This is a genomic window from Aliiroseovarius sediminis (assembly GCF_022678485.1).
Taxonomy (GTDB): Bacteria; Pseudomonadota; Alphaproteobacteria; order Rhodobacterales; family Rhodobacteraceae; genus Aliiroseovarius; species Aliiroseovarius sediminis.
This window is the reverse complement of record NZ_JALBYP010000018.1, coordinates 341,479-398,068: the sequence shown is the minus strand read 5'-3', so window position 1 is coordinate 398,068 and position 56,590 is coordinate 341,479. Positions and strand designations below refer to the sequence as shown.

Annotated in this window: 54 protein-coding genes (2 of these 54 running past the window's edge); 24 read left to right on the top strand and 30 right to left on the bottom strand. The window is 59.5% G+C overall.

Translation table 11 applies throughout. The features are described from left to right. Positions 1-869, bottom strand: the 5' portion of a protein-coding gene (locus MN186_RS02025; protein WP_242111158.1) for a YeiH family protein. The gene continues 184 nt to the left of window position 1, outside the view; only the first 869 of its 1,053 coding nucleotides appear in the window; its start codon is at positions 867-869; the stop codon falls past the left edge of the window. Between the two features lie 296 nt (positions 870-1,165). On the opposite strand from MN186_RS02025, the gene MN186_RS02020 reads away from it, so the two are divergent. Next, positions 1,166-1,552 (top strand): hypothetical protein, encoded by a 387-nt coding sequence (locus MN186_RS02020; RefSeq protein ID WP_242111157.1) that lies wholly within the window; start codon positions 1,166-1,168, stop codon positions 1,550-1,552. Here the strand turns inward: MN186_RS02020 and MN186_RS02015 are convergent. Then, positions 1,546-2,643, bottom strand: coding sequence for a DUF6456 domain-containing protein (locus MN186_RS02015; RefSeq protein ID WP_242111156.1), 1,098 nt, complete (start codon positions 2,641-2,643; stop codon positions 1,546-1,548). The two genes, MN186_RS02020 and MN186_RS02015, sit on opposite strands and share 7 nt — an antisense overlap. Positions 2,644-2,886: 243 nt before the next feature. Between MN186_RS02015 and MN186_RS02010 the strand changes: the two genes are divergently transcribed. Next, positions 2,887-3,183 (top strand): DUF6477 family protein, encoded by a 297-nt coding sequence (locus MN186_RS02010; RefSeq protein WP_242111155.1) that lies wholly within the window; start codon positions 2,887-2,889, stop codon positions 3,181-3,183. Between the two features lie 92 nt (positions 3,184-3,275). Here MN186_RS02010 and MN186_RS02005 read toward each other — a convergent pair whose 3' ends face one another. Beyond that, on the bottom strand, positions 3,276-4,820 hold the full coding sequence (locus tag MN186_RS02005; RefSeq protein ID WP_242111154.1) for a trimethylamine methyltransferase family protein: 1,545 nt from the start codon (positions 4,818-4,820) through the stop codon (positions 3,276-3,278). A gap of 187 nt (positions 4,821-5,007) precedes the next feature. On the opposite strand from MN186_RS02005, the gene guaA reads away from it, so the two are divergent. Further along, positions 5,008-6,567, top strand: coding sequence for a glutamine-hydrolyzing GMP synthase (gene guaA, locus MN186_RS02000; RefSeq protein ID WP_242111153.1), 1,560 nt, complete (start codon positions 5,008-5,010; stop codon positions 6,565-6,567). A gap of 106 nt (positions 6,568-6,673) precedes the next feature. Here the strand turns inward: guaA and MN186_RS01995 are convergent, their stop codons facing one another. Continuing rightward, positions 6,674-6,940: a hypothetical protein gene (locus MN186_RS01995; RefSeq protein ID WP_242111152.1), complete on the bottom strand. Its 267-nt coding sequence runs from the start codon at positions 6,938-6,940 to the stop codon at positions 6,674-6,676. Between the two features lie 42 nt (positions 6,941-6,982). Here MN186_RS01995 and MN186_RS01990 point away from each other — a divergent pair, with 42 nt between their 5' ends. The 6 genes from MN186_RS01990 to MN186_RS01965 all read left to right on the top strand — a co-directional run bounded on the left by MN186_RS01990 (position 6,983) and on the right by MN186_RS01965 (position 12,400). Then, positions 6,983-7,627, top strand: a complete 645-nt coding sequence (locus MN186_RS01990; protein WP_242111151.1) for an FkbM family methyltransferase — start codon at positions 6,983-6,985, stop codon at positions 7,625-7,627. A gap of 169 nt (positions 7,628-7,796) precedes the next feature. Further along, positions 7,797-8,855: an OmpP1/FadL family transporter gene (locus MN186_RS01985; RefSeq protein ID WP_242111150.1), complete on the top strand. Its 1,059-nt coding sequence runs from the start codon at positions 7,797-7,799 to the stop codon at positions 8,853-8,855. A gap of 144 nt (positions 8,856-8,999) precedes the next feature. Beyond that, positions 9,000-9,860: an ATPase gene (locus MN186_RS01980; RefSeq protein ID WP_242111149.1), complete on the top strand. Its 861-nt coding sequence runs from the start codon at positions 9,000-9,002 to the stop codon at positions 9,858-9,860. Between the two features lie 47 nt (positions 9,861-9,907). Then, positions 9,908-10,846 (top strand): homoserine O-succinyltransferase, encoded by a 939-nt coding sequence (locus MN186_RS01975; RefSeq protein ID WP_242111148.1) that lies wholly within the window; start codon positions 9,908-9,910, stop codon positions 10,844-10,846. Between the two features lie 74 nt (positions 10,847-10,920). Then, positions 10,921-11,790, top strand: a complete 870-nt coding sequence (gene ppk2 / locus MN186_RS01970; protein WP_242111147.1) for a polyphosphate kinase 2 — start codon at positions 10,921-10,923, stop codon at positions 11,788-11,790. After that, complete coding sequence (locus MN186_RS01965) at positions 11,783-12,400, top strand: TetR/AcrR family transcriptional regulator (protein ID WP_242111146.1); 618 nt, start codon at positions 11,783-11,785, stop codon at positions 12,398-12,400. Before ppk2 ends, MN186_RS01965 begins: the two co-directional genes overlap by 8 nt. Before the next feature lie 16 nt (positions 12,401-12,416). On the opposite strand, the gene MN186_RS01960 is transcribed toward MN186_RS01965, so the two are convergent. The 11 genes from MN186_RS01960 to iscR all read right to left on the bottom strand — a co-directional run bounded on the left by MN186_RS01960 (position 12,417) and on the right by iscR (position 21,020). After that, positions 12,417-13,637 (bottom strand): cysteine desulfurase, encoded by a 1,221-nt coding sequence (locus MN186_RS01960; RefSeq protein ID WP_242111145.1) that lies wholly within the window; start codon positions 13,635-13,637, stop codon positions 12,417-12,419. A gap of 14 nt (positions 13,638-13,651) precedes the next feature. Beyond that, a complete protein-coding gene (locus MN186_RS01955; RefSeq protein ID WP_242111144.1) occupies positions 13,652-14,251 on the bottom strand; it encodes a YIP1 family protein in 600 nt (199 codons plus the stop codon). A 3-nt stretch (positions 14,252-14,254) separates the two neighbouring features. Further along, on the bottom strand, positions 14,255-14,743 hold the full coding sequence (locus tag MN186_RS01950) for a YIP1 family protein (RefSeq protein ID WP_242111143.1): 489 nt from the start codon (positions 14,741-14,743) through the stop codon (positions 14,255-14,257). Between the two features lie 18 nt (positions 14,744-14,761). Continuing rightward, positions 14,762-16,063 carry a SufB/SufD family protein gene (locus MN186_RS01945; RefSeq protein ID WP_242111142.1) on the bottom strand — a complete coding sequence of 434 codons (1,302 nt, stop codon included), beginning with the start codon at positions 16,061-16,063 and terminating at the stop codon, positions 14,762-14,764. Beyond that, on the bottom strand, positions 16,060-16,824 hold the full coding sequence (gene sufC / locus MN186_RS01940; protein WP_242111141.1) for a Fe-S cluster assembly ATPase SufC: 765 nt from the start codon (positions 16,822-16,824) through the stop codon (positions 16,060-16,062). Before sufC ends, MN186_RS01945 begins: the two co-directional genes overlap by 4 nt. Before the next feature lie 120 nt (positions 16,825-16,944). Then, the gene (locus MN186_RS01935; protein ID WP_242111140.1) at positions 16,945-17,145 is read right to left on the bottom strand and encodes a hypothetical protein; all 201 of its coding nucleotides are present in this window, start codon (positions 17,143-17,145) and stop codon (positions 16,945-16,947) included. Beyond that, entirely contained in the window at positions 17,142-17,519 is a 378-nt protein-coding gene (locus MN186_RS01930; RefSeq protein WP_242111139.1) for a hypothetical protein, read from the bottom strand. Before MN186_RS01930 ends, MN186_RS01935 begins: the two co-directional genes overlap by 4 nt. 1 nt (position 17,520) lies before the next feature. Then, on the bottom strand, positions 17,521-19,044 hold the full coding sequence (gene sufB, locus MN186_RS01925; RefSeq protein ID WP_242111138.1) for a Fe-S cluster assembly protein SufB: 1,524 nt from the start codon (positions 19,042-19,044) through the stop codon (positions 17,521-17,523). A gap of 27 nt (positions 19,045-19,071) precedes the next feature. After that, positions 19,072-20,115, bottom strand: a complete 1,044-nt coding sequence (locus tag MN186_RS01920) for a cysteine desulfurase family protein (protein WP_242111137.1) — start codon at positions 20,113-20,115, stop codon at positions 19,072-19,074. After that, entirely contained in the window at positions 20,116-20,562 is a 447-nt protein-coding gene (locus tag MN186_RS01915) for a hypothetical protein (RefSeq protein ID WP_242111136.1), read from the bottom strand. It lies immediately after the preceding gene. Next, entirely contained in the window at positions 20,559-21,020 is a 462-nt protein-coding gene (iscR, locus tag MN186_RS01910) for a Fe-S cluster assembly transcriptional regulator IscR (protein WP_242111135.1), read from the bottom strand. Before iscR ends, MN186_RS01915 begins: the two co-directional genes overlap by 4 nt. Before the next feature lie 210 nt (positions 21,021-21,230). Here iscR and MN186_RS01905 point away from each other — a divergent pair, with 210 nt between their 5' ends. Both MN186_RS01905 and MN186_RS01900 read left to right on the top strand, forming a co-directional pair. Then, positions 21,231-21,884 carry an alpha/beta hydrolase gene (locus MN186_RS01905; RefSeq protein ID WP_242111134.1) on the top strand — a complete coding sequence of 218 codons (654 nt, stop codon included), beginning with the start codon at positions 21,231-21,233 and terminating at the stop codon, positions 21,882-21,884. A gap of 11 nt (positions 21,885-21,895) precedes the next feature. Beyond that, positions 21,896-22,126 (top strand): hypothetical protein, encoded by a 231-nt coding sequence (locus tag MN186_RS01900; protein WP_242111133.1) that lies wholly within the window; start codon positions 21,896-21,898, stop codon positions 22,124-22,126. Between the two features lie 176 nt (positions 22,127-22,302). Here the strand turns inward: MN186_RS01900 and MN186_RS01895 are convergent, their stop codons facing one another. The 3 genes from MN186_RS01895 to ctaA all read right to left on the bottom strand — a co-directional run bounded on the left by MN186_RS01895 (position 22,303) and on the right by ctaA (position 25,192). After that, positions 22,303-22,440, bottom strand: coding sequence for a hypothetical protein (locus MN186_RS01895; protein WP_242111132.1), 138 nt, complete (start codon positions 22,438-22,440; stop codon positions 22,303-22,305). Positions 22,441-22,554: 114 nt separating this feature from the next. Then, complete coding sequence (locus tag MN186_RS01890; protein ID WP_242111131.1) at positions 22,555-24,033, bottom strand: carboxypeptidase M32; 1,479 nt, start codon at positions 24,031-24,033, stop codon at positions 22,555-22,557. Positions 24,034-24,043: 10 nt separating this feature from the next. Further along, positions 24,044-25,192 (bottom strand): heme A synthase, encoded by a 1,149-nt coding sequence (gene ctaA / locus MN186_RS01885; RefSeq protein ID WP_242111130.1) that lies wholly within the window; start codon positions 25,190-25,192, stop codon positions 24,044-24,046. Positions 25,193-25,387: 195 nt separating this feature from the next. Between ctaA and gyrA the strand changes: the two genes are divergently transcribed. The 3 genes from gyrA to gluQRS all read left to right on the top strand — a co-directional run bounded on the left by gyrA (position 25,388) and on the right by gluQRS (position 30,439). Beyond that, positions 25,388-28,147, top strand: coding sequence for a DNA gyrase subunit A (gene gyrA, locus MN186_RS01880; RefSeq protein ID WP_242111216.1), 2,760 nt, complete (start codon positions 25,388-25,390; stop codon positions 28,145-28,147). 88 nt (positions 28,148-28,235) lie between these two features. Beyond that, on the top strand, positions 28,236-29,582 hold the full coding sequence (gene trmFO / locus MN186_RS01875; RefSeq protein WP_242111129.1) for a methylenetetrahydrofolate--tRNA-(uracil(54)-C(5))-methyltransferase (FADH(2)-oxidizing) TrmFO: 1,347 nt from the start codon (positions 28,236-28,238) through the stop codon (positions 29,580-29,582). 14 nt (positions 29,583-29,596) lie between these two features. After that, the gene (gluQRS, locus tag MN186_RS01870) at positions 29,597-30,439 is read left to right on the top strand and encodes a tRNA glutamyl-Q(34) synthetase GluQRS (protein ID WP_242111128.1); all 843 of its coding nucleotides are present in this window, start codon (positions 29,597-29,599) and stop codon (positions 30,437-30,439) included. Positions 30,440-30,509: 70 nt separating this feature from the next. On the opposite strand, the gene hisI is transcribed toward gluQRS, so the two are convergent. Then, entirely contained in the window at positions 30,510-30,869 is a 360-nt protein-coding gene (hisI, locus tag MN186_RS01865; RefSeq protein ID WP_242111127.1) for a phosphoribosyl-AMP cyclohydrolase, read from the bottom strand. Positions 30,870-30,940: 71 nt separating this feature from the next. On the opposite strand from hisI, the gene MN186_RS01860 reads away from it, so the two are divergent. After that, the gene (locus MN186_RS01860) at positions 30,941-31,381 is read left to right on the top strand and encodes an iron-sulfur cluster assembly scaffold protein (protein ID WP_242111126.1); all 441 of its coding nucleotides are present in this window, start codon (positions 30,941-30,943) and stop codon (positions 31,379-31,381) included. 186 nt (positions 31,382-31,567) lie between these two features. Here MN186_RS01860 and MN186_RS16405 read toward each other — a convergent pair whose 3' ends face one another. From MN186_RS16405 to ligA, 3 genes are all read right to left on the bottom strand, one after another. Beyond that, positions 31,568-31,690, bottom strand: a complete 123-nt coding sequence (locus tag MN186_RS16405) for a hypothetical protein (RefSeq protein WP_255743584.1) — start codon at positions 31,688-31,690, stop codon at positions 31,568-31,570. Positions 31,691-31,823: 133 nt separating this feature from the next. Then, on the bottom strand, positions 31,824-33,914 hold the full coding sequence (gene recG, locus MN186_RS01855; protein WP_242111125.1) for an ATP-dependent DNA helicase RecG: 2,091 nt from the start codon (positions 33,912-33,914) through the stop codon (positions 31,824-31,826). Positions 33,915-33,917: 3 nt separating this feature from the next. Continuing rightward, complete coding sequence (gene ligA / locus MN186_RS01850) at positions 33,918-36,047, bottom strand: NAD-dependent DNA ligase LigA (RefSeq protein ID WP_242111215.1); 2,130 nt, start codon at positions 36,045-36,047, stop codon at positions 33,918-33,920. A 209-nt stretch (positions 36,048-36,256) separates the two neighbouring features. Here ligA and MN186_RS01845 point away from each other — a divergent pair, with 209 nt between their 5' ends. Both MN186_RS01845 and MN186_RS01840 read left to right on the top strand, forming a co-directional pair. After that, positions 36,257-37,018, top strand: coding sequence for a DUF502 domain-containing protein (locus tag MN186_RS01845; protein ID WP_242111124.1), 762 nt, complete (start codon positions 36,257-36,259; stop codon positions 37,016-37,018). Next, on the top strand, positions 37,015-37,650 hold the full coding sequence (locus MN186_RS01840; protein ID WP_242111123.1) for a LysE/ArgO family amino acid transporter: 636 nt from the start codon (positions 37,015-37,017) through the stop codon (positions 37,648-37,650). Before MN186_RS01845 ends, MN186_RS01840 begins: the two co-directional genes overlap by 4 nt. Here the strand turns inward: MN186_RS01840 and MN186_RS01835 are convergent. Continuing rightward, the gene (locus MN186_RS01835) at positions 37,647-38,699 is read right to left on the bottom strand and encodes a patatin-like phospholipase family protein (protein ID WP_242111122.1); all 1,053 of its coding nucleotides are present in this window, start codon (positions 38,697-38,699) and stop codon (positions 37,647-37,649) included. The two genes, MN186_RS01840 and MN186_RS01835, sit on opposite strands and share 4 nt — an antisense overlap. A 6-nt stretch (positions 38,700-38,705) precedes the next feature. Next, positions 38,706-39,491, bottom strand: coding sequence for a 3-hydroxybutyrate dehydrogenase (locus MN186_RS01830; protein WP_242111121.1), 786 nt, complete (start codon positions 39,489-39,491; stop codon positions 38,706-38,708). 373 nt (positions 39,492-39,864) lie between these two features. On the opposite strand from MN186_RS01830, the gene MN186_RS01825 reads away from it, so the two are divergent. Next, entirely contained in the window at positions 39,865-41,682 is a 1,818-nt protein-coding gene (locus MN186_RS01825) for an extracellular solute-binding protein (protein ID WP_420838881.1), read from the top strand. A gap of 72 nt (positions 41,683-41,754) precedes the next feature. Here the strand turns inward: MN186_RS01825 and MN186_RS01820 are convergent, their stop codons facing one another. Together MN186_RS01820 and MN186_RS01815 are read right to left on the bottom strand one after the other, a co-directional pair. Next, the gene (locus MN186_RS01820; protein WP_338024979.1) at positions 41,755-42,204 is read right to left on the bottom strand and encodes a LysE family translocator; all 450 of its coding nucleotides are present in this window, start codon (positions 42,202-42,204) and stop codon (positions 41,755-41,757) included. Positions 42,205-42,270: 66 nt separating this feature from the next. Beyond that, on the bottom strand, positions 42,271-42,897 hold the full coding sequence (locus MN186_RS01815) for a helix-turn-helix domain-containing protein (protein WP_242111119.1): 627 nt from the start codon (positions 42,895-42,897) through the stop codon (positions 42,271-42,273). Positions 42,898-42,976: 79 nt separating this feature from the next. Here MN186_RS01815 and MN186_RS01810 point away from each other — a divergent pair, with 79 nt between their 5' ends. From MN186_RS01810 to MN186_RS01800, 3 genes are read left to right on the top strand one after another with little or no spacing between them, the layout of a single operon-like run. After that, a complete protein-coding gene (locus tag MN186_RS01810; protein WP_242111118.1) occupies positions 42,977-44,521 on the top strand; it encodes a class I adenylate-forming enzyme family protein in 1,545 nt (514 codons plus the stop codon). Between the two features lie 60 nt (positions 44,522-44,581). Further along, complete coding sequence (locus MN186_RS01805; RefSeq protein WP_242111117.1) at positions 44,582-45,244, top strand: DsbA family oxidoreductase; 663 nt, start codon at positions 44,582-44,584, stop codon at positions 45,242-45,244. Positions 45,245-45,291: 47 nt separating this feature from the next. After that, positions 45,292-46,473 (top strand): multidrug effflux MFS transporter, encoded by a 1,182-nt coding sequence (locus tag MN186_RS01800; protein WP_242111116.1) that lies wholly within the window; start codon positions 45,292-45,294, stop codon positions 46,471-46,473. Here MN186_RS01800 and mfd read toward each other — a convergent pair. Then, on the bottom strand, positions 46,470-49,940 hold the full coding sequence (gene mfd, locus MN186_RS01795; RefSeq protein ID WP_242111115.1) for a transcription-repair coupling factor: 3,471 nt from the start codon (positions 49,938-49,940) through the stop codon (positions 46,470-46,472). The two genes, MN186_RS01800 and mfd, sit on opposite strands and share 4 nt — an antisense overlap. A 44-nt stretch (positions 49,941-49,984) precedes the next feature. Then, positions 49,985-50,509, bottom strand: coding sequence for a component of SufBCD complex (locus tag MN186_RS01790; protein WP_242111114.1), 525 nt, complete (start codon positions 50,507-50,509; stop codon positions 49,985-49,987). 239 nt (positions 50,510-50,748) lie between these two features. On the opposite strand from MN186_RS01790, the gene hemB reads away from it, so the two are divergent. Continuing rightward, the gene (hemB, locus tag MN186_RS01785) at positions 50,749-51,765 is read left to right on the top strand and encodes a porphobilinogen synthase (RefSeq protein WP_242111113.1); all 1,017 of its coding nucleotides are present in this window, start codon (positions 50,749-50,751) and stop codon (positions 51,763-51,765) included. A gap of 190 nt (positions 51,766-51,955) precedes the next feature. Beyond that, on the top strand, positions 51,956-52,489 hold the full coding sequence (locus MN186_RS01780; RefSeq protein WP_242111112.1) for a lipid-binding SYLF domain-containing protein: 534 nt from the start codon (positions 51,956-51,958) through the stop codon (positions 52,487-52,489). A gap of 62 nt (positions 52,490-52,551) precedes the next feature. Here MN186_RS01780 and MN186_RS01775 read toward each other — a convergent pair whose 3' ends face one another. Further along, positions 52,552-53,424 (bottom strand): NAD(P)-dependent oxidoreductase, encoded by an 873-nt coding sequence (locus MN186_RS01775; RefSeq protein WP_242111111.1) that lies wholly within the window; start codon positions 53,422-53,424, stop codon positions 52,552-52,554. Positions 53,425-53,534: 110 nt separating this feature from the next. On the opposite strand from MN186_RS01775, the gene MN186_RS01770 reads away from it, so the two are divergent. Next, positions 53,535-56,003: a penicillin acylase family protein gene (locus MN186_RS01770; RefSeq protein WP_242111110.1), complete on the top strand. Its 2,469-nt coding sequence runs from the start codon at positions 53,535-53,537 to the stop codon at positions 56,001-56,003. A gap of 5 nt (positions 56,004-56,008) precedes the next feature. Here MN186_RS01770 and hflX read toward each other — a convergent pair whose 3' ends face one another. Beyond that, positions 56,009-56,590: the 3' end of a GTPase HflX gene (gene hflX / locus MN186_RS01765; protein WP_242111213.1), read on the bottom strand. The gene runs 717 nt beyond the window's last position; 582 of the gene's 1,299 nt are visible here — the last part of the coding sequence; its start codon lies beyond the right edge, outside the window; its stop codon occupies positions 56,009-56,011.

Here is a 56,590-nt window from a genome sequence, read left to right as displayed (position 1 = left end):
TCGGGCACCCAGCCGGTGCTGGCCAGACCCACCATGGCGATAAAACCCAGCACGAACCACGGCACGGGCGGTGCGGCATGGTCGGCCGCGGCCCCTTGACTGCGTAGGCGGCGCGTGGCGGCCGCGCCCAGCATCAACACCATAGGTGCCAACATCATCACGCGTGTCAGCTTTGCTATGGTGCCAAATTCACCTGCTTCTTGCCCCCGGGCATAAGCCGCCGCGACGACCTGCGCGACCTCGTGGATCGAGGCACCGGTCCACAGACCGAACGCATGTGGCCCCATCTGAAGCATCCCGCCGACCAGCGGCATCAGAACCATCGACAGCGACCCAAAGATCGTTACACATGCCACCGCATAAGCCACATCTTCATCACGCGCGCAGGTGACGGTATTGGTCGCAATCACCGCCGACGCCCCACAGATGGAACTGCCCGCCGCGATCAGTTGCGTCAGCCCAGCTTCGACCCCCAGCACGCGACCCAGCCAAGTGGTAAAGGCGAATGTCGTCAACAGCGTAGTGGCGATCAAAGCAAAGCCCACACCGCCGACGGCGAATACCTGCTGTGCCGTCAGTTGCAGACCCAAAAGGACAATCCCCGCCCTCAGAACGCGTTTCAAACTGAAGGATACGCCGGGTTTGGCGGCCGCGGGCGTGCCGATCACGTTGTGAAATGCCATCCCGATCAGGATCGCCAGAATCAGCGGGCTGAACATGCCCAGCCCCGGCAAATATCTAAGCGCGAAGGACAACGCCGCAATCGCTGCGGCAAGCGCAAGACCTGGCAGGATGCGCGCGCCCGGCAAGGTGAATTTCGACAACTTACCAGTTCTTTTGGTCGGATCATAAACCTCATTCTGTGCCATGTTTTGCCCTATTCATATGTGTCTAACAGGCAAATAGGCGTCAATCACTTAACAATCCAACAGATTATTAAAGTGTTTATAATCTAAAATTACGAACGATTGGCGAAAGAATGCAATTCACTTATCTGACGACGTCCGCAAAAAATAATTCAATTACGCGTGCGAGAATTGCAAACCATCAACTCGCTCTATATGTGTGTTTTTCTATGGTGAAATAGTGAACCTGTGCAGGCCAATTATAATCACAAAATAAGCGGTGATCGGGGGAAACAACCCCCAGAAAAGGTAACGAGTTGATGAGATCACACCCTTCGGAAAAACCCACCCTGCTGGCTTTGGGACCGGACGGGTTTCTGGATTCGTTGTGCATCGATACGTATCGGATCACACACCAGACGTTTGACTCCTTTGCGAAAATAACCGCGGCGGAGTGTGACGAACAGCAGATCCGCGTCGTGCTATCGCCCCTGTTTTCGCCGCAAATGGATTGTATCGAAATTGGCTATGTGCTGGATACGATTGGGTTTCAGGGTGTCTATCTTATTCACGCTGACACCCTGCCGAACCCCCGTATTATCCTGCGTGAGATGCGCCAGCTTTATCCGCAGTTGGATGTGCAGGTCGTCACCCCGGACGAGGTGGCGCAGTTCATGAATGGTCAACAGCAACTGGCCGGTCAATAAATCAGGTCGTGATCGTCCCCCGACAGGTTCGCATAATGGCGCGCCAAGTAGTTCAGCGTCACCCGAACCATATATTTGCCTGATCGCGCGGGCATGGACATATCTGACTCGATCCGCTCCATCCCCTTTTCATGACAACAGACGGCCAGCGCGATCTGGCCAAGCTCAGGGCCCAAAGCGCGGATGGCGTCGGCAAAGCGTTTGCGGGCGTCAAGCTTTCGGTCGGAAGGGTGCCTTTGTTGCGGGCCTGCAGCAGTCGACGCGATCGCCGCTTGTACCCGGTCCCAACTGGACGAACCCGACAACGCGAACTGACCCAGCGCGAAATCCCGGTGCAACCGTTCACCGGCGGCCACCAGATCAGCAGACAGATAGGGCTGCTGACGCCCCTTGGCACGGCCCAGAACCCGCACCGGGCTGTCGGCTCCGATTGACCGTTTAAACCGGCGTTTCGACTTGGCGTTGCTGGCAAAACCGGCGGCTTGCGGAATACCGGAGAAGCCCGCAGGCGCCTCGGCAAACCCGGTTGCGCGGCTTTCCATCTGCGCCAGCATACGGTTCAGCGCGACACGTCCCTCGGCGGTCATGTGATAACGGCAGATGCGACCCTGTGTATGGCCCTCGATCCAGCCACGCAGCGCCATCACCTCGACCACCTCGGTCGGCCCCTTGGCAAGCGCCACCGGGTCGCCATCGTCGCGCGCTGCCAGCACGACGGCGGTACCCACGCCCTGACTGACCGCCATCACCGCCTTGTCCTTCAGCATCGCCCGCAACAGCCGCAGCATGTGCGGCGAGACGGGATCTTCCTCTGTTGCGTCTGCTTGCACGTCCCCACGGTCCAGGTCAGCTTGACCGTCGCGCAGCCCTTCGCCCAACCGCGTCAACAGTGCGTCCACCAGCGGGTCGTCGCGGCGGGCTTCGGTTTTGCGCACCTGCCGCATCACAGTCGAGGCGTGCACTCCCATATCGCGCGCGAGCGCGCGGATCGACGCCCCTTTTTCCGTGTGTTTCAGATAAAGATGAACCTCGTCCGGCAACCAGCGCAATACAGAGTTGTGTTCGATCCCGGATGGCGTCGCGTTTTGCATTCAAGCCCCTTTCAATTGGCGTTCCGTGGGTTTCGCGATATCCCACCGCGCAACCGCAGGTTGAATTAAGCGGTTAGGCGTATCACTCGTTTGGTTAGCGGTTCGTTAACCCATGTCGCCTGCTGTAAGGATTGTTGCCAAAGCGGTAAGAATTGTTAAAGGCCGCGCACGGTGCGCACGGGTCAAACGCAACACCCGCCCCGGTTGAGTCATGATCACAAGGAATCACGGAAAGGATCCCTCATGACTGACGCTTTCACCTGCTTTCAAGCCCTTCGTCGCCCCCGCCTTTTGGTGCGGGCTGCAAGATTCGGTCTGATTGACTATAATCGCGATAGAGACTTGAAAAAACTCATGAAAACACCGGCCACGCCGACGCCATCCCGCGCAGTAGACGGGCTGTTACAGGAGGAGGCGCGACTGGAAGAAACCCGTCAGGCAGGCGATGCATCCTACTCGATCGCGCATCACGTTGAGGTTTTGATCGCACTGATGTGCGAGATTCGGTTGCTGCCCCAAGGCCCGCGCGAGGTGCGATGAGCATGACGTTTGCGCGCAAAAGTTAAGGGGGCCGTTAAGCCCCCTTACCCAGATGTTAACCGAACTGAACAGACCGCGAACAGGCGCAGAGATCACCCAAAAGCATCCGCCATTGACGCTTTGCGGCGTTCGACGAACTCATGAAGCCCCTCGGCAATGCCGGGATCCATTGGTGGCTGCTGATAATCGGTCAGTAGCTTTTCGACACGGGCCGTCGCCAAGGCTTGGGTGTCGCGCGCGCCCTCTTCTTCCCATGTCTCGAATGGCTTGTAGTCCAGCAGATCCGAACGCCAGAAGGCAGTCTTGAAATTCGCCTGCGTGTGGGCACAACCAAGATAATGCCCACCCGGTCCCACCTCGCGGATCGCATCCATCGCTTGCGCACCTTCGTCGATCTGCACCCCTTGGGCCAGATGATGCAACGTGCCCAGTTGGTCGGCATCCATCACGAATTTCTCAAAACTGGCCACCAGCCCGCCTTCCAGCCAACCCGCTGCATGCAGCATGAAGTTTACGCCGGACAAAAGCCCCATATTCAGACTGTTCGCGGTTTCATAGGCGGCTTGCGCATCGGGCAGCTTCGACCCATTGAACGACCCCGCCGACCGGTATGGCAGGCCCAGTCGGCGGAACAATTGCCCCGCACCATAAGTCACCTGCGCCGCTTCCGGCGTCCCAAAAGTCGGTGCGCCCGAGTTCATGTCGATCGACGACACGAAGGTGCCCGCAATCACCGGCGCGCCCTTGCGAACGAGCTGGCTATAGGCCACGCCCGCCAGCACCTCGGCCAGCACCTGTGTCAGCGTGCCCGCGACAGACACCGGCGCCATCGCACCGCCAACGATGAAGGGCGAGATGATCGAGGCTTGGTTGTTGGCCGCAAACGCCTCCATCGCGCCCATCATCACTTCGTCATATTGCATTGGCGAGTTGATATTGACGAGGGACGTCATCACCGTGTTTTGTTGAACGAACTCCTTGCCAAACAGGATTTCCGACATATCGACGCTGTCTTGCGCGCGGTCGGGCGCTGTGACCGACCCCATATAAGGCTTGTCGGACAAAGTCATATGGGCCAGCAGCATATCCAGATGCCGTTTATTAACCGGAATATCGGTTGGTTCGCACAATGTCCCGCCGGAATGGTGAAGCCATTTGGACATATAGCTTAACTTCACGAATTTGCGAAAATCATCAATCGTGGCATAGCGGCGACCGCCTGCAGCATCGCGCACGAAGGGCGGGCCGTAGACAGGTGCAAGCACCAGATTGTTCCCGCCAATTTCGACATTGCGTTCGGGGTTGCGAGCGTGTTGGGTAAAGCTTTGGGGCGCGGTTTTGCACAGCGCGCGCGCCAGCCCACGCGGGATGCGCACGCGTTCGCCCACCACATCCGCACCGGCCTCTTTCCAGCGGGCCAACGCGGCAGGATTTTCAACGAAATTGACGCCAATTTCCTCAAGCACCGTTTCGGCGTTGTGCTCGATGATCTCAAGCGCCTCGTCATTCAGGATTTCAAGATTGGGGATGTGCCGGGTGATGTATTTGGCGCATTCGATACGAACGGCGGTGCGTTCGGCGCGACGGGCTGCGCCGCCGCCCCCGCGACCACGACGACGGGTGGGTGCCTCGGTCATGGAAATCCTCCAGAATTTTGTTGACCTTACAGATATCCTGCGGCCCAGCTCAGATCCGCTCGCAAGCGTCCTTCGGGGGGCAAAAGCGACATCCGATCGCAAATGGCGCAAAAAAAACCAAGCGCGCGGGGCGGTTGGTGGCGTGCAAGGACTTGCTTTGCCCCCGCCCCTGCCCTAATCGGTTGCCATGACAGATCAGAGCCACGACCGCCTTCTTATCATCGACTTCGGCAGCCAGGTGACGCAGCTTATCGCGCGGCGTCTGCGCGAGCTGAACGTCTATTGCGAAATTCATCCCTATCAGAATGTCACGATGGATTTCGTGCGCGAGATGGCCCCGAAGGCCATCATTCTGTCCGGCGGCCCGGATAGTGTGACACGCGACGGCAGCCCCCGCGCCCCGCATGAGATTTTCGACCTGGGCGTGCCGATTCTGGGCATCTGCTATGGGCAGCAGACCATGATGACGCAACTGGGCGGCAAGGTGGTCAGCGGCCATGGCACCGCCGAGTTCGGCCGCGCCTATGTGACCCCCAGCGCCAAACTGGATCTGCTGGACGGCTGGTTCGATCACGGTGTCGAACAGGTCTGGATGAGCCACGGCGACCACGTCAGTGAAATTGCGCCGGGGTTCGAGGTTTACGGCACCTCGCCCAACGCGCCCTTCGCCATCACCGCCGATGTGGACCGTCATTTCTATGCCGTGCAGTTCCACCCCGAAGTGCACCACACCCCCAAGGGTCCGAAACTTTATGAGAATTTCGTGCGCCTGGCCGGGTTCAGCGGCGATTGGACCATGGACGCCTATCGCGACGAGGCAATCCGCCAAATCCGCGAACAGGTGGGCGACAAGAAGGTCATCTGCGGTCTGTCCGGCGGTGTCGACAGCTCGGTCGCGGCGGTCTTGATTCACGAGGCCATCGGCGATCAGTTGACCTGTGTTTTTGTCGATCATGGCTTGCTGCGCAAAGGCGAGGCCGAAGAAGTCGTGACCATGTTCCGCGACCATTATAACATGCGCCTAATCCATGCCGACGAACAAGATTTGTTTCTTGACGCGCTGGATGGCCAGTCCGACCCCGAAACCAAGCGCAAGATCATCGGTGGTCTGTTCATCGACGTGTTCCAAAAACACGCCGACCAAATTAATGGGGCCGAGTTTCTGGCGCAAGGCACGCTTTACCCGGATGTGATTGAAAGCGTCAGTTTCTCGGGTGGGCCGTCGGTCACGATCAAGTCACACCACAACGTCGGTGGCCTGCCAGAAAAGATGGGCCTGAAGCTGGTTGAACCCCTGCGGGAATTGTTCAAGGACGAAGTGCGCGCGTTGGGTCGCGAACTTGGCCTGCCGCAAAGCTTCATCGGTCGTCACCCCTTCCCCGGTCCGGGCCTGGCCATCCGGTGTCCAGGAGAGATCACGCGCGAAAAGCTGGATATTCTGCGCGAAGCCGACGCTGTATATATCGACCAGATCCGCAAGCACGACCTCTATGACGAAATCTGGCAGGCCTTCGTCGCCATCTTGCCCGTCCGCACCGTAGGCGTGATGGGCGACGGGCGGACCTATGACTACGCCTGCGCGCTGCGGGCTGTGACCTCGGTCGATGGGATGACGGCGGATTATTATCCGTTCAGCCATGACTTCCTTGGCGAAACCGCCACGCGCATTATCAACGAGGTCAAGGGCATCAACCGCGTTACCTATGACGTGACCTCGAAGCCCCCCGGCACGATCGAGTGGGAATAAGCGCAGGGGCGCGGTGTTCGCGTCGATAATGACGCCGATCGATCACGCACTCTTCTTTTAGCTGCGTGCCACTTGATAAATTCTCGCTTAAGGTGTTTATTGCCACTTAATGCTGGCCATCGCGGGATCGTGCGTAATGAAAGCTGTCTTGGTACAGGCGCTTACCTTCTTCACAACGCGTTTGCGATTTTACCCTGTGCTTGTGTTGCTGAAAAAAGGCAATCACAGGCCGGTGGTGCGCCGGATTACCCGGTTTTTTGATCCGAATTACATCAGAAAAATCAGACCTATTCGGTATAAACCTTCCCTCAAGCGCCTCGACTGGCGAGGCACCAGATTGCTGGTTGATGTAAACGACCATATCGGCTTTCATAGCTTTGTACGAAACGAACCGTTTGAAATGGCGGTTTATGCGATGGCCCGGAAACTGGGGCTGTCCTGCGGCGATGTTATCTTGGATATCGGGGCCAATATCGGCACCGCGAGCGTTCCGATCTGCCGTGAACTAGGGTGCGAGCTTGCGGCGATTGAGGCGTCGAAAGACACTGCGGCGCAGCTTCTGGCAAACATTTCACTGAACGGTGTGAAAGCCCATGTGGATGTAACCGCGCTCAGCTCTGACGCGGGCCGAGGCGGATTTCTCAAATTGCACCTGAGTGACGGCAATCGTGGTGCAAACTCGCTGCTGGACGACTGGACAACATCCATTCATACGTCCTCGCACGAGTGGGTGCCCTGCCAGACCCTTGATCGCTATATCGACCAAGCACCGTTTGCGAACCGGATCAAGTTGATCAAGATCGACGTTGAAGGGGCCGAACTGGATGTGCTGCGCAGCGGACGAGGTTTTCTGTCGCGAAACACCGCTCCGATCTTGTTGGAATACAGGATTGATGCAAGTGACAAGACGCGGGCCATGCTTCATCAGGTTCTTGATGACATGTGTGACACCTACGCCGTTCATGGGTTGGATCGGGACGGCAACAAACAAAGGTTTGACCCTGATGTGGCCTACGAAAACATTCTTTTTGAGCGACATGCGCAGCACCAGCCTGCCTGACGGCCGATTTTTCGCCAAAAGCGTGTCCTTTCCACATCGTTTAACCGGATATCAAGGGTCGCGCGGTATCTGACCTTAAGTAACGATTGACCGATAATGGCTGCGACAAATAGCCTTGTTGTTATGTAAATGACACACGACGGACTGTTTGTGGTTCAGGGGAGGAATAATGAGCAAATTAACACTTACAACGGCTGCGCTGCTGACAGCGGCGGCATCCACGGCACAAGCCGGGATTGATCGGTCCAATCAGGACATCTCGATCCTGTTTGAAGAAGGAAATTATCTTTCTTTCTCGTATGGCGATATCAATCCTGACATTAAGGGCACCGCCAACGGCGTGGCTCCGGTTGGCCAGTCCGCGGTTGATTATTCCCAGTTTTCAATGGGGTACAAGGCTCAGCTGAACGATCAGATTAGTCTAGCGCTGATCTGGGATCAACCTTTCGGTGCCAGCATCAACTATGCGGGCACGCCGTTGGACCCCGGTATGGCCGAAGTGAAAAGCTCGGCCCTGTCCGGCATTCTTCGTTACGAGATGGGCAACGGCTTCTCGGTCCATGCCGGTGCGCGGGCGCAGAAAGTGTCGGGCGAGATCATCTCAGGCCTTGGCATGTTGGACGCCGAAAGCAAAACCGAATGGGGTGGGCTGGTTGGCGTCGCCTATGAACGGCCCGAAATCGCCCTGCGGGTGGCGCTGACTTATTTCACCAAGGTTGATCATAAGCTGACCGGTGTGCGCGCGACACCATTTGGTGTTGAAGCGGTCACGGGATCGGTCGAGATGCCGGAAGCCATCAACCTGGATTTCCAGACCGGGATCGCCGAAAATACACTGGTCTTCGGTTCAGTCCGTCACGCGAAATGGAACAACATCTCGCTGGACACGACCGGCCCCGGCTTTGGCGACGCAAACTGGGTGAACTTCGTTGAAGATATCACCTCGTACGAGTTGGGCATCGGTCGCCGCCTGAACGAAAACTGGTCGGTTTCACTGGCCTTTGGTTACAAAGACGGCATGGACACCGGCAGCACCTTCTTGGCCCCCGCTGGCGCGCAGAAATCCGTGACAGTCGGCGCGAAGTACACGCAAGATAACTTCGATATCTCGGCAGGCGTTCAGTACAGCCAGTTTGATACCAAGACCGTGTCTTCGGGCGGAACGACTGTAGTTTATGACGATGGTGATGCGATCGCAGTTGGTGTGAAAATGGGTCTTCGCTTCTAAGCAACCGAAGGAAGATCGAAACGCGAAACGCCCCGTGTCAATTGCGCGGGGCGTTATTATGTTTGAATACTGCCAACGCCTCGCGAAGCATTTGACCAACCCGCCCCTGGCGCTTACCAAGGTGAAAAAAGATGGGTCGACCAAATGTTGTATGAAAACGCGAGCGATTGGCTGAACGCCCCCCACAAACGAGTGCTGTTTTTCGGGATGTCCGGGCTGGGCAAAACTCACCTCTCCAACATGCTGCGCGCCCAAGGGGATTGGTTCCACTACTCAATCGACTACCGGATTGGTACGCGGTATATGGGTGAACATATCGCGGATAATTTCAAGGCCGAGGCGATGAAAGTCCCCTTCCTGCGGGATCTGCTTCTTTCCGATTCCATCCGCATCACCTCGAAAATCAGTTTTGACAATCTGACGCCAGTCGCGACCTATCTGGGCAAGCCGGGCGACCCATCCAAAGGCGGCCTGCCGATTGCAGAATACCGCAGGCGGCAAGACCAGTTCGAAGCGGCCGAGACCGCGGCCCTGCTGGATACGCGCCACTTCATCGAACGTGCCAAGAACATCTATGGCTACCCCCATTTCATCTGCGACACCGGCGGGTCGATTTGCGAATGGATTGATCCTGCCTTGTGTGAAAATGACCCGCTGATCGACGAACTTGGTCGCCATTGCCTTCTGGTTTGGTTGAAAGGCGATGACGCGCATACGCAGCGTCTGATCAACCGCTTTGATCGCGCGCCCAAACCGATGGCGTATCAACCCGCCTTTCTTGCCCGGGTCTGGGACGAATATATGTTTGAATTCAACACGTCGGAAGATGAGGTTAATCCGGATGACTTCATCCGCTGGACCTATGCACGGGCCTTGGCCCATCGGCAGCCGCTGTATCAACACATGGCACGCTATGGCGTGACCCTTTGCGCGCACGAGGTTGCGGCGATCAACACACCCGCCGATTTTGACCAGATGATCGCGGCAGCCATTGACGCCAATTGACCTGACACTATCTGTAAAGTTTATCATTCGAATCAAGGACATCCGACATGCCAATTAAGATACCTTCCTCCCTTCCAGCCGCGGATGTGCTGATGGAAGAAGGCGTCATGGTCATGTCCGAAGATCAGGCCGCCAAGCAGGATATCCGCGCCCTTCGTATCGCAATCCTGAACCTAATGCCGAAGAAGGAAGAAACGGAAACGCAGTTCGCCCGGCTGATCGGCGCGCATCCCCTGCAGATCGAGCTGACGCTGCTGCGCCCCACCGAACACACCCCTAAGACCACCAGCCAGGCCCATATCGGCGCTTTCTATCAACCGTGGAACGACGTGCGCGACCAGAAATTCGATGGGCTGATCATTACCGGCGCTCCGATCGAACATATGCCCTTTGAAGAGGTCACGTATTGGGATGAAATCAGCCAGATCTTCGACTGGACGCAGACCAATGTGCATTCAACCTTAGGCGTGTGCTGGGGCGGCATGGCGATGATTAATCATTTTCACGGGGTGAAGAAGCATGTTCTGGACGCGAAGGCCTTCGGCTGTTTTCCACAACGGAACCTGGCCCCCTCATCCCCGTATCTACGCGGTTTTTCAGATACTTGCGTGGTGCCGGTCAGCCGCTGGACCGAAATGCGGCAAGACGAGATTGACGCAGTGCCCGGTCTGACCACCCTTCTAGGCTCGGACGAAGTCGGGCCATGTCTGGTCGAAGATCCCGACCATCGGGCGCTCTATATCTTCAACCATTTCGAATATGATACCGGCACCCTGAAGGGCGAATATGATCGCGACGTGGCCAAGGGCGTGCCGATCAACGTGCCAATGAAGTACTACCCCGACGACGACCCCTCCAAACCACCGCAGAACCGCTGGCGCAGCCACGCGCATCTTCTTTATGCCAATTGGATCAGCGAGATATATTTGACCACCCCCTTCGACATCGACCAGATTGGCGAAAGTCGCAAGGACCGCCGGACCTGAGCGTGAGCCCGTCAGGCGGCAATTGCCAACCAATCCCCGACGCCTCATAATGGCGCGAAATCAGGAGTTTGCGCATGCCTCTGCCCTTTGACGGTGCGATTTCGAATTTCTTTGCTGAAACCGCCCCGGATGCGGTGCGTCAGGCGATCAAGGCCGCAGGCAAGAAGGATATTTTATCGGAAAGCTATCCCTATGATGTGCGCATGGACAAACGCACTTATCGAGATGAGCTTGAGGCTTTGCAGATGGAACTGGTCAAGTTGCAGGCCGATGTGAAAGCCTCCGGAAAGCGGGTCGTGGTGGTCTTTGAAGGGCGCGACGCGGCGGGCAAAGGCGGCACGATCAAGCGGTTTCGCGAAAACCTGAACCCACGGGTCGCGCGCGTTGTGGCGCTGTCCAAACCATCGGATCGCGAGGCGGGCGAATGGTATTTCCAGCGCTATGTGCGGCATCTGCCCTCGGCGGGTGAGATCGTCTTGTTCGACCGAAGCTGGTACAACCGCGCAGTGGTCGAAAAGGTCTTTGGCTTTTGCGAAGACCATCAGCGCGAGGCATTCTTTCGCCAATTGCCTGAGTTCGAGGACATGTTGGTCGATGAGGGCATCCACCTTGTGAAACTCTGGCTGAATGTCGGGCGGGCCGAGCAATTGCGCCGCTTCTTGGCGCGCGAGAAAGACCCGCTCAAACAATGGAAGCTGAGCTGGATTGATGTCGAGGGGCTGTCCCGCTGGGACGCGTATTCGGACGCGATATCGGAAACCTTTACGCGCAGCCACATCCCCCAGGCCCCCTGGACCGTGGTGCGGTCTGATGACAAGAAACGCGCCCGACTAGCGGCGATTAGGGCCGTATTGCAACACATTGATTACGCAAGTAAAGACGACAATGTTGCCCACGCGCCAGACGGTAAGATTTGCGGTGGCCCCGAGATCTGGGATGGCTAAGCGCGGCTATCATCACGGCAACCTGCGGCAAGCGTTGGTCGATGCGGCTCTCGAGTTGATCGAGGCGAAAGGTCCGACCGGGTTCACCCTGTCCGAAGCCGCCAAGCAAGCCGGGGTCACGCCCGCCGCCGTCTATCGCCATTTCGCGGGCCGTGACGACCTGATCGCCGAGGCCGCGCGGCAGGGATACGAGATTTTCGCGGATCTGATGGAATACGCCTATGACAAGGGTCAGCCGTCCGCATTGGCCAGTTTCGAGGCAACAGGCCGCGCCTATCTGGCCTTCGCACGCAAGTATCCCGGCCATTACATCTCGATGTTCGAAAGCGGTATTTCGACCAACCATTCGGCCGATCTGGCGCAGGTTGCCGGGCGCGCGATGGGGGTCTTGGAGAAAGCCGCCGAGAAACTGTCCGAGAACATCCCGGAAGACAAACGTCCCCCATCCCGCATGGTCAGCGCGCATGTCTGGGCGATGAGTCACGGGGTTGTCGAACTGTTCGGTCGCGGCAGTCCCGGACAGAAAAGCCCCTTCCCGCCCGAAGAATTGCTGGAAAGCGGGATCGGGATTTACCTGCGCGGGCTTGGGTTAATCCGGCCAGACGACTGATGCGGATCGCTTGCTGTCAAGCCAGCAGCCTGTGGCACAGCTCCAACCCCTCGATCAGGCGATCAACCTCGTCCGTGGTGTTATAAAGCCCGAACGAGGCCCGCGCGGTCGCGGACACACCCAGATGCTCCATCAACGGTTTGGCACAGTGATGGCCCGCGCGCACCGCGATCCCTTTTTTGTCAAGAATCGTCGAGATGTCATGCGCATGGGCCGCCCCGTTCATGGTCAGCGAGAAGATCGCGGCCTTGCCCGGCGCCGTGCCCTGCACGTTCAACCAATTCAGCCCCGCGAACCGTTCCGCCGCATAGCTGGCCAGCGTTGCTTCATGTGCTGCAACGTTTTCCATCCCCAGATCCATCAGATATTCCAGCGCCGCGCCCAAGCCGATCGTTTGCGCGATGCCCGGGGTGCCGGCCTCAAATTTCAGGGGCGGGGCTGCATAGGTCACGACCTCTTTCGACACTTCGTTGATCATGTCGCCGCCGCCCATGAAGGGCTGCATTTCGGTCTGCCGATCGGCGCGAATATAGATCGCACCGGACCCCGAAGGTCCATACAGCTTATGGCCGGTGATGGCATAGAAATCACAGCCGATATCCTGCACATCGACCGGTTTATGCACCGCCGCTTGCGAACCGTCGACCAACACTGGCACGCCTTCGGCGCGCGCGCCCGCGCATATGGTTTTCACATCCACGACCGTGCCGAACACGTTGGAACAATGGGTGACAGCGATCAGGCGGGTGCGGTCGCTGATCGCATCCAGAACCTTTTGCGGGTCAAGCGATCCGTCGGGTTCCGGGTCGATCCACTTCAGCACCACGCCCTGACGTTCACGCAGGAAATGCCAGGGCACGATATTGGCGTGATGTTCCATTGTGGACAGGATGATTTCGTCACCTGCCCGCATCCGCGGCGCAGCCCAACCGTATGAGACAAGATTGATCCCTTCGGTCGTGCCGGAATTGAAAATGATCTCGGCCTCGGTGGCAGCATTCAAAAACCGCGCGATCGTGCCACGCACGGCCTCGTATTTGTCGGTCGCGAGGTTTGACAGGTAATGCAGCCCGCGATGGACGTTGGAATATTCTTCGGCATAAGCGCGGGTTACGGCGTCGATCACCACCTGTGGTTTCTGGGCTGATGCCCCGTTGTCCAGATAGGTCAAGGGCTGGCCGTTCACCTGCCGGGACAGGATAGGAAAGTCGGCGCGGACCTGGTTGATATCGAACATGATACGTTCTCCGGTCAGTTTGGGGGGGTCATCGGCATGGGCTCGACACCCATGAGGACCAAAATGAAAGACAGGGCAAACACAGCGACGATCATGAAACCCAGGATCGACGCAAAGACCAGCCCGGTCGAGGTGAAACCGTGGCTTTCCGTAGTAAACTGACTGAGCACCCAGAAAAACAACACAACCGAGCCAAACATCGTCAGCACCGCAAGCCCCGGTGCGAACAGGGTCAGCAGAAGGGTAAGGGCTTGCAGCAGAAGGAAAATCATCTCCATCCAGATGACGGTGATGATGGCGTCCGACAAGCTGCCCTGCCCCCCGAACATCCGACCGATCAGAAAGATTGCCCAAGCCAACCCGAACATGAACGCAGCCTCAACCATGCCCAAAAGACCCGGGCTGGCCAGAAGTCCCCCCACTTGCTGCCGGTCCACCGGAAACATCATGCTCGCAATGACGCCAAGGGCTGCGTTCAGGACCACGACCAGCACAAGCCCCGTCCACAGCGTTTCGCGCGTCAGGTCAAGGTTGAACAGGTCGCGCGCCACCTTGCGCGGTTCAGGCACCGTTTGCAGGGCCATGCCGAAAAGATAGCCGGGTTCAAACCGCATGGATCATTCCTTTGCGCGACGTTCTGCTTCGCGAAGGTTGATGGACCAGAATAGCAGAAAAGCCAACAGGGCAAGCGCGCCCGTCAAGCTCATTTGAACGCCTTCGCCGATAAAACCGGCCACCAGCCCCCACAAAAGCCAAAGTGGCGTGGCGCACAGCAGCGCCCAGAACAGAGCGAACCGCGCGGCGAAAGCGCTGCCTTTTCCACCAAACAGACGCACCACGAAATGGCTGAGTGTACCGATGGCATAGAAAACAAGCGGCATGATGAAGATCCACGCCAGCATCGTCGCGCCCATCAGCATGTTTAACTCGTCCCCGGTTTCATGGGCGACGCGGGCCAAACGCGGCATCTGAGCGGCGAAAACCAGAAGACAGCCGCCCATCAAGACAGCCAGCGCTTTGTCCTCGCGCGTGCCCATGTCAAGACGGCGGCGAAAAACGGCGCGGGGGGCGCGGTAGCTTCGGACGACATCGTCGATCACCGACATGACCGCGCCCCCGCCTGCTCAGCCACGGTGGCGGGCAAGCCACCCATCCAGACGGGCGGTCACCTCATCGGCGATCACGTCATCTTCGATCTCTTCAATCGCGTCGGCCAGGAAAGCCAAAACCAGAAGGTCAGTCGCGATATGCGGCGGCACACCGCGCGAGCGCAGATAGAACAGCGCGTCTTCGTCGATCGCTCCCGATGTCGACCCGTGCGAGCAGATCACGTCGTCGGCATAGATCTCGAGCTCGGGTTTGGCTTGAAAGCTTGCGTCCTCATCCAGCAGAAGGGATTGAGACTTTTGGTAGCCGTCCGTCTTCTGCGCGTCCGCTTTTACAAGAATCTTGCCTTGAAACACGCCCTTGGCGCCGTTTTTCAGCACTTTCTTGAACACCTGTCGGCTTTCGCATGCAACCGCGTCATGGGTCACGAAAACCGTGTCGTCGTGATGAAATTCATCATCAGCGCCATCACCCAACGCCGCGCCTGCAACGTGGGCAACACCCTCGTCACCGAGCAGTTCCAGCACGCATTCGTTGCGCGTCAACTTGCCGTTCACGGTCATCGTGAAGCTTTTGAACACCGAGGCGGCGGCCAACCGGGCAAACATATGGGTGATCGCCTGACGATCATGGCAACGGCCTTGGGCGCGAATGTGGTGAAACTCACCGCCATCAGCCACGTCAACCTCGGTCACGTCTGAAAAGCGGGCCGCGGCGGCGCCGTTTTCCAGCAAGGTCAGCTTGGCGCCTTCCTCGACCCGAATGACGTGGTGCAGCACGGCGTCAGATGTGTCATCCTCGTGGCGATAAATTATGCTGACCGGTCGGTTGACCTGCCCGGTGACGCGGATCACCACGCCGTCGGTCGCCATCGCGGTATTGTACGCGGCCAAGGGACGGACCACAGGGGTCTGCCCACGCGCCTCAAGCACGCCGTAAAGGTCTTTGGCCCAATGAATATCGCGCGCGGCGGCATCGGCCAGACGCTCGATCTCAAGCCCTTCGCCGTCAAGCGGGTCCGAGGCGTCAGCGTCGAACACCCCATCCACGAACACAATCTTCACGCGGTCGATTGGATCGAAAATGGGGGCCTCTGACCCGTAATCGAACGCTTCGGCCGGATCGGGCTGCGCCGAGATCAGGCTGTCAGGCTTGGTCCACTTCCAGTATTCATCGCGCCGGGTCGGAAGACCCATATCGGCCAGACGGCCTGCCGCATCTGCACGGGCATCCGTGGCCCAAGCACCGGAAGCCGGAAGCGTGTCCGCACTGATCTGCGCGGGCGGATTTTTGGGTGCGGATTTAAGAGCAGTCGTCATGCCTCGACCTCCATTTCCGCCAGAATATCGGCGTAACCGTTGGTTTCAACTTCAAGCGCCAGTTCGGGGCCACCAGATTTCACGATGCGGCCATCGGCCATGATATGCACCACGTCCGGTTTGATGTGGTCCAGAAGACGCTGATAGTGGGTGATGACAAGGAACGACCGGCCCGCATCGCGCAGCGCATTCACCCCGTCCGACACCAGCTTCATGGCGTCTACATCCAGACCGCTATCTGTTTCGTCCAGGACGCACATCTTGGGTTCCAGCATCGCCATTTGCAAAATTTCGTTGCGCTTCTTCTCTCCGCCGGAAAAGCCCACATTAACGGGGCGTTTCAGCATGTCGGCGTTGATATCCAGCTCTTTCGCCTTGGCGCGAACAAATTTCAGGAAGTCGGCGGCAGACATTTCATCCTGCCCACGCGCTTTGCGTTGCGCATTCACAGCGGTACGCAGGAAGGTCATGTTGCCAACACCGGGAATTTCTACTGGATATTGGAACGCCAGAAAAAGGCCCACCGCGGCGCGCTCTTCCGGTTCCATGTCCAGCAGGTCTTTACCTTCCAGCATGGCCGCGCCTTCAGTCACGTCATAGCCGTCGCGCCCTGACAACACATAGGCCAGTGTCGATTTACCTGATCCGTTCGGCCCCATGATCGCATGGACCGCACCGGCAGGTACCGACAGGTCGACACCTTTCAAGATTTTCTTTTCTTCTTCTTCAAGTTCAACGTGCAGGTTTTTGATTTCAAGCATTTTATTTTTCCTTACCTAACAGTGATCGCAGTGTCTGACACCGGCATCATCAGCTGTTGTTGATCATTTCATCTTCGCAGCCCGGGCATCAGCCCGCCGCATCCTTCAAACGCCACGGCATCAGCGCAACCAATCCAGCATCCGCAAAGCGCCCCGCGCCGCGATCCAGCCCAGAAAGATTCCCACCGGGATCCAGATCATCGGGTTCATCTGTGCCATCGGGCGCATGTTCACGACAACCACGGCCAGAAGCCCGCCAATCGCCGGAAACACATAAGGAAGGGCGCTTTCCACGTTGTTCATGATGTGCCTCATGCTCATGCTGCACCTCCTGCGCCAAAAAATTTGAACAGGCCCAGCCCGACCGCCAGAACCACGAAGGCGCCGATCACGAAGGATGGCGGCGCCAGCCGGGACCCGCGCCGCACGGCGTTCACAATAATGCTGACCATGAACCACGACGGGATCAGTGCGATCCAGACAGCCGAGATCACGGCGACCGGCATCGTTAGCACGCCGGGGGCACCTTGCGGGACGCCCGCCGACCCAATATCCGCGATGGCCTGGAGGTTCACGAACAACACCATGACCACCGCCGAACACAGCCCGCCAATCATCGCCCCCTTGGCCGAAAACCAAGCGGGCACACGCGCGCCGGCATCCGTCACGTGGTTTTGAAAACCATCCTGCGCCATATCAGCCAACGCTGCCTTCCAACGAGATTGCCACAAGCTGTTGAGCTTCCATGGCAAATTCCATCGGCAAGGCTTGCAGAACGTCCTTGGCGAAACCGTTGACAATCAGGGCAACGGCCTCTTCTTCGTCCATACCGCGCTGCCGGCAATAGAACATCTGTTCCTCGTCCACCTTAGACGTTGTTGCCTCATGCTCCACGCGAGACGAGTTATTCTTGACCTCAATGTAAGGCACCGTGTGCGCCCCGCATTTATCGCCAATCAGCAAGCTGTCACATTGCGTGAAATTGCGCGAGTTCTTCGCCTTCGGATGCATCGATACGAGGCCGCGATAGGTGTTCTGCGCCACCCCGGCGGAAATCCCTTTCGATACGATCCGCGACTTCGTGTCGCGCCCCAAATGCACCATTTTCGTGCCGGTATCGGCTTGTTGGTGGTTGTTGGTGATCGCGATCGAATAGAACTCGCCCTGACTTTCATTGCCGCGCAGCAGGCAAGACGGGTATTTCCACGTCACGGCGGACCCGGTTTCAACCTGCGTCCACATCACCTTCGACCGGTCACCCCGGCAATCGGCGCGCTTGGTCACGAAGTTGTAGATGCCGCCCTTGCCGTTTTCGTCGCCGGGGAACCAGTTTTGCACGGTGGAATATTTAACTTCAGCGTCTTCTTCGACGATGATTTCGACCACTGCGGCGTGCAATTGCGCGGTGTCGCGCTGAGGTGCCGTGCAGCCCTCAAGATAGCTGACATAAGAGCCTTTGTCGGCAATGATCAGTGTGCGTTCAAACTGGCCGGTGTTTTCCGCGTTGATCCGGAAATAGGTGGACAGTTCCATTGGACAGCGTGTGTTGGGCGGGATGTAGACAAAAGATCCATCCGAAAACACGGCCGAGTTCAGGGTCGCATAGTAGTTATCAGACACCGGCACGACCGATCCCAGGTATTTCTTGACCAGCTCGGGATGGTCCCGGATCGCATCCGAGATGGAGCAGAAAATGACGCCCGCTTTTTTCAGTTCAGCCTGAAATGTCGTGCCGACCGATACCGAGTCAAACACTGCATCCACGGCAACCTTGCGCCCTTCGGCGGGCACGTCTTCGGCCCCTTCGACGCCGGCCAGGATCATCTGTTCCTTCAGCGGAATACCCAATTTCTCGTATGTTGCCAGAAGCTTGGGGTCGACCTCATCCAGCGATTTGGGTTTGACCTCCATCGACTTTGGGCGGGCATAGTAATATTGATCCTGAAAGTCGATCTCGGGATAGTCCAGCATCGCCCATTCCGGCTCAACCATCTTTTCCCAGCGCGCGAACGCCCCCAGACGCCATTCGGTCATCCATTCGGGTTCTTCGTTCTTTTCCGAGATCAGACGCACGATATCGCGGTTCAGCCCCTTGGGGGCATATTCCATCTCGATATCCGTTTCCCAGCCATACTTGTACGTCCCGGCCAGAGATTTCACCGCCTCAACGGTTTCTTCCTCAACGCCCTCTTTGACGTTCATCTTGTCCATACCGGCCATGTCACCCTTTCACCGATCGCAACCGCCTTACCGGCCCCGCGTTCGGAATTTTTCATGTTCACGGCTCCAAGCATCCGCGAATGCCAGAACCTCTTCCTCACTCGTATCGGAGCCAAGCGAGATACGCAAAGCGCATCCCGCCTGTTCCCGGTCAAATCCCATCGCCTCAAGCGCGGCGCTGGTTTTTACCTTCCCCGATGAACAAGCCGACCCTGCGGAAACCGCAAATCCGGCCAAGTCCATCACCATCACCTGTGTCTCACCTTTCCATCCCGGAGTGATGAAGCACGAGGTATTGGGAAGCCTGTTCGCATCAATCCCTACAAAAATAGTCTCTTTTGCTGATTCCGCAATGGTCTTTTCTAGAATCTTTCTAAGTTTTGCCACACGATCCCACGCACCGGCCTCCAAATCGGCTTGTGCGGCGGTGGCGGCGGCGGCGAAACCTGCAATCCCGATGACGTTTTCAGTGCCCGAACGGCGGCCCATTTCCTGACCGCCCCCCTTGATGCGCGCGGCGATGTCGGTGCCGCGTTTAACCACCAGTGCGCCCACCCCCTTCGGCCCACCCAGTTTGTGCGCCGACACGATAGCCATCTGCGCCCCGCACCAGTTAAAGGCAAAGGGGATCTTGCCGAAGGCTTGGGTTGCATCGGTCAGAAACAGCCCACCGGGCAAGGTTTGAATAACGCCGGTTTCCGAATTGGCGACCTGCAGCGCAGCGTGCGCCGGATCTGCGATGGTGACACGGCCCATCTGGTCGACGGGCAAGGATTCCTCGCACCATGACCGCACAGCATCATGTTCGATCCCGGCGCAGGCAATCCCTTTGTCCTGAAGGGCAAGCGCCGCAGCTTCGGTCGCTGATGACGTAAAGATCACATCCGCGCCCTCGGCCCCGAGCGCCGCGGCGACCTGCTTGCGCGCACGCTCAATCAATCCTTTTGCCGCACGCCCTTCGGCATGGACCGATGAAGGGTTTCCGACAAGCGCCATCGCGTCGACCATCGCCGCCCTGGCCTCTGCCCGCAGCGGGGTCGTGGCATTCCAGTCAAGATAGGTCCGGCGCATTTACAAAAGCCCCTCTATCCTGGCGCGCGCCTTTGCTCTTTCAAGTATGTCTTGAGCGACATCCAGCCGGAGCTCATAATCGGTGCCCGTGGCAAGGTTGGTCGGCACAGCATCACCCACATATCTTGCGGCGTTTTCAATTACCGCGCCCGACAAGCGAACGAAGTCGGGGCTGGTGCCGGTCATCCAATTCACAACTCGGCCCACAAACCACCGGTCACGGTTGCGCGCACGCACACCTTCCCCGACGTGCCGCGCCAAATTCACCAAGGCAAGATCGTTGGTTATGTAGTGCTTGTCGGCCACATCCGCCCATTTGGACGCAATCCCGACGAGTGGGATCGCCTTCATGATGTCTTTACCCGCCTCTGACAATTTGGGGCTGTCAGGTTTTGCAGAAGCCGCGCGTATTCGTGAAGGATCGGCCAACTTGTCTGACTGGCTCATTCCTCGTCCACCACCGCAAACAGGGTCGGCACTGCGGGGCAAGGCGTCAGTTCGTTCTTCACCACGTCCGACAGGCGGGTTTGGTGCAGGAATACATAGACATGGGCTGACAGCCCTTCCCAAAGGCGGTTGGTCATGGATTGCGCCTTCGATCCCGAGCTTGCCCCGGATGCACCCGCACCCTTGTGCATCGCCGAGACCGTTTCATCGACTGCCGTCAGGATTTCAGACACGCGAATGTCTGATGCCGGCCGCGCCAGTTTATATCCACCGCCCGGGCCGCGCACACTGTCGACCAACCCGGCCCGGCGCAGTTTGACGAACAATTGCTCTAGATAGGGCAGCGAAATATCCTGCCGCTTGGCAAGTTCAGTCAGGGACAGCAATGTATCGCCGTTCTGCAGCGCCAGATCGGCCAACGCCACCATCGCATAACGCCCTTTTGTCGACAGCTTCATCGCGTCACCTCCCGGTAAAAAGCCGCAATAAGATTGACCTTTCGGGCGATGCCCACTAGGTCACATAAGATTGGTGCAGGCAGGTTCTCGACCCGCCCTTCGCCACCCATGTATTATGGTGCGGGTTCGGACGCGTCAAGAAAGCTGACAGCAGCCTCTGGCAGCAGCAGAACACGTTCGACCCCCACGTTCAAAAGAGGCCACGACTGTATGCCCGAAGTGATTTTTCCCGGCCCCGAAGGCCGTCTTGAAGGCCGTTATCACGCCCAAAAGGAAAAAGACGCCCCCATCGCCATCATTCTTCATCCGCACCCGCAATTCGGCGGCACGATGAACAACAAGGTCGTCTATAACCTGCATTATGCGTTTCATAATATGGGCTTCAATGTGCTCCGGTTCAATTTTCGCGGTGTTGGGCGCAGTCAGGGCGAATATGATCAGGGCGTAGGCGAATTGTCCGACGCGGCGTCGGCACTGGATTATCTGCAATCCATGAACCAGAACGCCAAACATTGCTGGGTCGCAGGCTTTTCCTTCGGCGCCTGGATCGGGATGCAACTTCTGATGCGCCGGCCCGAGATCACGGGCTTCGTTTCCGTCAGCCCGCCCGCAAACATGTATGATTTCAGCTTCCTGGCACCCTGCCCCAGTTCCGGGCTGATCATCAATGGCACCGCCGACCGCGTGGCGCCCCCTGCCGACACCCATGCGCTTGTCAACAAGCTGCACGAGCAAAAGGGCATCACCATCACGCATAGCGAGGTCGAGCGCTCGGGCCATTTCTTCGAAAACGATCATATGGACACCATGATCACCACCGTCGACGAATATGTGCGCCGCCGCCTGACCGAAACGACCCGATAAACGAGGCGCCGATGGATCTTCTTGAACAAGTCTCGGACGCGCTGGCGAAAGACGTGCTGAAAGCTGTCGATGCGACCGGCGACGAAGATCTGGTGGAAGAGATCAAAAAAACCATCGGCGCATCCTCGACCACGCTGGAAGAGGCATTCATGACCGCCGTTCGCATCCGCCGGGCCGAGGCACGCGGGCGCAAGCAACTGGCGCAGCTTGTGAAGAAAAAGGCGCAGGATCTTCAAGGCTAACGCCGCATGGCGGCACCTCGAAAGACAAGCGTGCATTATCCAACGGCGAGGGGTCCCAAAGTTCAATATGTCGCCCTCTGGGGGCATCACCACCGCGTCACCGCCTGACGTTCACGGGCAAAGCGCATTTGCCGCCAACGCTGCGCGATGATCTCGCACACCAAGCGATGATTTCATCATTCAGCGATGCGGTTCGGAAAGGTTTTCACGTATTCGCGCGACGGTTCGTGGCGATGAGCCAGCCCCGATATCCGGCCATTGGTATGGTTCGTGAATTGCATGCCACCATCCACAACCATCTTGTCAGCAAACACGGCCACAAAAGCCGCGCGGTTTTTTCAACCGTTGGCCAGTCTGATTTTCGGTCGCGGTCATGTTGGCGGTCCAATATGACCTAAACATGGAAAAGCAGTCCCGAACGCTGCCAGCTACAGGCGATAAATCTCGGTAAACTTCGTTTCAAGATACGACAAAAGGGGTTCGACGGACACAGATGTGCCGGTGGCTAGCTTGATCATCTCTTGCGGGGCGTAAAGCGCGCCGTGACGTTGTACTTTGTCTGCCAACCAACCGGTGGCGTGGGTTGCGTCGCCTTTTGAAAGCCCGGCGTCCAAGTCAGGCATGTCCGCACACAGCGCGTCATAAAGGCATCCGGCATAGACGTTTCCAAGGCTGTAGGTTGGAAAATAGCCAAACAACCCAATCGCCCAGTGCACATCCTGCAAAACGCCGTTCGCGGCACGGTCGATCTTATAGCCGAAATCCTTTTCAAACCGGTCGTTCCACGCCTCTTCCATGTCTGCGGCGTCCAGCTCTCCGGCAAACAGGCGGCGTTCCAGATCAAATCGCATCATGATGTGCAGGTTATATTGCACCTCGTCGGCCTCGGTCCGGATATAGCCCTTTTGCAACCGGTTCACGGTGGCAAAAAAGGCATCCTGATCGCTGGCGGGGGCTTGGCCGAACTGCTGTTCCATCTGCCCGAAAAGCCAGCCGATAAAGGCGCGCGACCGGCCAAGTTGGTTTTCATAAATCCGCGACTGGCTTTCATGCAGCCCCATCGACGCCCCGCGCCCAATCGGTGTCAGCAGATAGGCGCGGTCCACATTTTGCTCATAGCAGGCGTGGCCGACCTCGTGGATGGTGGAATAAAAGCAGTTGAACGGATCATCCGCTTCGGTCCGCGTGGTGATGCGCACATCAAGGCCCGAGCCCGAGCTGAACGGATGCACCGCCTTGTCGATCCGCCCATGCGCCAGATCATAGCCGAACCGATTGGCTAGCTTGTCGCTAAGCGCCATCTGCGCGTCCGCTGGGAAGTTGCCCGTCACGCCCTCGGGTTGATAGGTGGCGCCAAGGGCTGCATCGCGTAGTTTGACCAGTCGCGGGCGCATGACGTCAAACATCGCTTGAATGTCCTTGCCCGAGGCACCGGGTTCGTAATCATCCAGAAGCGCATCGTATAGATCACCGTCGCCGGCCAGCGCGGCGGCTTCTTCGCGCCTGAGCGCGACAATTTCAGCCAGCACCGGCTGGAACGCGGCAAAATCGTCGCGGGCGCGGGCGTCGGCCCATTTACGCTGCCCGGCCGACGTTGCGCGGGCGATCGCCGTCGACAGCTCGACCGGCACTTTCTGGGCGCGGGCCTGCGCGCGCTTGATTTCACGAATCTGTGCTGCGTCAACAGGTGACAGCGCGTCCGGCTCAATCGCATCCAGCCAAGCGGCCAGCTTGGGATCGGTGCGCCGTGCGTGCAGCACCTTTTCAATGGCGGCCACTTCGTCCGCGCGCTGCGGGCCTGCGCCTTCAGGCATCACCGTTTCCTGATCCCAAGCCAGACGCCCGGCGATCTCGGTTAAGGCCTGGGTGTCGCGCTGAAAGGTCATCAGATCGTCGAATGCGGTCATGTTTGATACCTTATTTACGAATGGATTGTTCGGCAGGATAGCCTGCTAGGAACCGGGCGTTCAGGATCAGCACCCAAGCCATGATCGCGCCCACCTGATGGGTGATCGCCACATGCAGTGGCGCGGCTTGCAGCACGGTCACGATACCCAGCACCGCCTGCCCCAGCACCATCAGAGTGGCAAAGGTGAAACCCGCGCGCACCATCTGGTTGCCCGACCGGCGCGACACACGCCAGACAACCACTGCAAAGATGACCAGCAGATAGCCAGTGATCCGGTGCATGAACTGCACAAGGCCAGCGTTTTCAAAGAAATTGCGCCAGATCGGGGTCAGATCAAAGGCGTCGGGCGGAAAAAACTGTCCAGCCATCCACGGCCAGTCGACGAAAGAGCGGCCCGCGTCGATCCCAGCCACCAATGCGCCCAGAAGGATTTGCAACAACGCCAGATGCATCAGCCCGGTCCCCATTCCGAACAGCTTTGCCTCGCGCCCACGGCGAGCAGCCATCAAGGCGGCCTCTTTCCGGCCCAGAAGCAGGATATACCATGCGATCAGGCCCAGAATGACAAAGGCCAGCCCCAGATGCACCGCCAACCGGTATGAGGCCACATTGACCCGATCGCCCGACAGGCCCGAGGATACCATCCACCAGCCAATCGCGCCCTGCACACCCCCAAGCGCACCCAAAAGCAGCAATCGCCCCGTCCAGCCCGCCGGGATTTTACGCGCAGCCAGAAAGCCAAAAAAGCCAACCGCCCAGACCAATCCGATGAACCGGCCCAACTGGCGATGGCCCCATTCCCACCAATAGATCGTCTTGAAATCCTCTAGGGTCATTGTGCTGTTTTGCAGCTTGAACTGAGGGATTTGTTGGTATTTTGCGAACTCGGTGGTCCAATCGGCATCGTTCATCGGCGGCATTGCGCCCGTGAACGGCGCCCATTCCGTGATCGACAAGCCAGAGTCAGTCAGCCGCGTCAGCCCGCCAACAACAACCATCACGGCAACAAGAAAAAATAAGACGAGCAGCCAAAACCGCACCACCCCGCGCGCAGCACCGCCGCCTGTGCCACGTTCAATTGCGCCCGTTTTCGGACCCTCGCGGGACGTCGCATTCTGATCGCTGACATCTTCAAATATACTGCGCGGTTTGGACATATGGCTCTCCCATTCGCTTTGGCGCGATATTCCTTTACTTGGCGGTGAATGCCAAGGGGGCAAAGTCCGACAAAACCGTGAAATTCCGCCCGTTTCCGCAGCTTTACCAGTCCTTTTGGTTGCTCCTTTCAACATGCCAATGATATAGTGTCGGAACCTAGATATAGTGTGAAATGCACCGAAACGGCGGACAACGTGACAGACACCCCTGAACCTCCTGAAAAGACGGGCGAATTGCCGCCTGAACGCCCCACTTATGACGGCCCCCAGATCGCTATCGAAGAGGAGATGAAAACCTCGTATCTCGATTACGCGATGAGCGTCATTGTCAGCCGGGCGATCCCGGACCTGAGGGATGGGTTGAAACCGGTTCACCGGCGTATTCTGTATGCGATGCACGAATCCGGAAATACCCACGACAAACCCTATCGCAAGTCCGCCCGCCCAGTGGGCGACACGATGGGGAAATACCACCCTCACGGCGACAGCGCGATTTATGACGCTTTGGTGCGCATGGCACAGCCGTTTTCCATGTCGCTGCCACTTCTGGATGGTCAGGGGAACTTCGGTTCGATGGACGGCGATAACGCTGCCGCGATGCGATACACCGAAGTGCGGATGGACAAGCCGTCGGTCGCGCTGCTGTCCGACATCGAAAAAGACACCGTTGATTTTCAGGACAATTACGACGGCAAAGACCTTGAGCCGACCGTCCTGCCCGCCCGTTTTCCGAACATGCTGGTCAATGGCGCGGGCGGTATCGCCGTCGGCATGGCCACCAATATTCCGCCCCACAATTTGGGCGAGGTTGTGGATGCCACGCTGGCCCTGATCGAGAACCCCGATCTTGGATCGGACGATCTGATGGAGTATATTCCCGGCCCCGATTTCCCCACGGGTGCGATCATGCTGGGCCGGTCAGGTGCGCGAAAAGCGTATCTTGAAGGGCGCGGCAGCGTCATTATCCGCGCAAAAACCCGGATCGAAGAAATTCGCAAAGATCGTTACGCCATCGTGCTGGACGAAATCCCCTATCAGGTAAACAAGTCCACGATGATCGAAAAGATCGCAGAACTTGTGCGCGACAAACGGATCGAGGGGATCTCGGCCGTACAGGACGAAAGCGACCGGATCGGTGTGCGCGTGGTGGTCGAACTGAAACGCGACGCGACGCCTGAAGTCGTGTTGAACCAGCTGTTTCGCTATACGCCCATGCAAACCTCGTTCGGGTGCAACATGCTGGCCCTGAACGGTGGCCGTCCCGAACAACTTACCCTTTACGATTTTATCAGCTACTTCATAAGCTTCCGAGAAGAAGTTGTCACACGCCGCACAGCGTTTGAATTGCGCAAGGCGCGTGAACGCAGCCATGTTCTGTGTGGTCTGGCCGTGGCCGTGTCAAATGTCGACGAAGTGGTCGCAACCATTCGCGGATCGGCTGATCCGGCAGATGCCCGCGCCAAGCTGATGGAACGTCGTTGGCCCGCGCAGGACATCGCTGAATACATCCAGTTGATTGACGACCCGACCCACAAGATGAACGAGGACGGCACCTATAACCTGTCCGAAACACAGGCCCGCGCAATCTTGGAACTGCGTCTGCAACGCTTGACCGCCATGGGCGTGAAAGAGGTGACGGACGAACTTCAAGACCTTGCCGCAAAGATCCGGGATTACTTGGATATCTTGCGCTCGCGCGAACGGATCATGGCGATCATTTCGGACGAACTAAATGAGGTGAAAGAGGCTTACGCCGTTCCCCGCCGTACCCAGATCGTCGACTGGTCCGGCGACATGGACGACGAAGATCTGATTGAACGCGAAGACATGGTCGTGACCATAACCGCATCGGGCTGGGCCAAGCGCACACCGCTGGTCGACTTCCGTGCACAAAAGCGTGGCGGCAAGGGCTTGTCGGGGATGCAGACCAAGGATGAGGACGCGATTACAAACCTGTTCGTTGCCAACACGCATACCCAACTTCTGTTCTTCACCGATGATGGGATGGCCTATAAACTGAAGACGTGGCAATTGCCACAAGGCGGGCGCACGGCGAAGGGCAAGCCCTTGGTCAACATCCTGCCGATCCCAACCGGCGTGTCGATTGCGGCCATCATGCCGGTTGATCGTGATGAGAAAGACTGGAACGACCTGCAAATTATATTTGCGACATCCAAAGGCTCGGTCCGGCGCAACCGTCTGTCAGATTTCACCAATGTCATGCGCAACGGCAAGATCGCAATGAAATTCGAAGGCGACGACGCGAATACACGCCTAATCAACGCACGGATTTGTGATGAAAATGATGATGTTATGCTCGTAACCTCATCTGGTCGTGCGATCCGTTTCCCGGTGACGGATGTGCGAGTGTTCAACTCGCGTTCATCCACCGGCGTGCGCGGCATCAGGATGGTGAATGAAGGCGACGAGGTCGTTTCGATGTCCGTCATCCGCCATTTCAGCGCCGAACCTTGGGAACGCACCGCCTTTCTGAAACGCTATCGCGCCGAGCTTGGCGGCGATGTCAGCGATGACGACCCCGCAGACACCGAGGAAGCCGAAATCGAAGCCGGTATGCTCTCAGACGCCCGGTATTACGAAATGCGCGCCGCCAAGGAAATGATCGTGACGATCACTTCGGGCGGGGTGGGCAAGCTGACGTCGTCGCTTGACTACCCGGTACGCGGGCGTGGTGGCCAAGGCGTTACCGCAATAGAAAAAACCATGCGCGGCGGACCCATCGTCGCTTCGTTCCCGATCGAGATGGACGACCAGATCATGCTGGCCACGTCGAAAGGTCAATCCATTCGCTGCCCGGTCAACGGCATCAGCTTCCGCTCGCGCGGGGCTGGCGGCGTCAAGGTGTTCAACACCGGCAAGGGCGAAGAAGTCGTATCGGTCGCCCGCATCATCGAGCAATCCGAAGATGAAGACGACGCGGACAGCGACGCCTGACCCCCGACACCAGACGGCCCCCTTTTCCCATATCGACCGGCGGAAAGGGGGCCTTCCCTTTTGACCGCCAATCTCCTATCTGAGCGCCATGACTGACCAAACATTACACATCGTTGGCGGCGGCATGGCCGGCTCCGAAGCCGCATGGCAAGCCGCACATATGGGCGTGGACGTTGTGCTGCACGAAATGCGGCCAAAGGTCGAAACCTTCGCCCATCAGACCGGCGATTTTGCTGAGATGGTGTGCTCGAACTCGTTTCGGTCCGATGACGACGAACAGAACGCCGTGGGCCTTTTGCACTGGGAAATGCGCAAAGCCGGTGGTCTGATCATGTCCGGCGCCGACCATAATCGGCTGCCGGCGGGCGGCGCGCTTGCCGTGGATCGCGATGCCTTCGCACGATACGTCACGGAAAAACTTCGCGCCTTGCCTAACCTGCGCATCGAATACGGCGAAATAAGCGACCTGCCCGCCGACGGCCACTGGATCTTCGCGACCGGTCCCCTGACCTCGCCCGCACTTGGCGCCGCTATTGCGCGCGAGACCGGCACCGACCGGCTGGCATTTTTCGACGCGATTGCCCCCATTGTTTATGCCGACAGCATCGACATGGACGTGGTCTGGGCGCAATCGCGCTATGACAAGGGCGAGACCGAGGATGAGCGCCGCGCCTACCTGAACTGCCCGATGACCAAGGCCCAATACGAGGCATTCATCGACGCGCTTCTCGACGCTGACAAGACCGAGTTTCACGAAGGCGAAACCGCCACCTATTTCGATGGCTGCCTGCCGATCGAGGTGATGGCTGAACGTGGGCGAGACACGCTGCGCTTTGGCCCGATGAAACCCGTGGGCCTGACCAACACGCACGCACCGGACAACAAACCCTATGCCGTGGTTCAACTTCGCCGCGACAACGCGTTGGGAACACTATATAATATCGTTGGCTTCCAGACCAAGATGAAATACGGCGCACAAACCGATGTGTTCAGAATGATCCCCGGTCTGGAAAACGCGTCCTTCGCCCGGCTGGGTGGCATCCATCGTAACACTTTTATGAACTCGCCTACGCTGCTGGACAGCCAGATGCGTTTGAAATCCCGTCCTAACCTCAGGTTTGCAGGGCAAGTGACAGGGGTCGAAGGCTATGTGGAAAGTGCAGCGATGGGCTTGCTCGCCGGACGTCTCGCCGCCGCCGAACTGCTAAGACTGGACCTACCAGACGTTCCGCAAGACACCGCCATGGGCGCGCTAATCCATCACATCACCGGCGGGGCAGACGCCAAATCGTTCCAGCCGATGAACGTGAACTTCGGACTGTTTCGACCCATTGACGGGCTGAAAGGCGGACGTCGCGGACGCAAAGACCGCTACAAGGCCTACACGGATCGCGCCAAAGCGGACTGGACCGGGTGGCTCACCCATTTTGCATAACGAACGGGGCGTTCATGGTTGATTTTGCTACACGTTTCGCTCCCAGCCCTACCGGCCCCCTACATCTTGGCCACGCATTCTCGGCGATGCTATGCCACGATATGGCCCGCGCCAATCAAGGTCGGTTCCTCTTGCGGATGGAGGATACCGATCTGCAACGCAGCAAACCGGAATGGGATGCGCTGATCCGCCACGATCTGACGTGGCTTGGCCTTGACTGGGACGGCCCCGTGCTGCGCCAGTCGACACAACTGACCTCCTACGACACATATCTTGCCCAACTCGCAGAACTCGACCTGATCTACCCTTGCTCCTGCAGCCGCGCCGACATCCGCGCGGCCCTGTCCGCCCCGCAAGAGGGCCACCCGCACGAGATCTATCCCGGCACCTGCAAATCGCGGCCCATGGCCGACCGCAAACCCGACGACGCCCTGCGCTTGCACCTTGATCGCGCGCTATCGCTGCTTGCCGATGACACCCCACATTTTAACGAAACCGGAAAGACGCATAAAGGCACGCATCAGATCGACCCGGAACTGGCCCGCGCGCAGATCGGTGACGTCGTCCTGTCACGCAAGGGCGAAGACGTCGTGGCTTATTTCCTCGCCTCTGCCATCGACGACGCCGCTCAATGCATCACTCATGTCATCCGCGGCGAAGACCTGTTTGATTTCACCGCGATCCAAGTGATTCTGCTCAACCTCCTGAACCTGCCCGTGCCAACCTACCATCACCACCGACTGATCCGCGACGACCAAGGCAAACGCTTGGCCAAACGCGACGACGCGCGCGCCATTTCCACCTATCGAGACGAAGGCAAGTCACCCTTAGACATCCGCAAAATGGTTGGCCTCTGACACGCCCCGGTTTCTTCTGGCCACAAATATCCTGCGGGGGTCCGGGGGTGCAAAACCCCCGGCGCGACGCTCAGATCAAAGGAGCCATGATCTCGACCTCATCCCCTTCTCGCACAGCGGTATAAAAGCAACTGCGTCGGTTGGTGTGGCAGGCCGGACCGGTTTGCTCCACGGTCACAAGCAGGCAATCTCGGTCGCAATCGACGCGGAAATCGACAAGTTCCTGAGCATGGCCCGAGCTTTCCCCCTTCACCCAGAACGCCTGCCGCGAGCGCGACCAATAGGTCACGCGCCCCGTTTTCAGCGTGCGCAGCACGGCTTCGGCATTCATCCAGGCCATCATTAATACCTCGCCCGTCACCGCGTCCTGCGCGATGGCTGGGATCAGACCCTTGTCATCATACTTCAAACCCGCTGGATCGAATTTCATGCCCCGTCCTTTCCAATCACGCCCTCACATCCTATGTAGTCGTCAAAACCGCGATGCGAAAGGCGAGAAGCATGAGCGATAGCGACCTGATCAAGCTCTACTCGAAACAAATCCTGAACCTGGCCGCCGCCATTCCCCATCTGGGCACGCTTGACGCGCCCGACGGCGAAGCCAAGGCGCGCTCGCCCTTGTGCGGGTCGTCGGTGTCGGTCGGGCTGACCCAAACCGACGGTGCCGTGACAGGATTTGCGCAGAGCGTGAAGGCCTGCGCGCTGGGACAAGCGTCTGCCGCCATCCTTGGCAATCAGGTGATCGGCCTTGATCGCGCCACGCTGCAACGCGGGCGGGATCAGTTGAATGACATGCTGACCAAGCAAGGGCCGGTCCCTACTGCCCCGTTCGAACGTTACGAAGTGCTACAGCCCGCACGCGAATTCACCAATCGCCATGCGTCGATCCTTTTGCCCTTCGACGCCACGCTGGCAGCCATCGACGCAGCCGACCGTGCCTAAAAAAAACCGCCGCACTCCTGGCAGGGAGGCGGCGGAAGTTGCGGCTCGGGACGAACGCTCCGGTGCAGGAAAAGGCAGAAACACCGGAACGTGGGACAGGCGACGGGCAGTAAACCGTCTGGACGCATCGAGATTGGGACATGATGCAGTGTCCGGACCCTGAGCTGGCAGAAACTGGGTTTGGGGTCAGATCATCCCCGGCAGATGAAGCGCACCGAACAGCACGACAAGCAGGGACATGCCCCCAACTGCGTCCTGCCAAATGGTGGCGGACGAACGGGTCAATACGGCTTTCACGTCGTTCAACATGGGTGATCTCCTGCTCTCGGTTGTGGTGGCTTATTGGACTGCCATCCGTTTTGTTGCCACTTTGTTCGCATGTTCTTAACGCTTTTGTAAAGAACTTTTTAAGAACATTTGTGAACTTTTGAGAACAGAACTGTTAACCTACTGAAATCAAACGGATCGCTTCATCCTGCCGCATCAGCCACAAAAGCACGCGCGCCGCGTGCCCCCGTGGCGTGGTCAAGTCCGGGTCTTGTTGCAGCAACAGCCGCGCGTCTTTTTGCGCCACAGCCATCAGGCCGGCTTGATGTTCCAGATCGCCCACCCAGAACCGTGGCAGGCCCGATTGCGCCGTGCCCAGCACATCGCCGGCCCCGCGCATTTCCAGATCGGCTTCCGAGATTACGAACCCATCTTCAGTATCGCGCATCACCACCAAGCGTTTTTCGCCGCCTTCCGTCAGGGGCGGCTGATACATCAAAAGACAGGTCGAGGCCGCCTGCCCCCGCCCCACGCGCCCACGCAATTGATGCAGTTGCGCAAGCCCGAAATGTTCGGCCCGTTCGATCACCATGATCGAGGCATTGGGCACGTCCACCCCGACTTCGATCACCGTCGTCGCGACCAATAACTTGGTGCGCCCAGCTACGAAATCCGCCATCGCGGCGTCTTTTTCTGCGGGTGGCATCTGGCCGTGGACCATGCCCACCATGCCCTCGCCCAAAGTGGCGCGCAGATGTTTGAACCGTTCCTCGGCGGCGGTCAGGTCCATAACCTCGCTTTCATCGACCAGTGGGCAGACCCAATAGGCCTGCGCACCATCCGCCATTGCCCGGCGCAGACGTTCGACCACCTGGTCGATCCGCCCTGACGACACCAGAGCCGTGGTGATCGGTTTGCGCCCGGGTGGCTTTTCATCCAAGACCGAGACATCCATGTCCCCATATTGCGCCAACGCGAGGCTGCGCGGAATGGGCGTGGCGGTCATCACCAGAACGTCCGCAGCCTGTCCCTTGGCCCCCAGTTCCATCCGTTGCGAGACGCCGAACCGATGCTGTTCATCCACGATGGCCAACCGAAGATCATGAAATTCCACGTCTTTCTGGAACACTGCATGGGTGCCAACCAGAACGTGAATGTCGCCTTTGGCCAGCGCATCCAGCTTCGCGCGCCGCTCGACCCCCTTGTCGCGCCCGGTCAGGATCTCGACCACGACGCCTGCGGCATCCGCCAGCGGGCGCAGCCCTTCCAGATGCTGACGGGCCAGAATTTCGGTGGGGGCCATCATGACGCCCTGCCCGCCAGCCTCGACCGCAACCAGCAGCGACAGCAGCGCGACCAGTGTCTTGCCCGAGCCTACATCGCCCTGCAACAACCGGTTCATTCGCTTGCCCGAGGCCAGATCGGCGCTGATCTCTTCTACCGCGCGGGACTGGGCACCGGTTGGTTTGTAGGGCAAAGCGGCCAGCACCTTGGCCTGCAAGTCGCCCGTGCCCACGCTGACCCGCCCTTTGCTGCGCCGAACCTTGGCACGGGCCAGCGCCAGCGTCAGTTGATGGGCGAAAAATTCGTCATACGCCAGCCTGCGCCGTGCAGGCGACTGTGGTGACAGATCGTCCGCCCCCTCGGGCGCATGGGCCATCCTGAGCGCCATGTGCCAATCGGGCCAGTGTTCGCGCGCCTTCAATTCCGGGTCGATCCATTCCTTCAACACGGGCAGCCGCGTCAAAACCTCGCCCACCCCCTTGGCGATCACCCGTCCGGTCACACCGGCTGTCAGGCGATAGACCGGTTCGAAATCTGGAATGCTCGCGGCATCTTTCGGGGGCACGATGTAGTCGGGATGCACGATTTGCAGCTTGCCGTCAAAGCTTTCCACCTTGCCCGACACGACGCGCGCGGCCCCTTCGGGCAGTTGTTTTTGCAGCCAATTGCCATTGGCGTGAAAGAACACCAGTTCGAACGCGGTCAGGGGGTCGCGGACCTCGACCCGGTAGGGTGCTGTGCGCGTGCGCCCCGGTTTGTGCTGCCCGACCTCGATTTCCACGGTGGCCATGTCGCCCGGTTGCACCTCGGTGATCGAGGCGCGGAATTTGCGGTCGATGCCTGCGTGCGGCAACCAGAACAGCAGGTCGCGCGGACGCTCAATACCCAATGTTTCCAACGCTTTGGCGGTCTTTTCTCCGATCCCGCCAAGGGTCTCAAGTTCGGCAAACAGGGGAAACAGGATTTCGGGTCGGGTTGCCATGGCTCACGCGTCCCCGATCAAGATTAACCAGCCGTCTTCGTCAATGGTCTCGACCCCAAGATCGGCGGCTTTCTTGGCTTTTGACCCCGCTCCCGGCCCCGCGACCAGCAGGTCGGTCTTGCCGGAAACCGAGCCCGACACCTTAGCTCCCAAAGCTTCCGCCCGCGCCTTGGCTTCGGCGCGGGTCATCTTTTCCAGCGATCCGGTGAACACGACGACCTTGCCCGCAACGGGGCTGCCGTCGGTTTTGGGAGCCGCGACGGGCTGCACGTCGAGTTCTGCCACCAGCCGGTCGATCGAGGCGCGCTCAGCCTCTTGCGAGAACGCCGCAACTAGTGATCCGGCCATGACCGCGCCGACCCCGTCTATAGACACCAGATCGTCCCATTCCGGTGCGCCGGGCTGGGCGGCGGTGACGGCGGCCTCGAACGCGTCCCACGTGCCATAATGGCGGGCCAGCAGATTGGCTGCACTTTCCCCCACATGGCGAATGCCAAGCGCGAAAATCACTTTATTCAAGGGGATTACACGTCGTTCTTCAATCGCTGCAAACAGATTCTCGGCGCTTTTCTCGCCCCAGCCATCACGGTTTTTCAATCGCGCAAGGTTGCCCTTGTCGCGTGCGGCCAGGGTGAAAATATCGGCCGGTTCGCGGATGGGCAACGTGTCGTCGTGATAGAACATCTCGACCTGCTTGGCGCCCAAACCTTCAATGTCAAACGCCCCGCGGCTGACGAAATGTTTTAGCTTCTCAACAGCTTGCGCAGGACAGATGATGCCGCCGGTGCAGCGGCGCACCGCGTCGCCTTCTTCGCGGATGGCGTCAGATCCGCATTCCGGGCAGGCCTGCGGGAAGGCATAGGGCTGCGCGTCTTCAGGCCGCTTTGTCAGATCCACATCCGCGATCTTAGGGATCACGTCACCGGCGCGATAAACCTCGACCCAATCGCCAACGCGGATATCCTTGCCATCCCGGATGACCTCGCCCTTGTTGTCGCGACCGGCGATGTAATCCTCGTTATGCAAAGTGGCGTTCGACACCACCACGCCGCCAACCGTGACCGGGGTCAGGCGCGCGACAGGGCTGAGCGCGCCGGTGCGGCCCACCTGAATGTCGATGGCTTCCAACCGGGTCCAAGCGCGTTCGGCGGGAAACTTGTGCGCAATCGCCCATCGCGGCGTCGTGGACCGAAACCCAAGCCGTGCTTGCAGGCCAAGATCGTCCACTTTGTAAACCACGCCGTCAATGTCATAGCCCAACGTCGCGCGTTGCGATTCAATGGCTTGGTAATGGGCCAGCATCGCATTCGGGTCGGTGAAACGTTGGGTCAGCGGGTTGGTCTGAAAACCCAGTTCCGCCAGCCGTTCCACAGCGCCCATCTGGGTGTCAGACAAGGGTGCGCTGAGCGCGCCCCAGGCATAGGCAAAGAAGCGAAGCGGACGATCTGCGGTGATCTTCGCGTCCAGTTGGCGCAGTGATCCGGCTGCGGCGTTGCGCGGGTTGGCGAAGGTCTTGCCACCCCGTTCGGCCTGCCGCGCGTTGAGGGCGGCAAAATCGTCGTGGGACATATAGACTTCGCCCCGCACCTCAAGCACCTCGGGGGCGCCGTTCAGCCGGGCGGGAATGTCGGCCACGGTGCGCGCATTCTGGGTGACATTTTCGCCCACCGCCCCGTCACCGCGCGTGGCGGCATGGACAAGCCGCCCATTCTCGTAACGGATCGACAGGGACAGCCCGTCGATCTTCGGCTCGGCGGTATAGGCAAGTGGCGCGTCAGCCGTCAGCCTCAGAAACGAGCGAATCCGGGCATCAAATTCGGTCACTTCCTCGTCGGAAAATGCGTTGCCCAAGGACAGCATCCGCACCTCGTGGGTGATTTTTGCAAACCCCTCAGACGGGGTTGCGCCCACTTGGTCGGTGGGGCTGTCGCTGTGTTTCAGGTGGGGAAAACGGTCCTCGATGGCCGCATTTCGCCGCTTGGCTGCGTCATATTCCGCATCCGAGATCGTGGGCGCATCGTCGGTATGATAGGCTCTGTTGGCCGCAGTTAGCAGATCCGCCAGGCGCGACAGCTCGCCGCGCGCCCCGTCTTCCGTCAACTTTTCCACGTCTGTTTCGGCTGGCGCACGCATGGCTTCCCCAAAGCTGTTTCCATTCTGATAGGCCCGAGCTTGCCGCGCGTCCAGCCCCGACAGGACGGCACTCATGCACCGCAACACATCATCCTCGCCCGTCAGGCCTTTGAAAAGCGCATTATTAACGAATGCAAGATGCGTCAGCTATTGCCGATCTGATACCAAAACCCTAAGTTTCGCTAGGTATCACCGGGGAACGGGTTTTCATGACCGAACACGAAGATCACACAAGGCGCAAGCGGCGCCCATTTGCTGGGCTGCGCAACAACTTTCTTGCCGGTCTTGTCGTCGTGGTGCCGATTGCCGTGACGATGTGGATGATCTGGACCTTTGTGGGCTGGATCGACAGCTGGGTTCTGCCCTTCGTACCCGCACGGTATCATCCCGACGCGCTGATCGACACGCTTTTGGGCGACAACGAATGGTTCAAGATGTTGTTCGGGGAAGACGTGCGCATCAACGTGCGTGGGTTGGGCGTTGTCGTGTTCCTGTTTTTCACCGTCTTGGTCGGCTGGGTCGCCAAGGGGCTGATCGGTCGGTCGTTCTTGGCATGGGGTGAACGGATCGTCGATCGGATGCCCATTGTGCGTTCGCTGTACAACGGCATCAAACAGATAGCCGAAACCGTTTTCAGCCAATCGACAGAGACCAAGTTCGACAAGGCCTGTCTGGTGGAATATCCACGCAAGGGGATCTGGGCGATTGCCTTCATCTCGACCAAAGCGAAGGGCGAGATTGACCAGAAAATCCCGGTGGACGAAGATATCATCTCGGTTTTTCTGCCGACCACACCTAACCCGACCTCGGGTTTTCTGCTGTTCGTGCCGCGCCATTCGGTGGTTGAACTGGCGATGACGGTCGAGGATGCCGCGAAGCTGGTGATTTCCGCGGGGCTTGTCTATCCCAACGGGAAGAACCCCTCGCAACCCCCTGTCATCTCGCAACCCCCTGTTATAAAACCTGAATGAGCGGATTGGCCGCCCCCATCCTGACCGGGTTTGCCACCGGCTTTTCCTTGATCCTTGCCATCGGCGCGCAAAACGCCTTCGTCTTGCGGCAAGGCTTGATGCGCCAGCACATCTTCTGGCTGTGCCTGTTTTGCGCGGCCTCCGATGCGCTGTTGATTGCCGCCGGTGTGCTTGGCTTCGGCGCGTTGGTCGAGGCGTGGCCAACCCTTCCCCTGATCATGGCGCTGGCGGGGGCTGCATTCCTGATCGTCTATGGCGCGCTGCGATTCATGGCCGCCGCGAAGGGCGATTACAAAATGGAGATCGCAGGCAAATCCCGGTCATTGGCCGCAGTCATCGCCATTGCTGCCGCCTTCACCTGGGCCAATCCGCATGTCTATCTGGATACGCTGGGGCTGATCGGGGCGATTTCGACTTCGTTCGGGGACTGGTCCCAGCGGCTCGCCTTCGGCGGTGGTGCGGTGACCTCCAGCTTCGTTTTTTTCTTCTCGCTGGGCTATGGCGCGCGATTACTGGCGCCGATCATGCAAAAACCGGGCGCGTGGCGGGTGTTGGACGTCATCATCGGGCTGACCATGTGGGCGATTGCGGCGGGGCTGGTTAACGGCGTGGTGTCCGGCGCCATTCACTAACCGAACATTTCTTCCAGATTGACCGTGCCGCGCTTGTTCAGGTCGCCGCGATGGGCGTCAAGAAAGGCTTGCGCGGCCGCCTGTCCTGCCTTCTTCAGACGTTCCAGCGTCACGGTTGACGGAACAAGCTTGGTCGCCGTGCTCAGATCGCGCATCAGGTCATCGTCCGAGATGATGTGCACCAGAACATCGCGCATTTGTCCCGGCGACAACTGCCCAGCCGCGATCAGCCGCTTGACGAAGTTGATCGCGCGAAGCTCGCGCAGAAGGGACGAGTTGAAGCTGATCTCGTTGATCCGGTTCTGAATCTCGGCACCGCTTTCGGGCAGATCGGCCCGGTGAAGCGGGTTGATCGTGACCACCACCACATCGGCGGGCAGCGCCGGGTCGAACAGCGGAAACAGCGCGGGGTTGCCGGTATAGCCGCCATCCCAGAACGCCTCTTCCTGCCCGGTCTTGGGGTCGATCATTTCAACCGCCTGGAACACGGTCGGCAGGCAGGCCGAGGCCAGAATGGCATCAGTGCTGATCTCTTCTTCTGCGAAAACGCGGATCTTGCCGGTGCGCACATTGGTGGCAGAGACACATAGGCGCGGGCCGACCTCGGCGCAAACGGCATCGTAATCGAATTCCTCGACAATGTCGCGCAGCGGATTCTTGTAAAACGAGCCATAGGAATAGGGCGTGACGACGCGACTGGCCATATCCGCCCAGACAAACATGGGCGAGGCCTGGAAGGCCTGGCTGATCAACCCGTTTTGCGGGGCGAATTGCGTGAACCACGATGTCAGGCGCAGGTCATGAACCCCCGCCACCCTGTGCCACAGCGCATCCAGATTGGCGCGCGCCGCGTCGCGGTCGTGCCCTTTGCCATCGGCCACCAGCCCGGCCTTCAACGCCGCCCCGTTCAGCGCGCCCGCCGAAGTGCCGGATATCCCGGCAATCTCGATTTCCTCGTCCTGCAAGAGGTGGTCCAGCACCCCCCACGTGAAGGCGCCATGCGCCCCGCCGCCCTGAAGGGCAAGGTTGATACGCTTAGGTTTTGCCATGCCGGGTTACAGTGCTGTCCAGCCGCCATCGACCGAAATCGTGGTGCCGGTGATCTGCGCCGCCGCGTCCGAACATAGAAACGCGGCCGTGCCGCCCATCTGTTCGACGGTTGCAAACTCCTTCGATGGCTGGCGGGCCAGCATGACCTCGCGCACCACCTCGTCACGCTCCATCCCGTGGGTTTTCATCTGATCGGGGATCTGGCTTTCAACCAGCGGAGTCAGGACATATCCGGGGCAAATCGCGTTGCAGGTGATCGGGTCCTCCGCGGTCTCAAGCCCGATGGTCTTGGTCAGGCCGACAATACCGTGCTTGGCCGCGATATAGGCGGATTTATAGGGCGAAGCCGTCAGACCGTGGGCCGAGGCGATGTTGATCACCCGGCCCCACCCGGCCTTGCGCATCATGGGAAGCGCGGCTGCAATGGTATGGAAGGCCGATGTCAGGTTGATGGCGATGATCGCGTCCCATTTCTCGGTCGGAAAATCCTCGATCGGGGCGACGTGCTGGATTCCTGCGTTGTTGATCAGGATATCGCACTGGCCCGACTTCTCGATCAACGCGCGGCATTGATCAGCCTTCGACATATCGGCTTGGACATAGCGCGCGGTGACGCCGAATTCCTTGCCAATTTCGTCGGCCAATGCGTGATCTTCATCATTGTCGGTGAACGAGTTCAAAATCACATCAGCGCCCGCCCGCGCCATCTCGCGCGCGATCCCAAGCCCGATGCCCGAATTTGATCCGGTGATGACAGCGGTCTTGCCGTCCAGCGATGTCGTGATGGCCATGGTGATCCCTTCTCAGAAAACTGTTGTTGCGATGCAGCATACCTAAATGACTTTCTCGCGCCAGAGGTTTCACAGCATCGTGCCATTCGGCCAGTCAGGTTGGGATTGTGACAGAAAATTGCCTCCGATTCTGTGCCGCTCGCGCCCACCGGCCAGCACAGCCCATAGCCCAATTTTTGCCATAAAAAAAACGCCCGCACGAAGCGGGCGTTAAGTTATTGAGGCAGGTTTCATACAGGCAAGAAACCTATCGAGCAGTGACTTCTTTATAAGCGGTCTGGCGCCGCGTTCCAAGCTAAAAGTTTGAAAAGACTATTTTACGCCTTTAGAGTTTCCACAGATCAGGACCGGGACAAGAAGGAAAACCGCGCCGATGACATCATCCCTCATCCACAGAATTCACACCCTGGTCGGGGCGGTCTCGCTGTCGGTCATGACCGCGCAAATTGGGTCTGCCGAGCCTCAGCATGGCATAGCTATGTATGGCGACCCTGTCTTGCCACCGGATTTTGTGTCCCTGCCCCATGTGAACCCCGACGCCCCCAAGGGTGGAAAGATCATTTTCGCCGAGTCTGGCAGCTATGATTCGCTGCATCCGGTGATCCGCAAAGGCAGTGCGCCGTGGCAATTGCGCTTCATGTTGTTCGAAAGCCTGATGGGCCGCAGTTATGACGAGCCATTCACGCTTTACGGCCTTTTGGCCGAATCGGTCGAAACCGACGAGGCGCGCACATGGGTTGAATACACCCTGCGCGAAGGCACGACGTTTTCCGACGGCAGCCCCCTGACCATTGAAGACGTGATGTGGTCCTACGAGGTTCTGGGCACCCTTGGACACCCCCGCTATCACGGCGCCTGGGCCAAGGTCGAAACGATGGAGCAGACCGGCCCCCGCTCGGTCAAGTTCACTTTCAATGCCGAAGATCGCGAGTTGCCCTTGATCCTTGGAATGCGGCCCATTCTGAAAAAAGCACAGTGGCAGGAGCATGATTTCGAGGCGTCAGGCGTCGATGTCATCCCGATCGGGTCAACCCCTTACGTGATCGACGCCTTCGAACCCGGCCGTTATCTGACCCTGAAGCGCAATCCCGATTATTGGGGCAAGGATCTGCCTTTGATGCAGGGGCAAGCCAATCTCGATGAAATCCGGTTCGATTTTTACGGTGATGGGGACGTGACGTTCGAGGCTTTCAAGGCCGGCGAGGCCAACACCCACCGCGAAACCAACCTGCAAAAATGGCAGACCCAGTTCAACTTTCCCGCCGTTCAGTCCGGCGATATCGTGCTGTCGGACATTCCGCATGAGCGGCCCACAGGCATCATGGGTTACGTGATGAACACGCGCCGCCCGGCCTTTTCCAATATCCGTGTGCGCGATGCGATGATCCATGCGTTCAACTTTGAATTCATCAATCAAAGCCTCAATGCAGGCGCGAAGAAACGCATCCAGTCCTATTTCCACAACTCGGTGCTGGGGATGGCGCCGGGGAAACCCGCCGAAGGGCTGGTGCGCGAAATCCTCGCTCAATATGACGACCTGCCCGATGGAGCGGTCGAGGGCTATGCCCTGCCCGTCGCCGACGGGTCAGCCCGCAATCGCAAGGGCCTGCGCCGCGCCATGGCGCTGATGGAAGAGGCCGGATGGACCGTTCAAGAAGGCGTGATGAAGAACGCCGATGGTCAGCCTTTCACCTTCGAGATCCTGCTGAACACAGGATCTTCCGAGAACCGGCAGGAAATCGACCTTTTCGCCAGCGCGTTGGAGCGGTTGGGGGTTACGCCCACCATCACCTCGGTCGACAGTGCGCAATACAAGGAACGGACCAACGCATTCGATTTCGACATGGCCTATTACTGGCGCGCCTTGTCGCTGAGCCCCGGCAACGAGCAGAAGCTTTACTGGGGGTCCGAAAGTGCCGACAAGGAAGGCACCCGCAACTGGATGGGCGTCAAAAGCCCCGCCATCGACGGGTTGATCGACACCATGCTGAACGCCAAGGGGCAAGACGAGTTCCGCGCCGCCACCAAGGCACTGGACCGCGTGCTGACCACAGGCCGCTATGTGATCCCGCTGGGCTATACCGACCTGTCACATATCGCCCATGTGAAAGAGCTGAAATACCCGGAACGTGTGCCGATGTATGGTGACTATCTGGGCTTCCAGCCCGAGATCTGGTGGTGGCAGGAATAGCAGCCGTCTGCGCAGTCGGGTTGCCCGGCTGCGTTACTTGGATCAGTGTAAATGACGCTCTGGCAATACGCCTCAATTCGACGTGGCGAGCTTTGCCTCCAGAAACCCGAGGGTTCCGGCAAAGCTGCGCTTGATCCATTTCATCACCGACGGACGACGAATGACATAGTCGCGGGCCGAGGCTGCGAAGGCGCCATAGACCACGAAAACAACGAACGTCATCGCCATCAATACCGCCGCCAGCCATACCAGCGATGTGGTGGCGTGTGCTGCATCGGGTGCGATGAATTGCGGCAAGAAGGCCAAGAAAAATAGCGACAGCTTCGGGTTCAGCACGTTCAGCAACATACCCGATGCCGCGATGCAGGCCAGCGCGGCGGGCAGAATGCCAAGGGTGCATCCGGCAGCGGCGGCGATGCTGGCCCGGAACCCGCGCCCAAGGCCAACCGCAAGCGTATAAATGACGCCCGTGCCCGGCAACAACACAACCACCAGCGATATGAGCAGAAATTTGAAGGACATCAAAGCCCCTCGGTGTCTTTCATCACCGTTGGGGGAAACGGCGCACGGGTCAATCGGCGCCTTCGTTCAAACCAGCGACGTTACCCACAGGATCGTCGCGTCTTCGGCGCTGGTCGAGATCACGTTATGCCCCATCGAGGCGTCGTAATAGGCACTGTCGCCGCGCTTCATCTCGACCGGTTCATAGAATTCAGTGATTAGGCGGATCGCGCCGGTGAGGACATAGAGGAACTCTTCGCCGTCATGGCGCACCCAGCCGTCGAACTCGTCAAACGACCGCGCCCGCACCCGCGCGCGATAGGGCAGCATGGTTTTCTTGGTCAGCGCACCGGCCAGCAATTCATGCTCATAGGTGGTGGTGGCGTGGGCCGCCCCTTCGCCCGTTTTAGTCACAGTCATGCGGCCCGACACTTGTGCGGCCTTTGGCGCGGTGAACAATTGCGGCACCGAGATTTCCAGCCCGACTGCCAGTTTTTTCAATGCATCATAGGTGGGTGACATCTGACCGTTTTCGATCTTCGACAGGGTCGACCGGGCCAAGCCTGCCTGCCCTGCGGCTTGCTCTAACGTCCAGCCGCGCGATTTACGCAAATCGCGCACCCGCGCGCCAAGGTCCAGCGGGCTTGGGGCGGGTCGGTCGTCGCCATTTTCGCGGGCCAGTCGGATCAGGCTTGGTTGGTCGGGCTTTATCATGCCCTTTCAATACACCGAAACCGGGTTGATGCAACCGCGCGCCCTTGCAACTTCCGCACCCCCTTGGCACATCTGGACAATGTTATCAGAATTTCGCCCCACCGCCCCGCTGCCCGCCCCGCCAGATGCCTTCAACATGGCGCGGTATGTGCTGACCCATGCGTTAGATTTGGGCGACAAGACGGCCCTGTCGGTGGTGACGCCTGACGGGACGGGTGAAACACACTGGACCTTCGCCCAGCTTGACCGAGCGGTGCGCGGAGTCGCGGGCGGTTTGCTGGCGCAGGGGCTTGCACCGGACGACCGGGTGCTTTTGCGGCTGGGCAACACGGTGGATTTTCCGCTGGCCTTTCTGGGCGCGATTGCGGCGGGGTTGGTGCCGGTACCAACCTCATCCCAATTGACGCAAGCGGAAATTACCAAGATGTCGGCCATGGTCGCCCCACAACTGATCATTGCCGATGATGGGATTGCCCTGCCCGCTGACACGAACGCGCCAGTTCTGGATGTGGATGCGTTGCACGCACTGGCAAACCATGCGCCCGCCCCCTTTCACATGGGCGACCCAGAGCGTCCGGGCTATATCGTCTTCACCTCGGGCACCTCCGGCAAGGCGCGGGCTGTGGTTCACGCCCACCGCGCGATCTGGGCGCGGCAGATGATGTGGCAGGGCTGGTACGGTTTGACCCGCGATGACCGCTTGATGCACGCAGGCGCGTTCAACTGGACCTATACGCTGGGTACCGGGCTGATGGACCCGTGGTCGGTGGGTGCGACCGCGCTGATCCCGGCGGCGGGCACGACCTCGGCCCAGCTTGGCGGGCTTTTGGCGCGCGAGAAGGCGACGATATTTGCCGCCGCCCCCGGTGTCTATCGACAGATGTTGCGCAGCACTCTGCCCGCCCTGCCGGTCTTGCGCCATGGATTGTCTGCGGGCGAGAAACTGCCCGCGACCACGCGTTCACATTGGGGCGACGCAACCCGGACGCCGATCCATGAAGCCTATGGCATGTCGGAATGTTCGACCTTTATCTCGGGCGCGCCCAACCACCCGGCGCCCGACGGCACGTTGGGCTATCCGCAACCGGGACGGCATATCGCGGTGCTGGACGCGGATGGACAGATCACCCCGCGCGGCACGCCGGGCATCATGGCGGTGCACCGTAACGATCCGGGGCTGATGCTGGGCTATCTTGGCGCAAAACAGGATACAAAGAACCGCTTTTCCGGTGATTGGTTCCTGACCGGCGACACTGTCAGCATGGCCCCCGACAGCGCGATTACCTTCGAAGGGCGGTCTGACGATATCATGAACGCCGGTGGCTTTCGCGTCTCGCCGATCGAGGTCGAGGCCGCCATGGCCCTCCACCCCGGCGTCCACGAAGCCGCCTGCGCCGAGGTGGCCGTGAAGGATGACGCCACGATCATCGCTTGTTTCTATACGCCCGAAGCCAAGCCGGTGGCGCAGGATGCACTGTCGGCCCATGCCCACGCACAACTGGCGCACTATAAATGCCCGCGCCTGTTCATCCCCTTGAAGACCCTGCCGCGCGGCGCAAACAACAAGCTTTTACGCGCAACTCTGCGCGCCCAATTTGAGGCCGGATCACTCACCAAGCTGTGATCCGCGGCCCTTCCCATCCCTGACAATCCCCGATAGAGCTTCTGCCGAAGGGAGAGCCCAATGATCCGCCTTGATATCTTTTCCGACCCCATCTGCCCTTGGTGCTATATCGGCAAATCCCGACTGGACCGCGCGCTTGAGGCGCGGCCGGACCATCCGTTCAAGGTCGAATGGCATCCGTTCCAGCTGAACCCGGATATGCCCAAAGACGGCATGGAACGTCGTGCCTATCTGGAGGCAAAGTTCGGTGGGCAAGACAGTGCGGTGAAGGCCTATCTGCCGGTGATCACCGAGGCCGAATCCTCGGGGCTTGAAATCAATCTTGAGGGCATCAAACGCACCCCCAACACGCTGGATGCGCACCGATTGATCCATTGGGCGGGGATCGAATTCAAGCAGAACGCCGCCGTGGATCGCCTGTTTCGCGCCTATTTCATCGAGGGGGCCGACATTGGTGACCCTGCGGAACTGGTTAAGATCGCGTCCTCGATTGGCATGGATGGCGATGTTGTGGGTCGCCTTCTGGACTCTGACGCCGATGCAGAAGACATTCAGGCGCGCGATATGGATGCGCGCCGCAAAGGGGTCCAGTCCGTGCCGACCTTCGTCGTGGCCAATCAACACGTGGTGCCGGGCGCACAACCGACCGAGCTTTGGACGCAGGTGATTGATGACCTGACCGCGCAACTGGCCGCCGGGTCATCCGAAAGCCCGGCGCATTGATCACCCGATTTATTTCCCAGCATCTCTCACCACAAACGCCCCTGAAATTGAGGGAATATGTGCTGCTGATGGCGGCGCTGTTTTCCATGGTCGCGTTTTCAATCGACTCGATCCTGCCCGCCCTGCCCCAGATCGCCAACCTTCTGGTGCCAGACGACATCAACAAGGCACAGCTTCTGATCAGTGCCTTCGTCATTGGCGCGGGCCTTGGGCAGTTGGTCTTCGGCCCTCTGTCTGACAGCATGGGACGGCGCTTTTCGTTGTCGATGGGGATGCTTCTTTACATGAGTGCGGCATTCGCCGCCTTCTGGGCACAAACGCTTGAGGCGCTGTTATTCTGGCGCTTTGTCCAAGGTCTGGGGGCAGCGGGCCCGCGCAGCTGTGGCTTGGCGATGACGCGCGATCTGTATGACGGGCGCGAGATGGCGCGGGTCAACTCAATGGCATTTGGCTTTTTCGTCTTTGTGCCCGCAATTGCGCCGATGTTTGGGCAATGGGTGGTGCTGGGCTTTGGCTGGCGACACCTGTTCACCACCTACATCCTCGTGTCCGCGGCTATTCTTGCCTGGGTCCTGCTGCGCCAGCCCGAAACCCTGCCGACTGAGCGTCGCCGGCCCCTGTCACCCCGTCCGATCCTCGCCGCGTTTGGCGTGGTGCTCAGCACAAGAGTCACCCTGATTTACATGGGGGTGATCACGCTGGCCTTCGGGCAGCTAATGTCCTTCATCACATCAGCGCAGCAGATCTTTGTCGATGTCCTGGGGGCGGGCACGAATTTCCCCTATTACTTCGCGATGGTTACGGTGTTTTCGGCCATCTCAGGCTTTCTGAACGCCAAGTTGGTGATGCGGGTCGGTATGCGCAGATTGGCACAGGCAGGGTTCGCGGTGCAGACCGTGTTGGCGACGGTGACGCTGTTTTTATGGTGGTGGTTTTCGCCCGAGGGCGCATGGGCGCTATGGCTGTTCTGCGGCTGGGCGACGACGCTGTTTTTCCTGAACGGCCTGAGCTTTGGCAACCTGAACGCGCTGGCCATGCAGCCCTTGGGCCATGTGGCAGGCACCGCAAGCGCCGTGATCGGCGCATTGCCCACGGTGGCAGCGATGATGATCGCGGCACCCGTCGGGTTGGCGTTCAACCAAACACCCTTTCCGCTGCTGATCGGCGTGACGGTGTGTTCCACGCTCGCACTGACACTGATGCAACTGGATCGCGGCAACAATAGCTAGCCGCGCGCTGCCTTGGCCGCACCGGCCTTCTGCTTTGCCTCTTTGACTTTGATCGCCAGGTCCTGCGCGATGGCAAACGCCCCCTTGATCTTGTCCGAGGTCTTGCGCCAGTCGCGGCGCACCACGATCTTGTTGTCGCGCACCTTGGCCAAACCGTCTTGGGCGTGAATGAACTCCACCAACCCTTCGGGCGAGGCGAACTTGTCATTGTGGAACTGGATCGTCGCCCCTTTTGGTCCGCCGTCCAGCTTTGCGATGCCTGCACGCTTGCACATGCCCTTGATGCGCACCACCAGAAGCAATGTGTTCACCTCTTTCGGCAGGGGGCCGAAGCGGTCGATCAGCTCGGCGGCGAAGCCCTCAAGCTCGACTTTGGTGGACAGTGATGACAGGCGGCGATACAGCCCAAGACGCACATCAAGATCCGGCACGTAAGTATCTGGAATCAGGACAGGAACGCCCAGATTGATCTGCGGTGCCCATGTGCTGTCGGCATCCGACAGCCCTTCCAACTCGCCCGCTTTGATCTTGGCAATCGCCTCTTCCAGCATCTGCTGGTAAAGCTCATAGCCCACTTCGCGCATCTGGCCGGATTGTTCCTCGCCCACCAGATTGCCCGCGCCACGAATGTCCAGATCCTGACTGGCCAGCGTGAAGCCCGCACCCAACGCGTCCAGCGACCCAAGCACGCGCAGTCGTTTCTCAGCGGTGGGCGTCAGCGGCACACGTGGTTTGGTGGTTAGATAGGCGTAGGCACGGGTCTTCGACCGCCCCACCCGCCCCCTGATTTGATAAAGTTGCGCCAGTCCAAACATATCGGCGCGGTGGATCACCATCGTGTTCGCGGTCGGAATGTCGATGCCGCTTTCGACAATCGTGGTGGCCAGCAGCACATCGTATTTGCCGTCGTAAAAGGCGTTCATACGGCTGTCCAACTCGCCCGCCGCCATCTGACCATGCGCCACGACAAAAGATACTTCGGGGACGTGGTCGGTAAGGAATGCCTCGATCTCGGGAAGATCCTTGATCCGCGGCACCACAAAGAAGCTTTGGCCACCGCGGTAATGTTCGCGCAACAGCGCCTCGCGGATGGTGACGCCGTCAAACTCGGACACGTAAGTGCGGATCGACAGCCGGTCCACCGGCGGCGTGCCGATGATCGACAAATCACGCACACCTGACAGCGACATTTGCAGGGTGCGCGGGATCGGTGTGGCGGACAGGGTCAGCACATGCACATCCGAGCGCATTTCCTTCAGCCGTTCCTTATGCCCCACGCCAAAGCGTTGTTCTTCATCAACAATCAGCAACCCAAGGTTCTTGAACCTGACGTCCTTGGCAAGAAGTGCATGGGTGCCCACGACAATATCCATCGACCCGCGCGACATTCCTTCGCGGGTCAGTTTTGCCTCGCGTTGGCCCACGAAGCGGCTAAGCTGCCCGACCTCGATCGGGAAACCCCGGAACCGTTCGGCGAAGCTTTTGTAATGCTGCCTTGCCAGCAGCGTGGTGGGCGCGATGACCGCGACTTGCTGGCCGGACATGGCGGCGACGAAGGCCGCGCGCATCGCGACTTCGGTCTTGCCGAAACCTACATCGCCGCAGATCAGCCGGTCCATCGGGCGGCCTGACGACAGGTCATTCAGCACGTCTTCAATCGCGCCAAGCTGATCCTCGGTCTCTTGATACGGGAACCGGGCCGAGAACTCCTCCCACGCGTGGTGGGGCGCGTCCAGCACAGGCGCTTTTCGCAGCTCGCGTTCGGCGGCCAGACGTATCAGCTTGTCCGCAATTTCGCGGATGCGTTCCTTCAGCTTGGCCTTCTTGGCCTGCCACGCGCCGCCGCCCAGCTTGTCCAGAAGTCCGGTGTCCTGGCCGTATTTCGACAAAAGCTCGATGTTTTCAACCGGCAGGAACAGCCGATCCCCACCCGCATATTCCAGCGCAAGACATTCATGCGGCGCGCCCATGGCGGTGACGGTTTCAAGGCCGGTGAATTTGCCAACACCGTGATCCACGTGGACGATCAGATCACCAGCTGACAGGCCCTGCGCTTCGGTCAAGAAGTTTTCGGCCCGGCGTTTGCGTTTGGGGGCGCGGATCAGGCGGTCGCCCAACACGTCCTGTTCCGAAATCACCGTCAAATCCGGGCCTTCAAACCCGTGTTCCAGCGGCCAGACCGTCAGGTACACGCCGCCCTTGCCATCAGGCACATCGCGGAAATCGGTGATCCGGGTGGTGGCGATCAGGCCTTCATCTGACAGCAACCCCTGCAGTCGTTCGCGCGCGCCTTCGGAATACGATGCAACGATCACGGGCTGATCAATCTTTGCCTCAATATGATCTGTCAGTGATTTGAATAGATTTATGTTTTCCTGCTGACGCTCTGGCGCGAAATTGCGCCCAATACGTCCGCCGCCGTCCAGCACTCCTGCCCCAGTGGCCTGAGGCAACGCCGACAGTTGCACGACCCGCGTGTCGGCAAGCGTGCCCTCCCATGCCCCATCGTCCAGATATAACAGCCCCGGCGGACAGGGTTTATAGACCGTATCCATCCGGTTTTTTGCGGACATGGCGATCTTGCGGGTCTCGTACTGATCGACAATCGCATCCCACCGGCTGAGCCGTGCCGGGGTCAACTGGTCGTCCAGCATGACCGAGGCACCCGGCACGTAGTCGAAGATCGTCTCGAGCCGCTCGTGGAAGAACGGCAGCCAGTGTTCGTTCCCCTGATGCTTGCGCCCGGCCGAAATCGCTTCATAGAGCGGGTCGTCGGACCCGGCGGCGCCAAATTCGATACGGTAATTCTGACGAAACCGGGTCACGGCGGCCTCGTCCAGAATGACCTCGGACACGGGGGCTAGTTCGATGGTCTTCAGCGTGTCGGTGGTGCGCTGCGTGACCGGGTCAAACCGGCGGATACCGTCCAGCACGTCGCCGAACAGATCAAGCCGCACGGGGCCGTCATGGCCGGGTGCATAGATGTCAATGATCCCGCCCCGGATCGCGAAGTCACCCGGCTCCATCACCGTGGGCGCTTGCGAAAAGCCCATACGCACCAGAAACGCCCTGAGCGCATCGACGTCGATCTGGTGATCTACGCTTGCGGTGAAGGATGTCTCGTTTAGCAACGCACGTTCCGCCACCCGCTGCGTGGCCGCGTTCAGCGTGGTCAGAAGGGCGAACCGCCCCGAGATCTTGCCGGTCGCCAGTCCTGCCAGCGTCGCCATCCGCGTGGCCGAGATGGCCGCATTGGGCGACATACGATCATAGGGCAGACAATCCCAGCCCGGAAAGCGGATCGTGACCAGATCGGGGGCGAAGAAGTGCAGCGCGGCCTCCATCGCCGCCAATCGCTTGTCGTCGCGCGCCACATGCACCACGGGCCCATGCCCGCGCGCAAGTTCCTTGACCAGAAGTTTGGCGTCAAAGCCCTCGGGCGCGCCGGAAAGAAGCAGTTTGTCCATGTCGGGGAGTTAACCGCCTGTGGTCTGGTGTCAAGGGCGCGCGCTCAGCGCAGAACGCCCAGCGTCAAGTTCTGATACATCCCCCACAGCGAGGTCACAAAGATCGATCCCATGCCCAAAAACTGCGTCTGGATACGGTGGCGATATAGTCGATTGCGCAGGTCTTCGCCTTCAAGCTCGCGTTCGCGGATGATTGCGGCGGTGTTCAGCGACATGACCCCCGCCAGCGTAATGGGAAAGAGCAAAAGGAACACGGCTTGCGCGAACTCGACCCGATACCAGAAGCCAAGAATGGTCAGCGACGTGAAAATCGCCGCAGCGAATCCCATGATCCAAAGGCCCGACATCCCCGCAACATAAAGAATGCGATTGCAGTTGATGCGCACCATATCCTCAAGATCATGTTGGGCTTCCCCACCGCGCCGTTCGGCCCGCTGGATCAGGTCGAAGGGGACCCCGACCACCCAATGGCTGACCGTGGACCACGCGACCGCAAGCGCGATCCAATACCACAGGTTCGAGAAAGACCGCATGTCGATGATTTCGAAAACGGTAGCATACCAATCCAAGTGCGCTTTACCTTAATTATTCGGGCCGTATCTTGGGCTGTCCAACCTGTGATCGGGCAGCGTGCCGGCTTGTGCCTGTCTAAACACCGACACACTAACGGCGGCACGGGGGCAGCGCCAGCCCGGTTTTGCAGGAAATGGCGTCAGATTGCGCACTTGTGAAGGTCGCGATCCCGTGGCAGGAAGTTTCAAGCCACACTGGTCAGGCCCCGCGCTTGCCCAAGCCAAAGGAGAGCCAGATGAGCCGCGCGCCCCATGCCCCAACCGTTGCCCCGTTTCCGATGACCCGTCTGCGTCGCACCCGCTCCAGCGCCGCGTTGCGTGGGCTGGTCCGCGAAAACACACTTAACGTCGAGGATCTGATCTGGCCGGTCTTCATCATCGACGGAGAGGATCGCGAGGAAGAGATCCCGTCGATGCCCGGTGTGACGCGCAAAACCATCGACAGGCTTGTCACCGCCGCGCGCGAGGCTGCCGATCTGGGCATTCCCGCAATCTGCCTGTTTCCCAGCACCGACCCCGCCTTGAAAACCGAAGCCTGTGAAGAGGCATGGAACCCCGACAACCTGTCCAACCGCGCCATCCGGGCGGTCAAGGACGCGGTGCCCGATCTCGCGGTGATGACCGATATTGCGCTGGACCCCTATAACGCCAACGGCCATGACGGTATCGTGCGCGACGGGCAGATCGTGAACGACGAAACCGTTGAAGCGCTGGTCAAGATGGCAATGGCGCAGGCCGAGGCGGGGGCCGACATTCTCGGCCCGTCCGACATGATGGACGGGCGCATCGGCGCCATGCGCCACGCGCTTGAGGCCGCCGATTTCACCAATGTCACCATCATGAGCTATACGGCAAAATATGCCTCGGCTTTCTATGGGCCGTTTCGCGATGCGGTGGGCGCGTCCGGGGTGTTGAAGGGTGACAAGAAGACCTATCAGATGGACCCCGCTAATTCGGACGAGGCGATGCGCCTTGTCGAACGCGATCTGGCTGAAGGCGCGGACATGATCATGGTCAAGCCTGGCATGCCCTATCTGGATATTTGTCGCCGTGTCAAAGACACGTTTGGCGTGCCGACCTTCGCCTATCAGGTGTCGGGCGAGTACGCGATGCTGATGGCGGCGGCGCAGAATGGCTGGCTGGACGGGGACATGGTCATGGCCGAAAGTCTGATGGCCTTCAAACGGGCTGGATGTGACGGCATCCTGACCTATTTTGCACCGCAAATGGCACGGTTGCTTCATAATGCATAAACCGAACCGTTTGGGCGCTGTTTCAGCCAAATTCCGCACGCCTGCCGCATAACAGGTGACAGCGCCGCCTTGGTCCGCTATCGTTTTCGCCCAAGTGGACCAAGAGCCACAAACGAGCATTCAATCGCGCCGGCGGCGCATTCTACGAGGCTAAATTATGCACAAAAACAGGCTTTCCCGCAGGGGTTTCATGATCGCAGCTGGTGGCGCAACCGTGTCACTTGCGGCATGCGCAAACGGTATCGGATCACGTGACGGAGACCGGATTGACGCGCGCGTCGACAGCACGCTGGATTATCTTTACAATCGTTACCCCGGCACGCGCGAGCTGGCGTCGAAATCGACCGGCCAACTGGTCATGCCACTGGTGACCGAGGCGGGCTTTGGACTGGGCGGCGCCTATGGGCGCGGCGCGCTGCGTATCAACGAAGCAACCGTGGATTACTACATGCTGACCCAGGCCAGCGCAGGCTTGCAGATCGGCGCGCAGCAATATGCACATGTGCTGTTCTTCATGACCGATCAAGCGTTGCAGGATTTCCGCCGGGCCGCGGGCTGGGTGGCATCTGCCGATATCAAATATGCGTTCCAAACAGAAGGCGACCGTCTGACAGCCGACACGATCACCGCGACCTCACCAGTGGTGGCGGTGGTATTCGGTCAGGCCGGGCTGATCGCCGGTGCCTCGATCGAAGGGGCGAAATACACGCGGGTCATTCCCTGATCGGGCACGATACGGCTGGGAAAGGGCGGCGCTTGCCGCCCTTTTGATTTTTTGTCATGGTGTTACCCGCCGACCCTCAACCGTTTGATCAGGCTTGAGGTATCCCAGCGCCCCCCGCCCATCTTCTGCACGTCCTTGTAGAACTGATCCACCAAGGCCGTGACAGGCAGGGACGCACCGGTTTCATCTGCCGTGGACAGGCAGATGCCAAGATCCTTGCGCATCCAATCGACGGCAAAGCCGTGGTCGAACTGATCATCGGCCATGGTCTCGTGCCGGTTCACCATCTGCCAACTGCCTGCAGCACCGCCTTGGATCACGTCGACGACCTCGCGGATGTCCAGCCCGGCTTTCTCGGCGAAATGTAGCCCTTCGGACAGGCCTTGCACCAGCCCCGCGATGCAGATCTGGTTGACCATCTTGGTCAGCTGCCCCGCCCCGCTATCGCCGAGCCGTTTCACGGTGCGGCCATAAGCCTGCATGATCGGCAGGGCCTTGGCAAAAGCGGCCTCATCACCGCCGCACATGATCGACAGCACGCCATTCTCGGCGCCTGCCTGCCCGCCTGACACGGGGGCATCTACGAAGGCGACACCCTGTTCATCGGCGGCGGCGTGAAGGTCGCGTGTAACTGCGGCGGAAACGGTTGTGTGATCAACGAAGATCGCGCCTTTCGTCATCCCTGCCAATGCACTATCGGGGCCCTGCACAACGGCGCGCAGATCATCGTCATTGCCCACACAGGCCATGACGAAATCTGCGCCCTCTGCGGCCTCGCGCGGGGTGGCGGCGGTTTTGCCGCTATATGCCCCGGCCCAGCGATCCGCCTTGTCGGACGAACGGTTATAGACTGTCACCTCATGCCCTTGGTCGACCAAATGCCCGGCCATCGGATACCCCATCACTCCTAACCCCAAGAATGCGCATTTTGCCATGACGTGTCCCTTCCGTTGAATTCCCATGTGAAGCACAGTAGTTACCGCGTAAGCGCGTCGGGTCAACGCTGACGACGCAGGGACATGAACAAAGCAGTGGTTGGAATGTGATGGGTAAGGTCGTTCTTTGGATGATCCGAATCGTAGCCGGGCTGCTGGTGCTGGCGGGTCTGGGGTTGTCGCTGGTCTATTATCTGGCCGCGCAATCCTTGCCCGATTACAGCGTGACGCGCGCCACCCCCGGTATAAAAGCCCCCGTCGAGATCGTGCGTAACAACGCCAACATCCCGCATATCTTTGGCCAGAACGACCCGGATGTTTTTTTCGGGCTGGGCTATGTCCACGCGCAGGACCGGCTTTGGCAGATGATGACCATGCGTCGCACCGCCCAAGGCCGCCTGTCCGAGATGTTCGGCCGCCGCACCCTTGAGGTGGACGAGCTGATGCGTCGGCTTGATCTGTACACTCTTTCCAAGGCCGCCGTTGCGGTGCAGGACGACGAAACCAAGGCTGCGCTGAAGGCCTACAGCGCAGGGGTGAACGCCTATCTCAGCCGTATCAACAATGACGCGCTGGGCCGCGGGGCGCCTGAGTTCTTTCTGTTCTCCAATGACATATCGCCGTGGCAGCCCGCCGACAGCATTGCGATTCTTAAACTGATGGGCGTGCAACTGGCCGGGCACCTTGAGGAAGAGCTGCTGCGCGCCCGCGTCACCCTTGCCCTGCCCGACGAACGGGTAAAAGACATCCTGCCCGACATACCCGGCACAGGCGTTGCCGCCCTGCCCGACTATGCCAGCCTGCTGGATGTGCCCGCTGCGCAATTTGCCAACCTACCCGCACGACAGGACCGCCCGGCGCTGTGGCCCGCGCCGCGCCGCGGGTTTGCGGGTGCGTCAAACGCCTGGGCCGCCGCACCGAACCGGTCGGCGGCAGGCGGCACGCTTCTGGCCAACGATCCCCATCTGGGCTTCACCGCCCCCGCGATCTGGTATCTAGCGCGGTTAGAGCTGACCAGCGGCGGTGTAATCGGCGGCACCATCCCCGGCCTGCCCGCGATGCTGGTGGGACGCTCGGACGATTTCGGCTGGGGCGTTACTGCGTCCTATCTTGATGACCAGGACCTGCATGTCGAAAAGCTGAACCCGGACGATCCCAGCCAGGTTCAGACGCCCGACGGGTTCAAACCACTGAACACGCGCAGCTCGATCGTGCGGATCAAGGACGAAGCCCCCGTGACCTTCGATCTGCAATGGTCCGAGAACGGCCCGCTTCTGCCAGGCCATCTGTTCGACCTTGGCATCATCACACCGCCCGGCCATGCCATGTCGCTAAACTGGACACTGCTGACCGCGCAGGACCGCTCGATGAGCGCGGCCATTCGCCTGATGCGCGCCAAATCGGTCGAGGACGGCATCACCGCTGGCTCTGATTTCGTGGCACCCAGCCTGACCCTGACCATGGCGGACCGGGAAAACATCGCCATGAAAGTGATCGGCGTGATGCCCAAACGCGACGCTGCCCACCAGACCCAGGGGCGCATTCCCAGCCCCGGCTGGATTGCCGCGAACCAATGGCAGGGCCGTCTGAGTTATAGCGCCAATCCCGAGTTCCTGCAGCCCAAGGGCGGGATTGTCGGCAATACCAATAACAAGCTGATCAACCGCCCCTTCCCCAACCATATGAGCTTCGAATGGGGCGACAGCCAGCGCGTGCAACGATGGAGCCGCCTGATGCAAGCGCGCGAGGTGCACACCCGCGACAGCTTCATCGAGGCACAGCTGGACCCCGTATCCGTCACCGCGCGCACGCTTCTGCCGCTGGTCGGCGCGGATTTGTGGTTCACCGGCGACGCCGCGCCCGACGGCACGCCCGAACGCGCGCGCCAGCGCGCGCTGGCACTGCTGGGCGACTGGAACGGCGAGATGAACGAGCACATGCCCGAGCCGTTGATTTATTCCGCCTGGCTGCGCGCGCTGCAAACCCGCCTGATCCGCGACGAGCTTGGACCGCTGGCCAACGAATTCCCCCATGTTGACCCGATCTTTATCGAGCGCGTGTTTCGCAACGTCAGAGGCGCTGGCGTTTGGTGCGATGTGATCCAGTCGGCACCTACCGAAACGTGCACCGACATTGCGCGTATGGCGCTGGACGACGCCCTTTTATGGCTGGACGAACATGCCAGCGGTGCGCAGGAAAGCTTGCGCTGGGGCGACTTTCACGAGGTGACACACAAGCATCCAGTGCTGGGCGATCTGCCGTTCCTGAAATGGTTTGTCAATATCCGGCAATCAACCTCGGGCGGGGACAACACGCTGTTGCGTGGACGCACGGCGGGGACGGGCGCGAATCCTTATCGCAATGTGCACGGGGCCGGGTTTCGCGGTGTCTATGACTTCGCCGATCCCAACAGCTCGCTTTTTGTGATCTCGACAGGGCAATCGGGTCATCCGCTGTCGCGTCACTATGATGATCTGGGCGATCTGTGGCGGCGTGGCGAATACACGCCCATGTCGCTGGATCCGGCACTGGCGCGGGCGGCATCGGTGGGGGTGACACAATTGGTTCCGAAAAGGTAACGCGCCTAAAGCGTACGGTATTCGGCCGCCTGACGATCGGTCCAGGTCACGGTCAGGTGCCAGCCATCTTCGTCTGGTTCCTCTGTTTCGACCACGCCCTTTTCAAAGAGCCACGCGCGCTTGCGGCCGTCTGCAAAACTCAGATGCAGCGTCTCGGTCACCCGTGGCACATCAAGTGCGGCGTCGATGGCCACGATCAGGTCGTCGAACCCTTCACCGGTCACAGCAGATAATACCAGCACATTGTCGTTGCGGTCGGCTTCGTGTCGGCGAGCGTCCTGCTGGCCTTCATCAAGCAGGTCGATCTTATTCCAGACCTCCAACTGCGGTGTATTTTCTTTAACGCCAAGCTCGGTCATGATCTCTTCCACATCGCGGGCCTGTTCGTCGGTTCCTTCGTGGCTAATATCGCGCACATGGACGATCAGATCAGCGGCCAGAACCTCTTCCAGCGTGGCCCGGAAGGCGGCGACCAGTTGGGTGGGCAGGTCCGAGATGAAGCCTACCGTATCCGACAGGATCACCTTGCGCCCGCCCCCTTGCGCAGGCGCCTTACCGACGGCAGGCAGTTCAATCTGCCGCATCGT

What these genes read in the sequence shown, in the direction of transcription:
- MN186_RS02020 (WP_242111157.1), top strand. Translation starts at nt 1,166, where the DNA reads ATGAGATCACACCCTTCGGAAAAACCCACCCTGCTGGCTTTGGGACCG.
- MN186_RS02015 (WP_242111156.1), bottom strand. Translation starts at nt 2,643, where the DNA reads ATGCAAAACGCGACGCCATCCGGGATCGAACACAACTCTGTATTGCGC.
- MN186_RS02010 (WP_242111155.1), top strand. Translation starts at nt 2,887, where the DNA reads ATGACTGACGCTTTCACCTGCTTTCAAGCCCTTCGTCGCCCCCGCCTT.
- MN186_RS02005 (WP_242111154.1), bottom strand. Translation starts at nt 4,820, where the DNA reads ATGACCGAGGCACCCACCCGTCGTCGTGGTCGCGGGGGCGGCGGCGCA.
- guaA (WP_242111153.1), top strand. Translation starts at nt 5,008, where the DNA reads ATGACAGATCAGAGCCACGACCGCCTTCTTATCATCGACTTCGGCAGC.
- MN186_RS01995 (WP_242111152.1), bottom strand. Translation starts at nt 6,940, where the DNA reads ATGAAAGCCGATATGGTCGTTTACATCAACCAGCAATCTGGTGCCTCG.
- MN186_RS01990 (WP_242111151.1), top strand. Translation starts at nt 6,983, where the DNA reads ATGGCCCGGAAACTGGGGCTGTCCTGCGGCGATGTTATCTTGGATATC.
- MN186_RS01985 (WP_242111150.1), top strand. Translation starts at nt 7,797, where the DNA reads ATGAGCAAATTAACACTTACAACGGCTGCGCTGCTGACAGCGGCGGCA.
- MN186_RS01980 (WP_242111149.1), top strand. Translation starts at nt 9,000, where the DNA reads ATGTTGTATGAAAACGCGAGCGATTGGCTGAACGCCCCCCACAAACGA.
- MN186_RS01975 (WP_242111148.1), top strand. Translation starts at nt 9,908, where the DNA reads ATGCCAATTAAGATACCTTCCTCCCTTCCAGCCGCGGATGTGCTGATG.
- ppk2 (WP_242111147.1), top strand. Translation starts at nt 10,921, where the DNA reads ATGCCTCTGCCCTTTGACGGTGCGATTTCGAATTTCTTTGCTGAAACC.
- MN186_RS01965 (WP_242111146.1), top strand. Translation starts at nt 11,783, where the DNA reads ATGGCTAAGCGCGGCTATCATCACGGCAACCTGCGGCAAGCGTTGGTC.
- MN186_RS01960 (WP_242111145.1), bottom strand. Translation starts at nt 13,637, where the DNA reads ATGTTCGATATCAACCAGGTCCGCGCCGACTTTCCTATCCTGTCCCGG.
- MN186_RS01955 (WP_242111144.1), bottom strand. Translation starts at nt 14,251, where the DNA reads ATGCGGTTTGAACCCGGCTATCTTTTCGGCATGGCCCTGCAAACGGTG.
- MN186_RS01950 (WP_242111143.1), bottom strand. Translation starts at nt 14,743, where the DNA reads ATGTCGGTGATCGACGATGTCGTCCGAAGCTACCGCGCCCCCCGCGCC.
- MN186_RS01945 (WP_242111142.1), bottom strand. Translation starts at nt 16,063, where the DNA reads ATGACGACTGCTCTTAAATCCGCACCCAAAAATCCGCCCGCGCAGATC.
- sufC (WP_242111141.1), bottom strand. Translation starts at nt 16,824, where the DNA reads ATGCTTGAAATCAAAAACCTGCACGTTGAACTTGAAGAAGAAGAAAAG.
- MN186_RS01935 (WP_242111140.1), bottom strand. Translation starts at nt 17,145, where the DNA reads ATGAGCATGAGGCACATCATGAACAACGTGGAAAGCGCCCTTCCTTAT.
- MN186_RS01930 (WP_242111139.1), bottom strand. Translation starts at nt 17,519, where the DNA reads ATGGCGCAGGATGGTTTTCAAAACCACGTGACGGATGCCGGCGCGCGT.
- sufB (WP_242111138.1), bottom strand. Translation starts at nt 19,044, where the DNA reads ATGGCCGGTATGGACAAGATGAACGTCAAAGAGGGCGTTGAGGAAGAA.
- MN186_RS01920 (WP_242111137.1), bottom strand. Translation starts at nt 20,115, where the DNA reads ATGCGCCGGACCTATCTTGACTGGAATGCCACGACCCCGCTGCGGGCA.
- MN186_RS01915 (WP_242111136.1), bottom strand. Translation starts at nt 20,562, where the DNA reads ATGAGCCAGTCAGACAAGTTGGCCGATCCTTCACGAATACGCGCGGCT.
- iscR (WP_242111135.1), bottom strand. Translation starts at nt 21,020, where the DNA reads ATGAAGCTGTCGACAAAAGGGCGTTATGCGATGGTGGCGTTGGCCGAT.
- MN186_RS01905 (WP_242111134.1), top strand. Translation starts at nt 21,231, where the DNA reads ATGCCCGAAGTGATTTTTCCCGGCCCCGAAGGCCGTCTTGAAGGCCGT.
- MN186_RS01900 (WP_242111133.1), top strand. Translation starts at nt 21,896, where the DNA reads ATGGATCTTCTTGAACAAGTCTCGGACGCGCTGGCGAAAGACGTGCTG.
- MN186_RS01890 (WP_242111131.1), bottom strand. Translation starts at nt 24,033, where the DNA reads ATGACCGCATTCGACGATCTGATGACCTTTCAGCGCGACACCCAGGCC.
- ctaA (WP_242111130.1), bottom strand. Translation starts at nt 25,192, where the DNA reads ATGTCCAAACCGCGCAGTATATTTGAAGATGTCAGCGATCAGAATGCG.
- trmFO (WP_242111129.1), top strand. Translation starts at nt 28,236, where the DNA reads ATGACTGACCAAACATTACACATCGTTGGCGGCGGCATGGCCGGCTCC.
- gluQRS (WP_242111128.1), top strand. Translation starts at nt 29,597, where the DNA reads ATGGTTGATTTTGCTACACGTTTCGCTCCCAGCCCTACCGGCCCCCTA.
- hisI (WP_242111127.1), bottom strand. Translation starts at nt 30,869, where the DNA reads ATGAAATTCGATCCAGCGGGTTTGAAGTATGATGACAAGGGTCTGATC.
- MN186_RS01860 (WP_242111126.1), top strand. Translation starts at nt 30,941, where the DNA reads ATGAGCGATAGCGACCTGATCAAGCTCTACTCGAAACAAATCCTGAAC.
- MN186_RS16405 (WP_255743584.1), bottom strand. Translation starts at nt 31,690, where the DNA reads ATGTTGAACGACGTGAAAGCCGTATTGACCCGTTCGTCCGCCACCATT.
- recG (WP_242111125.1), bottom strand. Translation starts at nt 33,914, where the DNA reads ATGGCAACCCGACCCGAAATCCTGTTTCCCCTGTTTGCCGAACTTGAG.
- ligA (WP_242111215.1), bottom strand. Translation starts at nt 36,047, where the DNA reads ATGCGTGCGCCAGCCGAAACAGACGTGGAAAAGTTGACGGAAGACGGG.
- MN186_RS01845 (WP_242111124.1), top strand. Translation starts at nt 36,257, where the DNA reads ATGACCGAACACGAAGATCACACAAGGCGCAAGCGGCGCCCATTTGCT.
- MN186_RS01840 (WP_242111123.1), top strand. Translation starts at nt 37,015, where the DNA reads ATGAGCGGATTGGCCGCCCCCATCCTGACCGGGTTTGCCACCGGCTTT.
- MN186_RS01835 (WP_242111122.1), bottom strand. Translation starts at nt 38,699, where the DNA reads ATGGCAAAACCTAAGCGTATCAACCTTGCCCTTCAGGGCGGCGGGGCG.
- MN186_RS01830 (WP_242111121.1), bottom strand. Translation starts at nt 39,491, where the DNA reads ATGGCCATCACGACATCGCTGGACGGCAAGACCGCTGTCATCACCGGA.
- MN186_RS01825 (WP_420838881.1), top strand. Translation starts at nt 39,865, where the DNA reads ATGACATCATCCCTCATCCACAGAATTCACACCCTGGTCGGGGCGGTC.
- MN186_RS01820 (WP_338024979.1), bottom strand. Translation starts at nt 42,204, where the DNA reads ATGTCCTTCAAATTTCTGCTCATATCGCTGGTGGTTGTGTTGTTGCCG.
- MN186_RS01815 (WP_242111119.1), bottom strand. Translation starts at nt 42,897, where the DNA reads ATGATAAAGCCCGACCAACCAAGCCTGATCCGACTGGCCCGCGAAAAT.
- MN186_RS01810 (WP_242111118.1), top strand. Translation starts at nt 42,977, where the DNA reads ATGTTATCAGAATTTCGCCCCACCGCCCCGCTGCCCGCCCCGCCAGAT.
- MN186_RS01805 (WP_242111117.1), top strand. Translation starts at nt 44,582, where the DNA reads ATGATCCGCCTTGATATCTTTTCCGACCCCATCTGCCCTTGGTGCTAT.
- mfd (WP_242111115.1), bottom strand. Translation starts at nt 49,940, where the DNA reads ATGGACAAACTGCTTCTTTCCGGCGCGCCCGAGGGCTTTGACGCCAAA.
- hemB (WP_242111113.1), top strand. Translation starts at nt 50,749, where the DNA reads ATGAGCCGCGCGCCCCATGCCCCAACCGTTGCCCCGTTTCCGATGACC.
- MN186_RS01780 (WP_242111112.1), top strand. Translation starts at nt 51,956, where the DNA reads ATGATCGCAGCTGGTGGCGCAACCGTGTCACTTGCGGCATGCGCAAAC.
- MN186_RS01775 (WP_242111111.1), bottom strand. Translation starts at nt 53,424, where the DNA reads ATGGCAAAATGCGCATTCTTGGGGTTAGGAGTGATGGGGTATCCGATG.
- MN186_RS01770 (WP_242111110.1), top strand. Translation starts at nt 53,535, where the DNA reads ATGGGTAAGGTCGTTCTTTGGATGATCCGAATCGTAGCCGGGCTGCTG.